This is a genomic window from Pseudacidovorax sp. RU35E, assembly GCF_900156165.1.
Taxonomy (GTDB): Bacteria; Pseudomonadota; Gammaproteobacteria; order Burkholderiales; family Burkholderiaceae_C; genus Xenophilus.
On record NZ_FTMY01000011.1, the window covers coordinates 1 to 57,016 of the forward strand.

48 protein-coding genes and 1 pseudogene (1 of these 49 cut by a window edge) are annotated in these 57,016 nt (G+C 68.1%); 38 read left to right on the top strand and 11 right to left on the bottom strand.

Going from position 1 to position 57,016, the window contains the following annotated elements; all coding sequences use genetic code 11:
* A pseudogene (locus tag BXA03_RS26625) lies at positions 1-140 on the bottom strand (tripartite tricarboxylate transporter substrate binding protein BugD); the annotation flags it as partial.
* Positions 141-297: 157 nt separating this feature from the next.
* Here BXA03_RS26625 and BXA03_RS19075 point away from each other — a divergent pair.
* Positions 298-1,092, top strand: a complete 795-nt coding sequence (locus tag BXA03_RS19075) for a type III pantothenate kinase (RefSeq protein ID WP_076510793.1) — start codon at positions 298-300, stop codon at positions 1,090-1,092.
* A 70-nt stretch (positions 1,093-1,162) separates the two neighbouring features.
* On the opposite strand, the gene BXA03_RS19080 is transcribed toward BXA03_RS19075, so the two are convergent.
* Together BXA03_RS19080 and BXA03_RS19085 are read right to left on the bottom strand one after the other, a co-directional pair.
* Positions 1,163-2,257 carry a M14 family metallopeptidase gene (locus BXA03_RS19080; RefSeq protein WP_369822453.1) on the bottom strand — a complete coding sequence of 365 codons (1,095 nt, stop codon included), beginning with the start codon at positions 2,255-2,257 and terminating at the stop codon, positions 1,163-1,165.
* Positions 2,257-3,462 (bottom strand): M20 aminoacylase family protein, encoded by a 1,206-nt coding sequence (locus BXA03_RS19085; RefSeq protein ID WP_076510795.1) that lies wholly within the window; start codon positions 3,460-3,462, stop codon positions 2,257-2,259. The genes BXA03_RS19080 and BXA03_RS19085 overlap by 1 nt, the downstream gene beginning before the upstream one ends.
* Positions 3,463-3,615: 153 nt before the next feature.
* Between BXA03_RS19085 and argE the strand changes: the two genes are divergently transcribed.
* The 4 genes from argE (at position 3,616) to BXA03_RS19105 (ending at position 9,370) form a co-directional block, all read left to right on the top strand.
* Complete coding sequence (gene argE / locus BXA03_RS19090; protein WP_076510796.1) at positions 3,616-4,797, top strand: acetylornithine deacetylase; 1,182 nt, start codon at positions 3,616-3,618, stop codon at positions 4,795-4,797.
* A 10-nt stretch (positions 4,798-4,807) separates the two neighbouring features.
* On the top strand, positions 4,808-6,061 hold the full coding sequence (locus BXA03_RS19095) for a DUF445 domain-containing protein (protein WP_234983751.1): 1,254 nt from the start codon (positions 4,808-4,810) through the stop codon (positions 6,059-6,061).
* 79 nt (positions 6,062-6,140) lie between these two features.
* Positions 6,141-8,213 (top strand): molybdopterin-containing oxidoreductase family protein, encoded by a 2,073-nt coding sequence (locus BXA03_RS19100; protein ID WP_076510798.1) that lies wholly within the window; start codon positions 6,141-6,143, stop codon positions 8,211-8,213.
* A 74-nt stretch (positions 8,214-8,287) separates the two neighbouring features.
* Positions 8,288-9,370 carry an aminopeptidase gene (locus BXA03_RS19105; protein ID WP_076510945.1) on the top strand — a complete coding sequence of 361 codons (1,083 nt, stop codon included), beginning with the start codon at positions 8,288-8,290 and terminating at the stop codon, positions 9,368-9,370.
* A 60-nt stretch (positions 9,371-9,430) separates the two neighbouring features.
* On the opposite strand, the gene BXA03_RS19110 is transcribed toward BXA03_RS19105, so the two are convergent.
* The 3 genes from BXA03_RS19110 to BXA03_RS19120 form a co-directional block, all read right to left on the bottom strand.
* Entirely contained in the window at positions 9,431-9,691 is a 261-nt protein-coding gene (locus tag BXA03_RS19110) for an acyl-CoA-binding protein (RefSeq protein ID WP_076510799.1), read from the bottom strand.
* 64 nt (positions 9,692-9,755) lie between these two features.
* Positions 9,756-10,562: a tetratricopeptide repeat protein gene (locus tag BXA03_RS19115; protein ID WP_076510800.1), complete on the bottom strand. Its 807-nt coding sequence runs from the start codon at positions 10,560-10,562 to the stop codon at positions 9,756-9,758.
* A gap of 14 nt (positions 10,563-10,576) precedes the next feature.
* The gene (locus tag BXA03_RS19120; protein WP_076510801.1) at positions 10,577-11,251 is read right to left on the bottom strand and encodes a TetR/AcrR family transcriptional regulator; all 675 of its coding nucleotides are present in this window, start codon (positions 11,249-11,251) and stop codon (positions 10,577-10,579) included.
* Positions 11,252-11,481: 230 nt separating this feature from the next.
* Between BXA03_RS19120 and rfbB the strand changes: the two genes are divergently transcribed.
* The 7 genes from rfbB to BXA03_RS27545 all read left to right on the top strand — a co-directional run bounded on the left by rfbB (position 11,482) and on the right by BXA03_RS27545 (position 22,033).
* Positions 11,482-12,558: a dTDP-glucose 4,6-dehydratase gene (rfbB, locus tag BXA03_RS19125; protein WP_076510802.1), complete on the top strand. Its 1,077-nt coding sequence runs from the start codon at positions 11,482-11,484 to the stop codon at positions 12,556-12,558.
* The gene (rfbD, locus tag BXA03_RS19130) at positions 12,555-13,445 is read left to right on the top strand and encodes a dTDP-4-dehydrorhamnose reductase (RefSeq protein ID WP_076510803.1); all 891 of its coding nucleotides are present in this window, start codon (positions 12,555-12,557) and stop codon (positions 13,443-13,445) included. Before rfbB ends, rfbD begins: the two co-directional genes overlap by 4 nt.
* A 65-nt stretch (positions 13,446-13,510) precedes the next feature.
* Complete coding sequence (rfbA, locus tag BXA03_RS19135) at positions 13,511-14,401, top strand: glucose-1-phosphate thymidylyltransferase RfbA (RefSeq protein WP_076510804.1); 891 nt, start codon at positions 13,511-13,513, stop codon at positions 14,399-14,401.
* Positions 14,398-14,946, top strand: coding sequence for a dTDP-4-dehydrorhamnose 3,5-epimerase (rfbC, locus tag BXA03_RS19140; RefSeq protein ID WP_076510805.1), 549 nt, complete (start codon positions 14,398-14,400; stop codon positions 14,944-14,946). The genes rfbA and rfbC overlap by 4 nt, the downstream gene beginning before the upstream one ends.
* A gap of 92 nt (positions 14,947-15,038) precedes the next feature.
* A complete protein-coding gene (locus BXA03_RS26375) occupies positions 15,039-17,789 on the top strand; it encodes a class I SAM-dependent methyltransferase (RefSeq protein ID WP_143476377.1) in 2,751 nt (916 codons plus the stop codon).
* Positions 17,790-17,798: 9 nt separating this feature from the next.
* Entirely contained in the window at positions 17,799-18,992 is a 1,194-nt protein-coding gene (locus BXA03_RS19155; protein WP_076510806.1) for a glycosyltransferase, read from the top strand.
* 74 nt (positions 18,993-19,066) lie between these two features.
* Positions 19,067-22,033 carry a glycosyltransferase gene (locus BXA03_RS27545; protein WP_076510807.1) on the top strand — a complete coding sequence of 989 codons (2,967 nt, stop codon included), beginning with the start codon at positions 19,067-19,069 and terminating at the stop codon, positions 22,031-22,033.
* Between the two features lie 29 nt (positions 22,034-22,062).
* On the opposite strand, the gene BXA03_RS19165 is transcribed toward BXA03_RS27545, so the two are convergent.
* On the bottom strand, positions 22,063-22,782 hold the full coding sequence (locus BXA03_RS19165) for an ABC transporter ATP-binding protein (RefSeq protein ID WP_076510808.1): 720 nt from the start codon (positions 22,780-22,782) through the stop codon (positions 22,063-22,065).
* Positions 22,783-22,789: 7 nt separating this feature from the next.
* Positions 22,790-23,596 carry an ABC transporter permease gene (locus tag BXA03_RS19170; protein WP_076510809.1) on the bottom strand — a complete coding sequence of 269 codons (807 nt, stop codon included), beginning with the start codon at positions 23,594-23,596 and terminating at the stop codon, positions 22,790-22,792.
* 154 nt (positions 23,597-23,750) lie between these two features.
* On the opposite strand from BXA03_RS19170, the gene BXA03_RS19175 reads away from it, so the two are divergent.
* From BXA03_RS19175 to BXA03_RS19185, 3 genes are all read left to right on the top strand, one after another.
* The gene (locus BXA03_RS19175) at positions 23,751-25,769 is read left to right on the top strand and encodes an acyltransferase family protein (protein ID WP_076510810.1); all 2,019 of its coding nucleotides are present in this window, start codon (positions 23,751-23,753) and stop codon (positions 25,767-25,769) included.
* Between the two features lie 91 nt (positions 25,770-25,860).
* Positions 25,861-27,666 carry a glycosyltransferase family 2 protein gene (locus tag BXA03_RS19180; RefSeq protein WP_076510947.1) on the top strand — a complete coding sequence of 602 codons (1,806 nt, stop codon included), beginning with the start codon at positions 25,861-25,863 and terminating at the stop codon, positions 27,664-27,666.
* Positions 27,663-28,697, top strand: a complete 1,035-nt coding sequence (locus BXA03_RS19185) for a glycosyltransferase (RefSeq protein WP_083716186.1) — start codon at positions 27,663-27,665, stop codon at positions 28,695-28,697. The genes BXA03_RS19180 and BXA03_RS19185 overlap by 4 nt, the downstream gene beginning before the upstream one ends.
* 6 nt (positions 28,698-28,703) lie before the next feature.
* On the opposite strand, the gene BXA03_RS19190 is transcribed toward BXA03_RS19185, so the two are convergent.
* The gene (locus BXA03_RS19190; RefSeq protein ID WP_076510811.1) at positions 28,704-29,474 is read right to left on the bottom strand and encodes a glycosyltransferase family 2 protein; all 771 of its coding nucleotides are present in this window, start codon (positions 29,472-29,474) and stop codon (positions 28,704-28,706) included.
* A gap of 71 nt (positions 29,475-29,545) precedes the next feature.
* Between BXA03_RS19190 and BXA03_RS19195 the strand changes: the two genes are divergently transcribed.
* The 14 genes from BXA03_RS19195 (at position 29,546) to BXA03_RS19260 (ending at position 45,815) form a co-directional block, all read left to right on the top strand.
* Positions 29,546-30,643 carry an MraY family glycosyltransferase gene (locus BXA03_RS19195; RefSeq protein WP_076510812.1) on the top strand — a complete coding sequence of 366 codons (1,098 nt, stop codon included), beginning with the start codon at positions 29,546-29,548 and terminating at the stop codon, positions 30,641-30,643.
* A gap of 50 nt (positions 30,644-30,693) precedes the next feature.
* Positions 30,694-31,587: an acetylglutamate kinase gene (argB, locus tag BXA03_RS19200; protein WP_076510813.1), complete on the top strand. Its 894-nt coding sequence runs from the start codon at positions 30,694-30,696 to the stop codon at positions 31,585-31,587.
* Between the two features lie 80 nt (positions 31,588-31,667).
* Entirely contained in the window at positions 31,668-32,345 is a 678-nt protein-coding gene (gene slmA, locus BXA03_RS19205; RefSeq protein ID WP_076510814.1) for a nucleoid occlusion factor SlmA, read from the top strand.
* A 211-nt stretch (positions 32,346-32,556) separates the two neighbouring features.
* Positions 32,557-34,800 (top strand): catalase/peroxidase HPI, encoded by a 2,244-nt coding sequence (gene katG, locus BXA03_RS19210; RefSeq protein WP_076510815.1) that lies wholly within the window; start codon positions 32,557-32,559, stop codon positions 34,798-34,800.
* A gap of 131 nt (positions 34,801-34,931) precedes the next feature.
* Positions 34,932-35,780, top strand: coding sequence for a fumarylacetoacetate hydrolase family protein (locus BXA03_RS19215; RefSeq protein ID WP_076510816.1), 849 nt, complete (start codon positions 34,932-34,934; stop codon positions 35,778-35,780).
* Between the two features lie 130 nt (positions 35,781-35,910).
* Positions 35,911-36,591, top strand: a complete 681-nt coding sequence (locus BXA03_RS19220; protein ID WP_076510817.1) for a TetR/AcrR family transcriptional regulator — start codon at positions 35,911-35,913, stop codon at positions 36,589-36,591.
* 67 nt (positions 36,592-36,658) lie between these two features.
* The gene (locus BXA03_RS19225; protein WP_076510818.1) at positions 36,659-38,455 is read left to right on the top strand and encodes an acyl-CoA dehydrogenase C-terminal domain-containing protein; all 1,797 of its coding nucleotides are present in this window, start codon (positions 36,659-36,661) and stop codon (positions 38,453-38,455) included.
* A gap of 44 nt (positions 38,456-38,499) precedes the next feature.
* Positions 38,500-38,931: a DUF2147 domain-containing protein gene (locus BXA03_RS19230; protein ID WP_076510819.1), complete on the top strand. Its 432-nt coding sequence runs from the start codon at positions 38,500-38,502 to the stop codon at positions 38,929-38,931.
* A gap of 59 nt (positions 38,932-38,990) precedes the next feature.
* Positions 38,991-41,402: a 3-hydroxyacyl-CoA dehydrogenase/enoyl-CoA hydratase family protein gene (locus BXA03_RS19235; RefSeq protein ID WP_076510820.1), complete on the top strand. Its 2,412-nt coding sequence runs from the start codon at positions 38,991-38,993 to the stop codon at positions 41,400-41,402.
* A 17-nt stretch (positions 41,403-41,419) separates the two neighbouring features.
* Positions 41,420-42,619 (top strand): acetyl-CoA C-acyltransferase, encoded by a 1,200-nt coding sequence (locus BXA03_RS19240; protein ID WP_076510821.1) that lies wholly within the window; start codon positions 41,420-41,422, stop codon positions 42,617-42,619.
* A 121-nt stretch (positions 42,620-42,740) separates the two neighbouring features.
* Entirely contained in the window at positions 42,741-43,571 is an 831-nt protein-coding gene (locus BXA03_RS19245) for an acyl-CoA thioesterase (RefSeq protein WP_076510822.1), read from the top strand.
* Between the two features lie 34 nt (positions 43,572-43,605).
* Complete coding sequence (locus BXA03_RS19250) at positions 43,606-44,349, top strand: SDR family oxidoreductase (RefSeq protein WP_076510823.1); 744 nt, start codon at positions 43,606-43,608, stop codon at positions 44,347-44,349.
* A 73-nt stretch (positions 44,350-44,422) separates the two neighbouring features.
* Positions 44,423-45,025: a 2-hydroxychromene-2-carboxylate isomerase gene (locus BXA03_RS19255; RefSeq protein WP_076510824.1), complete on the top strand. Its 603-nt coding sequence runs from the start codon at positions 44,423-44,425 to the stop codon at positions 45,023-45,025.
* Positions 45,026-45,050: 25 nt separating this feature from the next.
* Positions 45,051-45,815, top strand: coding sequence for an enoyl-CoA hydratase (locus BXA03_RS19260; protein WP_076510825.1), 765 nt, complete (start codon positions 45,051-45,053; stop codon positions 45,813-45,815).
* Positions 45,816-45,893: 78 nt separating this feature from the next.
* On the opposite strand, the gene BXA03_RS19265 is transcribed toward BXA03_RS19260, so the two are convergent.
* A complete protein-coding gene (locus BXA03_RS19265; protein ID WP_076510826.1) occupies positions 45,894-46,316 on the bottom strand; it encodes an acyl-CoA thioesterase in 423 nt (140 codons plus the stop codon).
* 77 nt (positions 46,317-46,393) lie between these two features.
* Between BXA03_RS19265 and BXA03_RS19270 the strand changes: the two genes are divergently transcribed.
* Genes BXA03_RS19270 through BXA03_RS19280 form a run of 3 tightly spaced genes read left to right on the top strand, consistent with a single transcriptional unit; the run spans position 46,394 to position 50,771 of the window.
* A complete protein-coding gene (locus tag BXA03_RS19270; protein WP_076510827.1) occupies positions 46,394-48,283 on the top strand; it encodes an ABCB family ABC transporter ATP-binding protein/permease in 1,890 nt (629 codons plus the stop codon).
* A 26-nt stretch (positions 48,284-48,309) separates the two neighbouring features.
* Entirely contained in the window at positions 48,310-49,248 is a 939-nt protein-coding gene (locus BXA03_RS19275) for a 2-hydroxyacid dehydrogenase (RefSeq protein ID WP_076510828.1), read from the top strand.
* Between the two features lie 14 nt (positions 49,249-49,262).
* Complete coding sequence (locus tag BXA03_RS19280) at positions 49,263-50,771, top strand: phage tail sheath family protein (RefSeq protein WP_076510829.1); 1,509 nt, start codon at positions 49,263-49,265, stop codon at positions 50,769-50,771.
* A gap of 54 nt (positions 50,772-50,825) precedes the next feature.
* Here the strand turns inward: BXA03_RS19280 and BXA03_RS19285 are convergent, their stop codons facing one another.
* Complete coding sequence (locus tag BXA03_RS19285; protein ID WP_076510949.1) at positions 50,826-52,274, bottom strand: amidase; 1,449 nt, start codon at positions 52,272-52,274, stop codon at positions 50,826-50,828.
* A gap of 68 nt (positions 52,275-52,342) precedes the next feature.
* Here BXA03_RS19285 and BXA03_RS19290 point away from each other — a divergent pair, with 68 nt between their 5' ends.
* The 6 genes from BXA03_RS19290 to rnk all read left to right on the top strand — a co-directional run.
* Positions 52,343-53,299 carry a LysR substrate-binding domain-containing protein gene (locus tag BXA03_RS19290; RefSeq protein WP_076510830.1) on the top strand — a complete coding sequence of 319 codons (957 nt, stop codon included), beginning with the start codon at positions 52,343-52,345 and terminating at the stop codon, positions 53,297-53,299.
* Between the two features lie 297 nt (positions 53,300-53,596).
* Positions 53,597-54,493, top strand: a complete 897-nt coding sequence (locus BXA03_RS19295) for a transporter substrate-binding domain-containing protein (protein ID WP_076510831.1) — start codon at positions 53,597-53,599, stop codon at positions 54,491-54,493.
* Between the two features lie 105 nt (positions 54,494-54,598).
* Positions 54,599-55,354 carry an amino acid ABC transporter permease gene (locus BXA03_RS19300; protein ID WP_076510950.1) on the top strand — a complete coding sequence of 252 codons (756 nt, stop codon included), beginning with the start codon at positions 54,599-54,601 and terminating at the stop codon, positions 55,352-55,354.
* 1 nt (position 55,355) lies between these two features.
* Positions 55,356-56,024 (top strand): amino acid ABC transporter permease, encoded by a 669-nt coding sequence (locus BXA03_RS19305; RefSeq protein ID WP_076510832.1) that lies wholly within the window; start codon positions 55,356-55,358, stop codon positions 56,022-56,024.
* Between the two features lie 24 nt (positions 56,025-56,048).
* Positions 56,049-56,786, top strand: coding sequence for an amino acid ABC transporter ATP-binding protein (locus tag BXA03_RS19310; RefSeq protein ID WP_076510833.1), 738 nt, complete (start codon positions 56,049-56,051; stop codon positions 56,784-56,786).
* 222 nt (positions 56,787-57,008) lie between these two features.
* Positions 57,009-57,016 carry the 5' portion of a nucleoside diphosphate kinase regulator gene (gene rnk, locus BXA03_RS19315; protein ID WP_076510834.1) on the top strand. The gene runs 439 nt beyond the window's last position, so 8 of the gene's 447 nt are visible here — the first part of the coding sequence; it begins with the start codon at positions 57,009-57,011; its stop codon lies beyond the right edge, outside the window.

Consider the following 57,016-nt stretch of genomic DNA (forward strand, 5'->3'; position numbering starts at 1 on the left):
AGGTCGCGCGCCACCTTGTCGGTCGGGCCGCCGGCCGCGAAGGGCACGACGAAGGTGATGGTCTTGCCATCGGGGAAGTCGGCAGCCTGCGCGCCGAAGGTGAGGGCGGCAAGGGCGGCCAGGGCGATGGTCTTCTTCATTCGAAACTGCTCCGACAGAGGTGAAAAGGACCTGAATGGTAGGGACGGCCTTTGTGCGGGAAATTCCGGATTTCCCTAGTAGGACGCACGCCGTGGGGTCTTGCTGATCTGGCACAGCCCAAAGTGGTATCGGCCTGCGGGGCAATAATGCCGGCCCATGTCTTCCCTGCTTGCACTCGACATCGGCAACACGCGGCTCAAATGGGCGCTCTACGCCCAGGCCCAGCCAGGCAGCGTGCCGCTGGCGTCGGGGGCCGAGTTCCTGGACCACATCGAACGTCTTGCGGAAGGGCCATGGGCCTCGCTCCCCCTGCGGCCTGCGGCCATGATCGGCTGCGTGGTCGCAGGCGATGCGGTGCGCCGCCGCACCGAGGAGCAGGTGGAGGAGTGCTTCGATTTCGAGCCGCGCTGGGTCGTCTCGAGCCCCGCAGAGTCCGGCATGGTCAACGGCTACGACCATCCGACGCGTCTGGGCGCCGACCGCTGGGTGGCCATGATCGGCGCCCGCCATCGCATGCTGGCGCAGGTGGCCGACGGCCTGCCGCGGCCGATGGTGGTGGTGATGGTGGGCACCGCGGTCACGGTCGAGGCCATCGATGCCGAAGGCCGGTTCCTCGGCGGCCTGATTCTGCCGGGCCACGGCATCATGCTGCGCGCGCTGGAGTCGGGCACCGCCGGCCTGCATGTGCCCACCGGCGAGGTGCGCGAGTTTCCGACCAACACCAGCGATGCCCTCACCAGTGGCGGCACCTATGCCATCGCTGGCGCCGTCGAGCGCATGGTGCAGCACGTACGCCGCCACTGCGGCGCCGAGCCGGCCTGCTACATGACGGGCGGCGCGGGCTGGAAGATGGCGCCGTCGATGTCGGTGGAGTTCGAACTGGTGGAGTCGCTCATCATGGATGGCCTGCTGGTGATTGCCGGCGACCGCGCCGCGCGCATCGCCGGCTGAGCACCGGCGCCCGGCCGCCGCATCTGCGGCATTGCCGCGTGCAGGGCTGCACGCCCCGCGTTACCAACGCTCAGCCTTGCAGCCCTTCGGCTGCCTGAAACAGCGCCTCGCGCGCCTGCGCCACGATGCGCTGCTTCCACGCCTCGGTGTCGGTGTAGAAGGCCGCGCGCATGCGCTGGTGGATCGACTGGGCCAGCTCCGGCGCGGCTTCGGGATGCAGGTGCAGCCAGTGGTCGCCGCGCATGGCGGTGAGCACTTCCATCAGCGGCTCGGTGCCGTATTCCATGGCGATGCCGGTGAACTCGGCCTGGGGGCATTCCTCGTAGATCGAGTTCCACATCAGCCCGGTGAGCAGGGCCGAGGCCGAACTGCCGTCATAGATGGAGGTGACCGGCGTCGCGCCACTGCCGCCCCACCAGGCGCTTGCGCGGGCATAGGCGGCGGGGTCGTTGCGCCCCGCGAAGATGCGCTCGCCCAGGCCGCTGGGCCCCAGGCCGGTGTGGATGTCGATCCAGGCCACTCGACGGGCCCGCCCGGCGTGCTGTCGCAGCACCTGCCGAACCGTGCGCTGGCTCCAGGTGGGCGCTTGGCCGCCGAAGAACATGCCATCGGCGAAGGCGTACTGGCCTTGGGTGACAGCGGTCTGGAACTCGTCCATGCCGTGCTTGGCGATCCAGTGCTCCAGCGCCTGCTGGTCACGGGGCGCGGGCGGCCACTGCGGCGGCAGCAGTAGCGCGTGCAGCTTGGCATAGGGCTTGTTGCCGGGCAGCGGCGCCGCGAAGTCCTGGAAGTTGCGGTTGAGGTCGACGTTCTCCTGCGTCACCCGCCGGCCATGCGAGAAGCCGTGCGGATTGAGCGCATGGAGGTGGACCACGGCCACGCCGGCATCGCGCGCCGCCTTGCGCCAGGCGGTGTCGTGCAACGCATGCACCTGCACGCCGCTGCCGCAGTGGCCTTCCACGCCATGGCAGGCGCTGCTCACGATCAGCACCCGCTCGGCATCGGCCGGTCCGTCGCGCGCCACGTCCATGGCGAGCGCCTCGCCGTCGGCGCCACGCAAGGGCAGGGGATGACTTTCGACCGGAATGCCGGCCGCCACGCAGGCCGCCAGGAACTTCTGCCTCGCCAGCGCGTAGCTGGGCGAGAAGGCCTGCGCGGCGTCCATCACTTCTGCGTCGTGATCGGCTGGGCGAGGAACTCCTCCGCCAGCTTCACCCATACGCTGGCGCCGAGCGGGATCAGCTCGTCGTTGAAGTCGTAGCTGGCGTTGTGCAGCATGCAGGGCCCCTCGCCGTGCAGGTGCGGCCGGTGGCTGCCGTCACCGTTGCCGATGAAGGCATAGGCGCCGGGCTTGGCCTGCAGCATGAAGGCGAAGTCCTCAGAGGTCATGGCCGGCTCCTGGCGCAGCACGTTGGCCTCGCCCACCACGCCGGCCATCACTTGGCGGGCGAAGTCGGCCTCGGGCGCGGTGTTGATGGTGGGCGGGTAGTAGCGCACGAACTCGAAGTCGCACTCGGCATCGTGCGCGGCGCAGATGTGCTCGGCGATCTTGCGCATGCGCGCCTCGATCATGTCCAGCACCTCCACCGAGAAGGTGCGCACCGTGCCGGTCAGCTCGCAGTCGTTGGGAATCACGTTGTTGGTGTCGCCCGCATGCACCGTCGTCACCGAGATGACGGCCGAATCCAGCGGCTTCATCTTGCGGGTCAGGATGGTCTGGAAGGCCTGCACCATCTCGCAGGCGATCGGCACCGGGTCGACGGTGGTGTGGGGCAGGGCGGCATGGCCACCCTTGCCGCGCACCGTGATGTAGAACTTGTTGCCCGAGGCCATGACCGGACCGGGGCTGACGGCCAACTGGCCGGCCGCCATGCCGGGCCAGTTGTGCATGCCGAAGACGGCTTCCATCGGGAATGTCTCGAACAGGCCGTCGTCGATCATGCGCTTGGCGCCGCCGCCACCTTCCTCAGCCGGCTGGAAGATCAGGTAGACCGTGCCGTCGAAGTGGCGGTTCTTCGCCAGGTGCTGGGCCGCTGCCAGCAGCATGGCGGTGTGGCCGTCGTGGCCGCAGGCGTGCATCTTGCCGGCGTGCTGGCTGGCATGGTCGAAGGTGTTGAGTTCGTTGATGGGCAGGGCGTCCATGTCGGCCCGTAGGCCCACGGCGCGCTCGCTGCTGCCGTTCTTGACGATGCCGACCACGCCGGTGGTGCCCAGGCCGCGGTGGATCGGAATGCCCCACTCGGTGAGGCGGGCCGCCACGACATCGGCGGTGCGCACTTCCTCGTAGGCCAGTTCGGGATGGGCATGCAGGTCGCGGCGGATGGCGGCGATCCCGGCCGCCTGGGTGACGATCGAGTCGATGAGCTTCATGAAGGGCAGTCTAGTGGGGGCAGGCCGGCGCAGGCTGACACGCCCGGGATGCCGGTGCAAGCAATACGGATGCCCGCGGCAGGGGCAAGCCCGCCGTCCGGTCTTGCCGCAGGGCGGGATGGGGACAAGGCGGCGCGGCCACAATCCGGGCCCATGAGCCAACTCCCGCTTTCCGACCGCGCGCTGGCCTTCGCCCAGGCGCTGGTGCGCATGAACACCATCAGCGACCGCAGCAACCTCGAACTGATCGAGTTCGCGCGCGATCACCTGGCCAGTCTGGGCGTGAAGAGCCGGCTGACCTGGAATGCCGAGCGCACCAAGGCCAACCTGTTCGCCACGCTGGGCGAGGGCAAGCCGGCCGGCGTGATCGTCTCGGGCCACACCGATACCGTGCCGTGGGAGGGCCAGGCCTGGACGGTCGATCCGCTGTCTGCCACCGTGCAGGACGGTCCCGAGGGGCCGTCGCTCTTCGGCCGCGGTTCGGCCGACATGAAGAGCTTCATCGCCATTGCGCTGGCGAATGCCGAGCGCATCCTGGCCGGCAATGCGCCCTTCGCGGTGCACTTCGCCTTCAGCTACGAGGAGGAGATCGGCTGCTTCGGCGTGCGCGAACTCATCGCCGACATGCGCGACGCCGGCGTCAGGCCTCTTGCCTGCATCGTGGGCGAGCCGACGTCCATGGTGCCCGCCATCGCGCACAAGGGCGTGTGGCGCTACCGCTGCTGCGTGCGCGGCAAGGAGGCGCATTCCTCCCTCACGCCGCATTCCGTCAATGCCATCGAGATGGCGGCGCGGGTGGTGGGCAAGGTGCGCGACATGGCCGAGGCCTTCGAACGCGAGGAGCCGCGCTACGACGGCTTCGACGTGCCCTTCTCCACCGCCAGCGTGGGCCAGTTCCATGGCGGCATCGCCGACAACGTGGTGCCGCGCGACGCCGAGTTCCGCTACGAATTCCGCGACCTGCCCACGGCCGATGCACGCGCCATGCAGCAGCAGGTGATCGACTACGCCCGCGGCCTGGAGCCCGGCATGCAGCGGGTGGCGCCCGATGCGGGCTTCCGCTTCGAGACCATCTGCGAGATCCCGTCCTTCCTCGGCGGCCGCGACGACCCGGTCACCCGGCTGGCGCAGCGCCTGGCCGGCGAAGCGGGCACCACGCTGGTCGCCTTCGGCACCGAGGCGGGTCTGTTCAAGAACGCGGGCATTCCCACCGTCGTGTGCGGCCCTGGCAGCATCCTGCAGGCCCACCAGCCCGACGAGTACGTGACGCTGGCGCAGCTGGCGCGTTGCGAGGCCTTCATGCACGGCCTGGCCGACAGCGCCGAGATCGGCTGACGCCTTTTCCATGGCGACGGCGACGGGCCCCGGCCCGATGAAGCGGATGGCGCTGGCGCTGCTGGTCGGCGCCGCGCTGCTGTATGCGCTGGCCACTTGGCAGGAGGCGCACGGCGGCCACGCCGGCTGGGGCTGGCTGGCGGCCTTCGCCGAGGCGGCCATGGTGGGTGCCATTGCCGACTGGTTCGCGGTGGTGGCGTTGTTCCGCCATCCGCTGGGCCTGCCGATTCCGCACACGGCCATCCTGCCGCGCAGCAAGGCGCGGCTGGGCGCCAACCTGGCGCGTTTCTTCTGCGACAACTTCCTGGGCACGACGCAGGTGCTGGCCAAGCTGCGCGCCTTCGACGCGGCCGGTCGGCTGGCCGCGTGGCTGTCGCGCCCTGCGCAGGCCGAACGGCTCGGCCGCCTGGGCGTGGCGGCGGTCGGGCAGGTGCTGGCGGCCGTCGACGACCAACGGTTGCGCGACTTCCTCGGCCGCGCCGCGGCGGCGGGGCTGCGGCAGCTGGACTTCTCGCGCACCGCCGGTCAGGTGCTGGAGACGCTTACGGCCGAAGGGCGCCACCAGGCCATGCTCGACGCGGTACTCGGCCATGCCGCGCAGTGGCTCGACGACGAGGCGCTGCAGGACCAGCTCACCGAATCCATCGCGCAGGAGGTCAAGGCGCTGCGCTACGTGGGCCTCGACCAGGTCGCCGCCCGCCTGGCCACGCGCAAGCTGGTGACCAGCATCGCGCGGGCGCTGGGCGAGACGGCGGCTGACCCGGCCCATCCGCTGCGCCAGCGCTTCGACGCCTATATGCAGGGCTTCGTCCAGCGCCTGCAGCAGGACCCGGCCTTCGTCGCCCGCGGCGAGCGGCTGCGCGACGAGCTGCTGGCCCACGACGGCCTGCGCGCGTATCTCGATGGCCTGTGGCAGCAGCTGCGCGACTGGCTGCAGGCCGACCTGGCGCGGCCGGATTCAGCCATCGGCCAGCGCATCGCCCGCCTTGCAGCTTCGCTGGGCGAGCGGCTGGCATCCGACGCCGCCATGCGCGCCTGGCTCAACGAACAACTGGAACAGGCGGCACCCGCCGCCATAGAACGCTGGCGCGAGGACATCCGCCGCTACATCGAGGAGCGCGTGGCGGCCTGGGACACCGACGAGCTCGTGGCCGAACTGGAGCAGCACGTGGGGCGCGACCTGCAGTTCATCCGCATCAACGGCACGGTGGTGGGCGGGCTGGTCGGCGTGGCGATCCATGCCATCACGTTGATGCTGAGATGAACAAAACGCGATGGCGCGGCGCGCCACGCACTCCTAGACTCGCCCCTCCCACGTGCCCCGTGCCGACGACGACCCCGCGATGACCATGACTGCCGCCATGCCCACCCCCGACACGCACACCGTCCTCGGCGCCTGCCCGCACGACTGCCCCGACACCTGCGGCCTGGTCACGACGGTGCAGGACGGCGTCGCCATCAAGCTGCAGGGCAACCCGGCGCACCCGCACACGGGCGGCGTGCTGTGCACCAAGGTGTCACGCTACCTGGAGCGCAATGCGCATCCCGAGCGGCTCACGCAACCGCTGCGCCGCGTCGGTCGCAAGGGCGAGGGCCGCTTCGAGTCGGTGGGCTGGGACGAGGCGCTGGACGACATTGCCGGCCGCCTGAAGGCCATCGCCGCCGACGAGCCGCATGCCATCCTTCCGTACAGCTACGCCGGCACCATGGGCCTGGTGCAGGGCGAATCGATGGACCGGCGCTTCTTCCACAAGCTGGGCGCCTCGCTGTTGGACCGCACCATCTGCTCCACCGCCGGCGGCGAAGGTCTGGGCTACACGCTGGGCGGCAAGGTGGGCATGCGCATCGAGCATTTCGCGCAGGCGAAGCTGATCCTCATCTGGGGCAGCAACGCCATCGCCAGCAACCTGCACTTCTGGCGCCATGCGCAGGCGGCCAAACGGGCCGGCGCGCGGCTGGTGTGCATCGACCCGCGGCGCACCGAGACGGCCGACAAGTGCGACGAGCACATCGCCGTGCTGCCGGGCACCGACGGCGCCCTGGCCCTGGCGCTGATGCACGAGCTGATCGTGCACGACTGGCTGGACCACGACTACATCGGCCGCCACACGCTGGGCTGGGAACAGTTGCGCGAGCGCGCCCTGCAATGGCCACCCGCGCGTGCCGCCGCCGTATGCGGCGTGCCGGTGGCGCAGATCGAGGCGCTGGCGCGGGACTACGGCACGACCCGGCCGGCGGCGATCCGCCTCAACTACGGCATGCAGCGCGTGCGCGGCGGCGGCAATGCGGCGCGGGCCGTGGCCTGCCTGCCGGCGCTGGTCGGCGCGTGGCGGCACCGGGCGGGCGGGCTGCTGCTCAGTTCTTCCGGCCAGTTTCCGGCGGACCGCGCCACGCTGCACCGGCCCGACCTGCTGGCCGGCCGCCAGCCCCGCACCCTCAATATGAGCAGCATCGGCGACGTGCTGACCGGCGACACCATGGCCCTGGCCGGCGGCCCACCGGTGAAGGCGGTGGTGGTCTACAACAGCAACCCGGTGGCGGTGGCGCCCGAGTCCGCCAAGGTGGCCGCGGGCTTCGCGCGCGAGGACCTGTTCACCGTGGTGCTGGAGCAGTTCCAGACCGACACAGCCGATTACGCCGACTACCTGCTGCCCGCCACCACGCAGCTGGAGCATTGGGACATCCACTTCAGCTACGGGCACACCGACGTGATGCTCAACCGCCCCGCCGTCGCGCCGCGCGGCGAGGCGCGCAGCAATGCCTGGGTGTTCCGCGAGCTGGCGCGCCGCATGGGTTTCGACGAGCCCTGCTTTGCCGACGACGACGAGATGCTCTGCCGCCAGGCCTTCCGCCCCGAGGCCATCGACTGGGCGGCGCTGGAGCGCGACGGCTTCGCCACCCTGCCGCTGCCCGACGCGCCCTTCGCCGAGGGCGGCTTTCCCACGCCCTCGGGCAAGTGCGAGTTCTTCAGCGCCCGGCTGGCCGCACAGGGCCTTGACGGGCTGCCGAACCATCTGCCCAACTATGAGCCTGCGGGCAGCTCGGCCGACTATCCGCTGGCCATGATCTCGCCGCCGGCGCGCAACTTCCTCAACTCCACCTTCGTCAACGTGACCAGCCTGCGGTCCATGGAGGGCGAGCCGCTGGTGGAGATCCATGCCGACGATGCCGCGGCCCGGGGCATCACCGATGGCGCCATGGTGCGGGTGTTCAATGCCCGCGGCGAGCACCGCTGCCGCGCCGAGGTCTCGCGGCGCGCCCGACCCGGCGTGGTCAACGGCCTGGGCATCTGGTGGCGCAAGCTGGGCGTGGACGGCACCAACGTCAACGAGCTGACCAGCCAGCGCCTGACCGACCTGGGCCGCGGGCCCACCTTCTACGACTGCCTGGTGCAGGTGGAGGCCGTGGCGGCGTGAGCACGCGCGCTGCCGGCCCGGATGGCGTGCGCACCCCGGGCGATGTTGCAGGAACGCCGGCGCGCCCGGGGCGTCTGCGCCTGGCCCTGGCCACCGGCGGGGCCGCGGCGTCGCTGCTGCTCGCCGGCTGCGGCCCGCTGGGCTATTACGCGCAATCGGTCGGCGGCCACCTGGCCATCCTGCATGCGGCGCGCCCCGTGCCCGAGGTGCTGCAGGACGCCACGCTCTCCGAGGGCCTGCGCCGCAAGCTCACGCTGGCGCAGCACATCCGCCGTTACGCCAGCGACCGGCTGGCGCTGCCCGACAACCGCAGCTACACCGCCTACGCCGACCTGCACCGCGCCGCCGCGGTCTGGAACGTGGTGGCGGCGCCGGCTTATTCGCTGCAGCTCAAGACCTGGTGCTACCCGGTGGCCGGCTGCGTGGGCTACCGCGGCTACTACGACGAGGCCGAAGCCCAGGCGGAGGCCGCGCGCCAGCGCGCCGAGGGCCTGGAGGCGGCCGTCTACCCGGTACCCGCCTATTCGACGCTGGGCTGGCTCGACTGGCTGGGTGGCGATCCGCTGCTGTCCACTTTCATCGGCTATCCGGACGGGGAGCTGGCACGCATCGTCTTCCATGAGCTCGCGCACCAGCGCTTCTATGTCTCGGGCGACACGGTGTTCAACGAGTCCTATGCCACGGCGGTGGAGCGCCTGGGCGGCGCCCAGTGGCTGCGCGACGAGGCGGACGAGCCCGCTCGCGAGGCCTACGCCCGCTTCGACCAGCGCCGCCGCCAGATGCAGGCGCTGATGCTGGCCACGCGCGAGGCGCTGGCCCAGGTGTACGCCTCGCCCGCGGCGACGGGTGGCGACTGGGCACGAGTGGAAGCCATGAAGCAGGCGGCCATGCGCGACTTCCGCGAGCGCTATGCGCGACTGCGTGCCGCCTGGCCGGCAGATGGCCGCCAGGGTGCCTACGACGCCTGGGTGGCGCGGGCCAACAATGCCACCTTCGGCGCCCAGGCCGCCTATGACCAGCTGGTGCCGCAGTTCGAGCATCTGTTCGCGCGCTGTGGGTCGGACTGGCCGCGCTTCCACGCCGAGGTCCAGCGCATCGGTCGGCTGCCGACGCATGAGGCACGCGTGACGGCCCTGGAATTGGCAACGGTGCCCTGAGCGGCTTCCGACCGGACAACAAAAAGCCGCTCCGGGGAGCGGCTGGTCAGGTGGGGTCGTTCAGGCTGCGTGCAGTGCGTCGATCAGATCGATGTACTTCTGCTTGGCCTCGTCCGCCGACACGCCCTTGTGCGTGTTCCAGGCATCCCATTTGGCGCGCGCCACGATGTCGCTGAAGCTGGGCTTCTTCTCGGTGTTGTCGCCCAGGGTGGCCTGCTTGTAGAGACCGTAGATCTTCAGCAAGGTCGGGTTGTCGGGGCGAGAAGGCAGCAGCTTGGACTGGGCTTCGGCGGCTTCGAAACGGGCTTGCAGGTCGGACATGGCGGCGAGGGTTTGGAAAAAAGCACGATTGTGCTCTTTTTGGCGCCCCCAACCACGATTTGCTTCAATCCGCCATGCAGGCCAGCGCCACCTCGCGGTCCAGACACTGCCGTGCATCCATGGGTTCGATGGCCGCGGCGGCCTCGTACAACTGCTGCACCTGAGCAGACGCGGCGTCTCCTCGCAGCGCCATCAGGGCCCGGGCGTACTCGACCCGGCCAGTGGCCGAGTCCGGATGCAGCGCAAGCCCGCGCTCGAAGAGTTCGATCGCACGTTCTGCGCGCACGCCGTAGGTCATGCGGGCGACGAGTTCACCCACCTTGTCGATCACCTCGGCATGAAAAGCGCCGAGCGCGAAGTGGGCGTCGGCATGGCTGGGTTGCTGCTCGATGATCTGCTCCAGCGTGTCCTTGAGGCGCCCACCCAAGCCCTGGGCCAGCGCCCGGGCCACGCTCACGGCCTGCGCATGGCGACCCAATGCGTAGGCATGCCAGTACAGCGCGTGCACATCGCCAGGGTCGGCGGCATGCCTTGCCAGCGCCCGCTCGCCGACTTGCCGCAGCAGCGCCAAGCGCCGCTCGTCGTCGGGCTCGACATAGTTGGCATAGATGGCCGTTGCCTGGTCGGCTAGCGCAGCCCCTCCGGCGCCGCCGATCCGATGCCCTGCCTGCGCCGCCGCAGCGAAGTCGCCCGCGTGATAGAGGGCCCAGGCCGTGGCCAGTTCATCGGTTTCGGGCAGCGGCAGGGGCTGGCCTGCGTGCAGTTGATTCCAGTCGGCGCGCACCCGGGCAGCGTCGAAGGGAAAGCGGCCGAGGCAGTCCGGGGCGGCCCAATGCTCGGGCGGCGGGGGCGTGCGCAGGACAGGAGGCATGGCAACAGACTTTCTCAGGTGGAAAGAGCGACTTCCTCTGGCGCGGGGGCGCTCGCAAGGCGGACCAGTTCGGCACGCTGGGCGGCGCTGAGGTAGGGCACCACCAGCTGCAGCGTATGACGGGTGCCACGCACCATGGCGTCGCAGATGGCCGCCGGCTCCAGCGCCTGGCGAGGATTGCACACGAACTCGTAGTTGAGCCAGTAGGTGGCCAGCACCACCATGCTGCGCGCCAGGGATTCGCGCTCCGTCGGGTCCAGGCGCAACAGGCCGGCACCGCTCAGGCCCGAGAGCATGGCCTGCATCGCCGCCTCCTTGCGGGCCAGCGCTTCGCGCAGCCGCCGCTCGAGGTGGTGGTTGTTGCTCAGCAGGTCGTTCATGTCCCGGTAGAGGAAGCGGTAGCGCCCCATCAACTCGAAGAGCTCATGAACGAAGCGCCAGGCACCGGCCAGTTCGCGGACGTCGGCCGCCTCGGCGAGCAGGGCGTCCAGGCCGGCCTCGAAATCCTCGTGGAGGCGGTTGATCAGCGCCTCCTTGGCCGGGAAGTGGTAGTAGAGGTTGCCAGGACTGATGCGCAGCTCCGTGGCGAGCAGCGTGGTCGACACGTTGGGCTCGCCGAAACGGTTGAACAGCGCCAGGGCCGTTTCCTGGATGCGTTGGGCCGTGCGGCGCGGCGCTTTCCTTGTCATGGGCAGCCTCCGTTGTCTCGGGTGTCTTGTACGGATCACTCTACTCCAAGTGCTTCGCCGCTCTGTGGGGCAAGGCCGCGATGGCTCTAGGTGTTGATACTGTGTCGATCTGCAAACCAAAGCTTGCTTTCCGCCGTCCGGAGGGAAAGCCGAGCCGGCGCCTGTGGATAATCGCGCACCCCGGTGCCCTGCGGTCGGCGCCCGATTCCAACGATTCCTGCGAGAAATTCATGATCCTTGTGACAGGCGGAGCCGGCTTCATCGGCGCCAACTTCGTGCTCGACTGGCTGGCCGGCGCGGACGAGCCGGTGGTCAACCTCGACAAGCTGACCTATGCAGGCAACCTGCAGACGCTGGCCTCGCTGGATGGCGACAAGCGCCACGTCTTCGTGCAGGGCGACATCGGCGACAGCGCCCTGATCGAGCGCCTGCTGGCCGAGCACCAGCCCCGCGCCGTCGTCAACTTTGCCGCCGAGTCGCACGTGGACCGCTCCATCCACGGCCCCGAGGACTTCATCCAGACCAACGTGCTGGGCACCTTCCGCCTGCTGGAAGCCGTGCGCGGCTACTGGAGCCAGCTGCCGGCCGAGCGCAAGAGCGCCTTCCGCTTCCTGCACGTCTCCACCGACGAGGTCTACGGCACGCTCTCGGCCACCGACCCGGCCTTCACCGAAGAGAACAAGTACGAGCCCAACAGCCCGTACTCGGCCAGCAAGGCCGCCAGCGACCACCTGGTGCGCGCCTGGCACCACACCTACGGCCTGCCGGTGCTGACCACCAACTGCTCCAACAACTACGGGCCCTTCCACTTCCCCGAGAAGCTGATCCCGCTCATGATCGTCAACGCCCTGGCCGGCAAGCCGCTGCCGGTATACGGCGACGGCATGCAGGTGCGCGACTGGCTCTACGTGAAGGACCACTGCAGCGCCATCCGCCGCGTGCTGGAGGCCGGCCAACTGGGCGAGACCTACAACGTGGGCGGCTGGAACGAGAAGCCCAACATCGAAATCGTCAAGACCGTGTGCGCGCTGCTCGACGAGCTGCAGCCCCGCGCCGACGGCAAGGCCTACGCCGAGCAGATCACCTACGTCACCGACCGCCCCGGCCATGACCGCCGCTACGCCATCGACGCCCGCAAGCTCGAGCGCGAACTGGGGTGGAAGCCGGCCGAGACCTTCGACACCGGCATCCGCAAGACGGTCGAGTGGTACCTGGCCAACCAGGAGTGGGTGCGCAACGTGCAAAGCGGCGGCTACCGCGACTGGGTGGCCAAGCAGTACGGCGACCAGCCCAAGGCTGCAGCATGAAGGTCCTGCTCTTCGGCAAGGGCGGCCAGGTCGGCTGGGAACTGCAGCGCGCCCTGGCGCCGCTGGGCGAGCTGGTCGCGCTGGACTTCGACAGCACCGAGCTGCACGGCGACTTCAGCCGGCCCGAGGCGCTGGCCGCGACGGTGGAGGCCGTGCGCCCGGACGTCATCGTCAATGCCGCGGCCCACACGGCCGTGGACAAGGCCGAGAGCGAGCCCGACTTCGCCCGCGCCCTCAATGCGACCGCCCCGGGCGTCGTGGCCCAGGCGGCGCAGAAGCTGGGCGCGCTGATGGTCCATTACTCCACCGACTATGTCTTCGACGGCAGCGGCGACACGCCCTGGCGCGAGGACGACGCGACCGGCCCGCTGTCGGTCTACGGCGCTACCAAGCTCGAAGGCGAGCAGCTGGTGGCGGCTCACTGCGAGCGGCACCTGATCTTCCGCACCAGCTGGGTCTATGCGGCACGCGGCGGCAACTTCGCCAAGACCATGCTGCGCCTGGCCAAGGAGCGCGAGCGCCTGACCGTCATCGACGACCAGTGGGGCGCCCCGACCGGCGCCGAGCTGCTGGCCGACGTCACGGCCCTGGCCATCCGCGAGACCCCGCGCGATCCGGCCAAGGCCGGGCTGTACCACCTGGTGGCCGGCGGCACGACCACCTGGAACGGCTATGCCCGCTTCGTCGTCGAGGAGGCGCTGCGCCACGGCGTCGAACTCAAGACCACGCCCGAGGCCGTCGAAGCCGTGCCTACCAGCGCCTTCCCCACGCCGGCCAAGCGTCCGCACAACTCGCGTCTGGACACCTCGCGCATCCGCAGCACCTTCGGCATCGAGCTGCCCCATTGGCAGGCGGGTGTGGCCCGCATGCTGGCCGAGACGCTCTGACAGCGCTGGCATCGCAGCCACCTGACCCACCCAAGACTCATCCCCAGGATTCCAGGAAGCCAACGATGACCCAGAACAGAAAAGGCATCATCCTTGCCGGCGGTTCCGGCACGCGCCTGCACCCGGCCACGCTGGCCATCAGCAAGCAGCTGCTGCCGGTCTACGACAAGCCCATGATCTATTACCCGCTGAGCACGCTGATGCTCGGCGGCATGCGCGACATCCTGATCATCAGCACGCCGCAGGACACGCCGCGCTTCCAGCAGCTGCTGGGCGACGGCAGCCAGTGGGGCATGAACCTGCAATACGCCGTGCAGCCCAGCCCGGATGGGCTGGCCCAGGCCTTCATCATTGGCGAGCAGTTCCTGGCCGGCGCGCCCAGCGCGCTGGTGCTGGGCGACAACATCTTCTACGGCCACGACCTGCAGCAGCTGCTGGGTGCGGCCGACGCGCAGCCCGAAGGCGCCACCGTCTTCGCCTACCACGTCCACGACCCCGAGCGCTACGGCGTGGTCGAGTTCGGCAACGACGGCCGCGCGGTCAGCATCGAAGAGAAGCCTGCCCAGCCCAAGAGCAGCTATGCCGTCACCGGCCTGTACTTCTACGACCGGCAGGTGGTGGACATTGCCAAGGCTGTCAAGCCCAGCGCGCGCGGCGAGCTGGAGATCACGGCCGTGAACCAGGCCTACCTGGACCAGGGCAGCCTGAACGTGCAGATCATGAAGCGCGGCTATGCGTGGCTGGACACCGGCACGCACGAAAGCCTGCTGGAGGCCGGCCAGTTCATTGCCACCCTGGAGCAGCGCCAGGGCCTGAAGATCGCCTGCCCCGAAGAGATCGCCTGGCGCGCCGGCTTCATCGATGCCGCGCAGGTAGAGAAGCTGGCTGCACCGCTCAAGAAGAACGGCTACGGCCAATACCTGATGCGCCTGCTGCGCGAGGAGTACCGCGGATGAAGGTCACCCCAACCAAGCTGGACGGCGTGCTGATCCTGGAGCCGAAGGTGTTCGGCGACGAGCGCGGCTTCTTCATGGAGAGCTTCAACCAGCGCGTCTTCGACGACGCGGTTGGAACACACATCGAGTTCGTGCAGGACAACCATTCGCGCTCGACCAAGGGCGTGCTGCGCGGGCTGCACTACCAGCTGCAGCAGGCCCAGGGCAAGCTGGTGCGGGTGACGCGTGGCGCCGTGTTCGACGTGGCCGTGGACATCCGCAAGAGCTCGCCCACCTTCGGTCAGTGGGTGGGCGTGGAGCTGAGCGAAAGCAACCACCGCCAGTTGTGGATCCCGGCGGGCTTCGCGCACGGATTCGTGGTGACCAGCGACAGCGCAGACTTTCTGTACAAGGCCAGCGACTACTACGCGCCGGCGCACGAGCGCAGCATCCTGTGGAACGACCCGGACATCGGGATCGAGTGGCCGGACTTCGGCGGCGAGCCGAAGGTGTCGGCGAAGGATGCAGCGGCGCTGAGGCTCGCGGCGGCCGATACCTTCGCCTGAGGTCTCAGGGCGACTCCAGCGAGTCTCGTTGGTGCGCTTTCGCGTTCGGCTCCTGCCGCGCCGTGCCCGGCGGGCAAACGATCATCCACTTCATGTCCACCGACCTCACGACAATCTTTCGTCAGCATCAGGGCCACCTTTCGGATAAGTGGGAGCAGTACCTGGCGATATACGAAGCCTATCTTCAGCCACGCGTGCGGGAAGGTCGGCCGCTGAGACTGCTTGAGATTGGTGTGCAGAACGGAGGATCGCTCCAGATCTGGAAGCGTTACCTGCCCCCCGGTTCGAGCATCACGGGCGTCGATGTCGATCCGGCGTGCGGCCGGCTGGATCTGGGTCCGGACGTGCGGATTCATATTGCCGATGCGTCCTCGGCCGATGCCTTGCAGGCCTGCCTGGGTGACGCGCGCTTCGACGTTGTCATCGATGACGGCTCTCACAGGTCGAGCGACATCGTTTCCACCTTTGTCGCGTGCTTTGGACGGGTGGTCCCGGGCGGCCTCTATGTGATCGAGGATCTGCACGCGAGTTACATGCCACCGCTCGGTGGAGGCTTCTGGGCGCCGCAGGCGGCGATCGAATGGCTCAAGCTCCTTGCGGACGCAATCCACGCCGACTATCTGTCTTCCGAGGAAATCGACGCCCTGAACTTGCGCGCGGGTGCTGATGTTCGGGAGATGGCTCGCGACATCGCGTCACTCTCTTTCTTCGATTCGGTGGCTGTCGTCGAGCGTAGCGTCCAGTCACGCGCTGCTGCTTTCCGCCGTGTCATGAGCGGCTCTAGGGCGACGGTGACCGATGCCCAGGCCCATCTTGCTCAATTGCCGCGCGATCAACTTCGGTCGTTGCTGCTGACGCCGACAGCGATGGAGTCGTTGGGGCAGGGGATCCTTGCCAAACTGGCCAGTACGGCGGATCAACTGCAGGCCGAAATCGCTCAGCGCGCCGCATTGGATCAAAGGCTGGCCAATGCGCATGCAGCCGAAGCCGAAGCTGCGAAGCTGCGCGATTCGCTGGCCGGTGTCGAGTCCCAACTCGCCGAGGCCCGTGAGCGAGTCCACAGCGCCGAGCTTCGCGCGCATGCTGCGAGGAGTGAGGCGGAGGCCGTGGATCATGAACGGCAGCGTGCGGCGGCGGCGGAGGCTGCGTTGACGCAGGTCCTCAACAGCACGACATGGCGTGCGACCCTTGCTTTCCGACGCGCTGCAGCGCTGCTGCCGCCTTCCGTACGGGCGACGGGGCGGCGGGCGGCCAAGGTTCTATGGTGGACGGCATCTGGCCAACTGGGCGCTCGCCTGAAGGCACGTCGCGACGCCATGGACGCCGTGCACGGGGGAGAGCCTTCGGTGTCGGTGCAGGCGTCGGGAGGGGCTGAGCCGGAGCATGGTGACTCCCTTGCTGAAGAACGCGCGTTGGTGGTCGAGTCTGGCTTCTTCGACGCCGACTACTACGTGGAAGCGAACGCCGATGTAGCAGCCAGCGGTACCGAGCCGCTTGATCATTTCCTCGCCCACGGCTGGCGCGAAGGACGCGATCCGGGAGAGCGCTTCTCGATCCGTGCCTACATCGAGCGCTATCCAGATGTCGGTGTTGCGGATGTCAATCCATTGATCCACTTCCTGCGCTTTGGGCGCAATGAAGGGCGTTCCTATCGCGCAGGCAAGCCGCTGCGTCCAACGTTGCGGCAACTGCAACAGGAGCGCTGGCCTGCGCTGCGGGCACTTCCCATTTACGAGGAGCCCGCCTCAGTGGGCCGTCGCCTCAACATCGTGACGGACAGTGTGGGTGTGTCGTCCCTGTTTGGTGGCGTGGGAACCTCCCTGATCCTGGCTGCGCTGCTCTGCGAGCGCCTGGGTGGGACGCTGCGCCTGGTGACCCGTCATGAGCGCCCCGACGCATCGGCAATCGGCGCCGTGCTGTCGACGAACGGCATCGTTCTTGATCGCAAGGTGGAAACGGCCTTCATTCCTGAAGACGATTCCGAGGCGCTGAGCGTTGGGCCCGAGGACATCTTTCTCACGACGTCGTGGTGGACGACGCGGGCGACGCTCGGAGCCATCGCACCGGAGCGGATCGTGTACCTGTTGCAGGAAGACGAGCGGATGTTCTATCCCTATGGGGACGAACGACTGCTGTGCGCCGAACTGCTGAGCGATTCGCGCCTCTCACTGATCGTGAATACCGGGCTGTTGCTGAACCATTTCCGCACCGGCCCGGATCCACTGCCTGCATTGTCAGAGCGAGCCATTGCGTTCGAGCCGGCGTTCCCGGGTGCGAGGCCACTTGAGCGGCGCGAACGTGCGGGCAAGCGCAATTTCTTCTTTTATGCGCGTCCCCACCATCCTCGCAACCTGTTCTGGCGCGGAGCCGACGCGCTGGCGGCTGCGATCGAGGACGGCATCCTCGACCCTCAGGAGTGGGAGTTCCATTGGGTGGGAGCGGGCGTGCCAGCCTTGTGCTTGCCGTGTGGCGTCGTGCCTCGGCGTGTCGAGGGCCTCGGCTGGCGCGATTACCAGTCGTTGGTGAGGAGCATGGACGCCGCGCTTGTGCTCATGCACACCCCGCATCCCTCCTATCCGCCGCTCGATCTTGCGGGCGCCGGAGTGGCCGTGCTGACCAACAGCTTCCCGGGCAAGTCCGACCTCAGCTTCTATTCACGCAACATCATCACAACGAGCGTGGCGCTCGGTGACTTGTGCGAGGGCCTGAGCCGTACGGCCGCACTGGCCCGCAATGAAGCGCTGCGCCTTCAGCAGTGTGCGCAGGATGGCATCGCCAGGGACTGGAAGGCCAGCCTTGGCCCCGTCCTGGAGCATGTCGCAGCGAAATTCAACGAGGTCTGATGCAGGTTCATGTTCGTTGATCTTCCCGCCGCCCAGACGTCCAACCCTGGCGCCTTGAGCGTTCCTGTCGGGCATAAGGTCCAGCAGTTGCATCGTCACCGCTGCCGTTGTGCTTGGCTTTACGAAAATCCAGATACGAGCACCTTCCGCTACCGCGTGCTCAACATGATTGAAGCCGTGAGCGCCCAGGCGGATCGCCCACTCGCGGCAAGTTGGTTCAGTGCGGGAGAACTGGCCGAACTCGAGCATGAAATCGAGAACCTTTCCGTGCTCGTGGTGGCACGCTACAGATACTCGATGCGTCTGCACCGGCTGGTGATGAAGGCTCGGCATCACGGGGTTCGGATACTGTTTGAGACCGACGACTTGGTTTTCGACCCGGAGTACATCCCCCTTATTGCCGACACGCTCGCGCAGGATCTGCTCTCGGTGCAGATGTGGGACCAGTGGTTCGCATACATCGGACGACTCGGTGCCGCGGCGCGACTTTGCGAAGGCGGTATCACCACCAATGATTTTCTGGCCCAGCGCCTTCAAACGACGCTGGGCGGGGCCCCCGTCGCAGTGGTGCCCAACTTCCTGAATCGTCAGCAACAGGCTTTTTCCGCCGAACTGTTGGAAGCCAAGCGGCGCGGGGGTTGGAGACGGGATGGGCACGTGACGATCGGCTACTTCAGTGGCTCGCCCACGCATCGCAAGGACTTTGCCGTGGCCGCGCCCGCGCTCGCGCGATTGCTCGATCGCGACCCGCGCGTGCGGGTGCGGGTGGCTGGCTACCTCGACAGCACCGGCCCGTTGCAGCGCCATGCCGACCGCGTGGAGGTCATGCCGCACATGGACTATGTGGCCCTCCAGCGGGCGATTGCCGAGGTCGAAATCAATATCGCACCCCTGCAGGACAACGTCTTTACCAATTGCAAGTCCGAACTCAAATTCTTCGAGGCGGCGGTCGTTGGTACCTGGACGATCGCCACGCCCACTTACACCTTCGAGCGTGCCATCGACGATCCGCGCATGGGCCGGCTCGCACGGGCGCACGAGTGGGATGATGCACTTGCCGAGGCCGTGGACTTGGTTCATACGCCGCAGGCTTACATGGAGCGGGCGGAGTTTGCTGCTGCGCAGGTGGTTGGCCGTTACGGGTGGGACCGGTGGGGCAACGAAATCGAGACGGCGCTTTTCCGCCGCAACAACCGAGACTGACCCGATCCGGCTTTGGCATGCATGGGAAGGCGCCTTCGAGGCGGCCGATCAACGCCTAGAACGAAAACAACGCGATGAAAGAACACAAGTTGAGGCGCCTCTATCAGGAGCACCAGGGAAAGGTTTCCGACAAGTGGTCGGTCTACCTGGATACCTATGAGACCCTTTTCGCCGAGTACGTGCATCAGAGCGCCCGCGTTCTGGAAATCGGCATCCAGAACGGCGGGTCACTGGAGATCATGGCGCGCTTCCTGCCGCAGGCAGAGCGGATCGTCGGCTGCGACATCGATCCGTTGTGCGAAGGACTGCGGTACGAGGATCCGCGCATCGCGGTGATCGTCGGCGACGCGGTGTCGGACGAGGTCCAGGCGCGTGTCCTTGCGCTTTGCCCGAGCTTCGATCTGGTGATCGATGATGGCAGTCATACCTCGCGCGACATCGTCCGCGCTTTCGCCCGCTATTTCCCCACGATCCGCGAAGGCGGCGCCTTTGTTGCAGAGGATCTCCACTGCAGCTACTGGGCGGCCTTCGAGGGCGGGCTGTTCCATCCCCAGTCCTCGCTGGCCTTCTTCCGTGCCCTGGTGGACGTGATCAACCATGAGCACTGGGGCGTGCCGGGTGGCCGGCGCCGCCTGATCTCGGCGTTCGAAGCCGCCTACGACGTCGAACTCGACGAAGCCGTCCTGGCCCAGATCCACGCCGTCGAATTCGTCAATTCCCTGTGCATTGTTCGCAAGGCGGCCGCGCCGTCCAATGAACTGGGTGCCCGCGTGATTGCCGGCACCGTGGCGCACGTGGATCGGGCAGGGCTGACACAGCAGCTGGACGGCACTCGCGTCCAGGTGCCGGATCAGCAGGCCAACGAGCATGCCCAGCGCTCAGCCGAAGAGCGGCTGACAGCCGCGCTGGCCGAACTGGAGGCACAACAACGTCTTCGTATCGAAGCTGAGGCGCGGCTGCGCCAGAGCAACGGCCGGGCCGGGCGGCTGGCCGACGGACTGCGTACCGAGAGCAGGCGCGCTGCGGAACTGGAGCAGCGGTGTGCCGGACTTTCCGACACCGTTGACGCGTTGCGGCAATCGACAAGCTGGCGTCTGACGGAGCCTGTCCGGTGGGTCGGGCATCGCTGGTCCCGGATCCGGCTCGCCGCGACTCTCCTTCCCGTGGTGTGGCGGCGCGTCGGCGACCTTCCGCGTGTGGCGCGTCGCGTGCGGCAGATCCTGCGTACACACGGCCTCCCTGGGGTCTGGCAGGTCATGAGCGAGATCGAGGCGGAAGAGGCCGACCACGCACACCGCCAGGCAGAGGCAAGGAACGGGGACAGCGCATATGGCCGCTGGGTCCATCAGGTCGATGTGCTCTCCGACGCTGATCGCCTGGTGATGGCTGAGACCATTTCGGGATGGCCGCGGAACCCGCTGATCTCCATCGTCATGCCCACCTACAACGGCGATCCCGCTTGGTTGGCGCAGGCCGTGGCTTCGGTACAGGCGCAGGTCTACGGGCATTGGGAGCTGTGCATCGCCGACGATGCCTCCAGCGACAGTACGGGACTTGAGGCCCTCCAGCGACTTGCGGACCTGGACAGCCGCATCAAGATCGTCCGGCGACCCGAGAACGGCCATATCTCCGCCGCGTCCAACAGCGCACTCGAACTGGCAACCGGCGAGTGGATCGTTTTGATGGACCACGATGACCTGCTTGCCGAGCACGCCCTCTTCTGGGTGGCCGAGACGATTCAGCGCCATCCCGAGGCACGGATGATCTACTCGGACGAGGACAAGATCGACGAGCAGGGTCATCGCTTCGACCCCTATTTCAAGTCCGACTGGAACATCGACTTGTTCAGATCGCACAATATGTTCAGCCACTTGGGTGCGTTCGAGGCAGCGCTGGTGCGGGACGTGGGTGGCTTCAGGATCGGACTCGAGGGTTCGCAGGACTACGACCTCGTGCTTCGCTGCAGCGAGCGGGTGTCGCCCGATCAGATTCGACACATTCCCCGCGTGCTGTACCACTGGCGTGTGCACGCGCAGAGCACGGCCAGTTCATCGGATGTGAAACCCTATGCCCAGATTGCTGGCGAGCGCGCGCTGAACGAACACCTGGCTCGACTGGGTGTAGACGGCGAGACCACATACATCGGCCATGGATACCGCACGCACTATCGCCTGCCGCGGATGCTGCCGCATGTCACGATCATCATTCCGACGCGCAACGCCGTCCACCTTGTGCGCCAGTGCATCGAGAGCCTGGTGTCCGTGACCGACTATGCCGCCTATGACGTGATCCTCGTCGACAACGGCTCGGACGCCCCCGAAGCGCTAGCCTATTTCGACCAGTTGGCCCGGGATCCGAAGTTCACGGTGCTGCGGCACGACGCACCCTTCAACTATTCGGAGCTCAACAACCTGGCGGTCGATCAGGCCCGGGGCGAATTCGTCTGTCTGCTCAACAACGATGTGGAGATCACCTCAGCGGCCTGGTTGGCGGAGATGGTCTCGATCGCGCTGCAGCCGGGCGTGGGTGCCGTCGGCGCGCGGCTGTGGTATCCCGATGGCACGCTTCAGCACGCGGGCGTGGTGCTCGGCATCGGTGGTGTGGCCGCGCATCCGCACAAGTCGCTGGCAAAGGGCGAACTGGGCTACTTCGGACGCGCCGCGCTCATCCAGTCCTTCTCGGCCGTCACGGCCGCCTGCCTGGTGGTGAGCAAGGCCAACTACCTGCGCGTGGGTGGCCTGGACGCGGCCAACTTGGCGGTGGCCTTCAACGACGTCGACTTCTGCCTGCGCCTGCGCGAGGCGGGCCTTCGCAACGTATGGACGCCCTATGCCGAGCTGATCCATCATGAGTCGGTCTCACGCGGCCGCGACGATTCGCCCGAGAAGCAGGCTCGCTTCAATGCCGAAGTGGACTACATGACGCGGCGCTGGGGCGCGCTGCTCCAGAACGACCCCGCCTACAACCCGAACCTCACGCTCCTGAGTGAGGACTTCAGCCTTGCCTGGCCGCCGAGGCTTCCCACGATCACCCTGCGCTGACTGGGACTGGGACGGGCGGGGCGGTGATCTCAGCCCACGACGGGCGGTGCGGTATCCACCACCCGCCCATGCTCCAGCCGGATGAACCGGTTGCACTCCTTCAGGAGCAGCTGAGGCGAATGCGAGGCCAGCACCAGGATGCCCGACTTGGCCACCATCTCCGTCATGCGCTGCTCGGCTTTCGCTTGAAAGTCCGCATCGCCGACGGACAGCCATTCGTCCATCAGCAGGATGTCCGCCGTCATGCTGGTACAGATGGCGAAGGCCAGGCGCATCACCATGCCGGTGGAATAGGTGCGCACGGGCATGTTCACGTATTCGCCCAGTCCGCTGAACTCGCAGATCTCCGGCGTCATGGCCTCGATCTGGCGGCGCTTGAGGCCCATTGAAAGGCCGCGGAGCATGATGTTCTCGACGCCGCTCGCGTCGCGTTCGATGCCCATCGACGGGTCGATCAGGCTGGCCACGCTCCCGATCCGGGCGAACTCGCCTGAGGTCGGCTCGTAGACGCCGGCCAGCAGGCGCAGCAGCGTGGACTTGCCGGCGCCGTTGTGGCCCAGGATGCCCAGGCGGTCGCCCGCTTTGAGCTCGAGGTCGATGTCTGACAGGGCCTGAACCACGGTCACGCCGGTTTCCTTGCCGACCCGGCCGCCGGTGACAGAGGCGGCCAATGTCTTCTTGAAGGAAGTCGCGCTGGCGCCGTAGATCGGGAAGCCCAGGCTGACTTTCTTGAGCGAGAGGGAGGTCATGGGCGACTCAGAGCCAGAAGACGATGCGGCGGCGATAGCGCGCGAAGAGGACGCAGGCCACGGTGATGTTGATCACCGTCCAGATGCCCATGCCCACCCAGTTGTGCCAGTGCGCCACGCCACCCATCAGCGGCGTGCGCAGCAGCTCCAGCATCTGCGCGAGCGGGTTCCACAGCATGTACTTGGCGCGGTCCGGCAGGTTCTCGGGCAGCCAGAACACGGGCGTGAGGAACATCAGCATCTGCATGACGCTGGCGATGATCTGAGCCACGTCGCGGAAGCGCGTGCACAGAATGCCCAGGCCGATGCCGATGCAGTGGGCGTTGACGATCAGCAGCAGGAAGGCCGGGATGACCATCAACGCCGGCCATGAAAGCGAGATGCCCGTCCACAGCGCCACCGGCACGAACAGGATGATGTGGTGGGCAAACTGGATGACGCTGCGCGCCTGGGTGCGCCAGACGAACATGCTCACCGGGAAGTAACCCTGCTTGAGGTAGTTCTGCGCGTTGATGAAGGCGTCGCCCGAGTCGATCACCGTCACCGAGAAGAAGGTCCAGAAGATGATGCCCAGCGCCAGGTGCGGGAAGAACTTGGACAGCTCGGTGCCAAACAGCGAGGCATACAGCGGCCCCATGCCGCCGATCATGGCACCCATGCTCAAGGTCAGCCACAACGGGCCAAGGGTGGACCGGCGGTAGCGCAACACGATGTCGAACCAGGCCAGGGTCCACCAGATGTCGATGCGGCGGGTGCCTTCCCACCAGTCCTTCCACGCGCTTCTGTGCAGGTTGGAGTGGACGGTGGTGGTCATGCGTTGGGGGGCTGAAGGGAAGCGCGGGATTCTATCCGGGGGCTTTTCCGGATGGCCTTTGGGGGCTGGGCACACGGTGGGGCGTCAAGCCGGCCATGGATAATCCGCGGTCCTGTCCAGCGCAGCGTGGCCCCGCGCCACCCGGCCGCACCGCATGCCGCCCAGCCCCGCGAAACCACATTCCCTCGCCCATCCGACCTACCGGCCCGACATCGACGGGCTGCGCGCCATCGCGGTGCTGTCGGTCATCGTCTTCCATGCCTCGCCGCGCTGGCTGCCGGGCGGCTTCGTGGGCGTGGACATCTTCTTCGTCATCTCGGGCTTCCTGATCTCGACCATCATGTTCGGTAGCCTGGGCGGCGCCGGCTTCAGCTATGCCGAGTTCTATGCCCGCCGCATCCGCCGCATCTTCCCGGGGCTGGTGCTGGTGCTCGCGGCCACGCTGGCCTTCGGCTGGTGGGTGCTGCTGGCCGACGAGTTCCGGCAGCTGGGCAAGCATGTGCTGGCCAGCGCGGGCTTCGTCGCGAACCTGGTGCTGTGGGGCGAGGCGGGCTACTTCGACACCGTGGTCGAGACCAAGCCGCTCCTGCACCTGTGGTCGCTGGCGGTGGAGGAGCAGTTCTACATCTTCTGGCCGCTGCTGCTCACGCTGGCCTGGAAGCGCCAGCACCTGCTGCGCTGGATGGGCGTGGCGGTGGGGCTGTCCTTCCTGCTGAATGTGGCGCTGGTGCTGCGTCATCCCGACGCGGCCTTCTACATGCCGCTCACGCGTGTGTGGGAGCTGGGGGCGGGCGCCATGCTGGCCTGGCTCGCATGGCGGCGCGGCGCCGGTGCACCGGCGCTGCCCGGCCACCAGTGGATGGGTGTGGCGGGCCTGGCCTGCATCGCCGCGGGCCTGGCCTTCATCGATCGGCACAAGGCCTTCCCGGGTTTCTGGGCGCTGCTGCCGGTGGCGGGGGCCTGCCTGTGCATCGCGGCCGGTCCGCAGTCCTGGGCCAACCGGCATCTGCTGGGTTCGCGCCTTTTTGTCTGGTTCGGGCTGATCAGCTACCCGCTGTATCTGTGGCACTGGCCGCTGCTGGCCTATGCGCGCGTGCTTCAGGACGGCTTCATCGACCCGCCACGCGCCGTGCGCTGGGGCGCGCTGGCGGTCTCTGTGCTGCTGGCCTGGCTGACCTTCCGCTTCGTCGAGCGGCCGCTGCGTCACGGCGGCCGCCGCGTGGTCGCCGGCCTGGCGGGCGCCATGGTGGTGCTGGCGCTGGTCGGCGCGGCAGCCCAACTGCGCTGGGTGGGCCCGCGCAACGACGACCCGAGCATCCAGGCCATCATGAACGCGAGCGCCGACTGGGTGTATCCCGACGCGCTCAAGCCCTTCACCTTCGAGGGCCAGCGTTTCGAGCGTGTCGATGGTGGCGCGCGCGAGGTGCTGCTCATCGGCGACAGCCACGTCGAGCAGTTCCGCGCCCGCGCCCTGGCGCTGGCCGAGCGCCGGCCCGACGATGTGTCGACGCTGCTCTTCGCCACGCGTGGCGCCTGCCCGCCCATCCCCAACCTCATCGAGGACCGCGACCCGATCTGCAGCGAGCGTCTGATGGCCGCCCTGGACCTAGCCCGCACGCCGGCCGTCCAGGCCGTGGTCATCGGCGGCTGCTGGAGCTGCTATTTCGATGTCAGCCAGGCGCCGGCCGCTGCGAGCGCGCCCCCGCCGCCCGACCACTACTACTACCGCGACGCCCAGGGCCAGCGCCACATGCTGCGCGGCGCCGACGGCGTGCCGCAGTCCCTGGCCGCGCTCGGCCGGCTGCTGGCCGAGCTGCATGCCATGGGCAAAACCACCTACCTGCTGCTGAACATCCCGGTCGGCCCGGATTTCGAGCCCCGCAGCCGTCTCACCGGCAACCGCATGCAGGCGATGACTGCGGCGCCGGTCACGCCGATGGCGCCGCTGCCGCCCTCGCAGGCTGAGCTGCATGCGCAGCTGCGGCAGCTGGCCCTGGACAACGGCGCCATCCCGCTGGACCCGATGGCCGGCCTGTGCCAGCCCGACGGCCAGTGCGTGCGCGCCGATGCGCAGGGCGACCCGGTCTACAAGGACGCGACCCATCTGCGCGCCGCCTATGCGCGCGAGGCGGCCACCTTCCTCGATCCCGCCCTGCTCGCGCCGGGGCGCTGACCGGCCCTTGCTGCATGCCCATCTTCTGGAGTCCGAATTGACCAACCGATGGTGGCGGCTCGCCCGCCTGGCCGTGACCCATGGCCCCCGCATGGTCACCCGCGTGCCGCAGGCCTGGCGCGTGTGGCGCAAGGCCGGCTGGCGCGGCGTGAAGTGGGAATTCCGCCGCAAGCTGCGGCCCGGCAACGACTATGCGCGCTGGGCGCTTGCGCACGACACCCTCACGCCCGAACAGCGCGAAACCTTGCGCGCCCGCGCCGCCGCGCTGGCCGACGGTCCGCTGATCTCGGTGCTGATGCCCTGCTACAACCCGGACCCGCAGTTCCTGCGCGCGGCCATCGCCTCGGTGCAGGCGCAGCTCTATCCGCGCTGGCAGCTATGCATCGCCGACGATGCCTCGCCGGCGCCCGAGGTGCGGCAGGTGCTCGAGGCCTGCCAGGCCGGGGATGCGCGCATCCGGGTCGTCTTTCGGCCCAAGAACGGCCACATCTCCGCTGCCTCCAACAGCGCGCTGGAACTCGTGCAGGGCGAATGGATCGCCCTGATGGACCACGACGACCTGCTGCCCGAAGACGCGCTGCTGCGCGTAGCCGAATGCGTGCGCGACCATCCGCAGGCTCAGCTCGTCTATTCCGACGAGGACAAGGTCGACGACCAGGGCCACCGCTCCGACCCGTACTTCAAGCCGGACTGGAACCTCGACCTCTTCCGCTCGCACAACATGTTCAGCCACCTGGGCGTGCTGCGCACGGCGCTGGTGCGCGAGGTCGGCGGTTTCCGCCAGGGCCTGGAAGGCTCTCAGGACTGGGACCTGGTGCTGCGCTGCGTCGAGCGCATCGATCCCTCGCAGATCGTGCACATCCCGCGGGTGCTCTACCACTGGCGCATCCATGTGCAGAGCACGGCCAAGTCCATGGACGCCAAGCCCTATGCGGCCGTGGCCGGCGAGCGAGCGCTGAATGAACACTTCGCGCGCCTGGGCATCCAGGCCAAGGCCGAGTACCTGGGCTACGGCTACCGCGTGCGCTACGCGCTGCCCAGCCCGCCGCCACTCGTGTCTCTGATCATCCCGACGCGCAATGCGCTCGCGCTCGTGCGCCAGTGCATCGAGTCGATCCAGAAGCGTACCGAATACCCGAACTGGGAAATCATCCTGGTGGACAACGGCTCGGACGATCCGGCCGCGCTGGCGTACTTCGCGCAGATCGCCCAGCAGCCCAACATCCGCGTGCTGCGCGACGACCGGCCCTTCAACTACTCGGCGCTGAACAACCAGGCGGTGGCCGTCGCGCGGGGCGAACTGGTGGCGCTGGTCAACAACGACATCGAGGTGATGTCACCTGACTGGCTGTCGGAGATGGTGAGCCTGGCCCTCCAGCCGGGCGTGGGCGCCGTGGGTGCGCGGCTGTGGTACCCCGACATGACGCTGCAGCACGGCGGCGTGATCCTGGGTCCGGGCGGCTGCGCCGTGCATGCCCACAAGGCGCTGCCGCGCGGGCTCAACGGCTATGCGGGGCGCGCCGCTCTGATCCAGTCCTTCAGTGCCGTCACGGCCGCCTGCCTGGTGGTGCGCAAGTCGCTCTACGAGCAGGTTGGGGGGCTGGACGAGGTGAACCTGAGCGTGGCCTTCAACGACGTGGACTTCTGCCTGCGCCTGCGCGAGGCGGGCTACCGCAACGTGTGGACGCCGTATGCCGAGCTGCTGCACCATGAATCGGCCACGCGGGGCGAGGACGTGGCACCCGAGAAGCGCGAACGCTTCGAGCGCGAGCTGGCGTTCATGCAGCAGCGCTGGGGTGCGCTGATCGCTGACGATCCGGCCTACAACCCGAACCTGACCCTGGGCGCGGAAGACTTCAGCCTGGCCTGGCCTCCGCGCAGACGCTCGCCATCATGAGCAGCGTCACTGCTTCCTTGACTGCCGGCGCGTCGGCCACGCCTGCGGACCAGGCCGACATCTCGGTCGCCCTGTGCACCCGCAACGGCGCCCGCTACCTGCCCGCGCAGGTGGCCAGCATCTGCACGCAGGACCTGCTGCCGTGCGAGATCGTGCTGTCCGACGACGACTCCTCCGACGACAGCATCGAGGTGGTCCGGCGCACGCTGGCCGATCACGATCTGGCCGAACGCATTCCGCTCACGGTGATGCGCAACCGGCCGCCTTTGGGTGTGACCCGGAACTTCGAGCAGGCGATCACGGCCTGCCGCGGCGCCCTGATCGCCTTGTGCGACCAGGACGATGTCTGGCATCCCGGCCGCCTGCGCCGCATGGTGGCCGAGTTCGAGCGCCGGCCCGGGCTGCTGTTGCTGCATTCCGATGCGCGGCTGGTCGACGGCGACCTGAAGCCGCTGGGCCAGACGCTGCTGCAGGCGCTGGAGACGCGTCCGGGCGAGCTGGTCGACATCGCCGCCGGCCGCGCCTTCGCCGCCCTCATGCACCGCAACCTGGTCACCGGTGCCACCACCGTGCTGCGCCGCGGCCTGCTGGAGACGGCCCTGCCCATCTGCCCGCTGTGGGTGCACGACGAATGGCTGGCCACCGTGGGCGCCGCCATCGGCGAGGTGGACCTGCTGCCCGAGCCGCTGATGGACTATCGGCAGCACGGCAACAACCAGATCGGCGCCCAGCGGATGACGTTGCGCCAGAAGATCGACAAGGCCCTGGGCGAGCGGGGCGACAAGTACGCGCACCGGGTGCGCCGGTCCGAGGCGCTGATGGACTTCCTTCGAGGGCTGGGCGAGCGTGTGCCGCCCTGGGTGCTCGAGCTCGCGCAGGGCAAGCTGGACCATTTCCGCTTTCGTGCCGGGCTGCCGCGCTGGCGCGTGGCGCGCGTGCTGCCCATTGCCGTGCAGGCGGCGCGTGGACGCTACGACCGGTTCGACCGCGGCCTGCCGGCCATCCTGCAGGACCTGTTCGAGCGCGCCTGAGCGGGATCAACGCCGCGACGCGGTGCCCGCCTCCTGCGCCAGCAGTCGCCGGTAGCGCCAGAAGGCCGGCGAGCCCCAGACGCGCAGCAGGCTGCTCACATGCCACCACAGGGGGCGCATGCGCCGGTGACTGTCGCGCTGGGCCTCGTGGCGGGCCATCTCGTCTTCCGCGATCTGGATGCGCCAGCCTGCCAGCCGCAGACGGGCGCAGATGTCGAAGTCTTCGCCGTACATGAAGAAGCGCTCGTCGAAGCCCCCGATCTGCCGGTAGGCCTGGCTGCGGAAGAGCATGAACAGGCCGGGAATCCAGTCTGGCGCCGCCGGAATGGCATAGCCCGGCTTGCGGCGGCCGAGGATCTCGCGCGGGGTGAGCAGCGCGCGGTGCTGTTCGGGGCCCGTCTTTCCCGGCTCCAGGATGCGTGGCGCCAGCAGCCCGGCGTCCGGTGCGGCTCGCGCCAGCAGCGCAGACAGCACGTCGTGGTCCAGCCGGATGTCCGGGTTCAGCACCAGGAACCACGACGTCTCGCAGTGGCCGAAGGCCTGGTTGTTGTTGGCGCCGAAGCCCATGGGTTCGGGGTTGTCCAGCCGCAGCAGTGGCAGGCCGGCCGGCGCATCGGCCAGCAGATCGGGTTCGGGAATGTTGACCGTGAGCACCACGCGGTGGACCAGTGGGCCGCACAGACGGGCGAGTTGCTCGAGCAGCGGCAGGATCAGCGCCTGCTGCCCGTGGCTCACGATGGAGATGGTCAGCGGCGGTCGGTCTGTCAGCTCAGGCATGGTCTAATTTCGCTCGGGATTCTAGGAGGCCGTCCCCCGGCCTTTGCGCCCGGCGCGTCCCGTCCTCCCCCATGATTGCCCTGATCGTCATCAGCTTCCTGTTTTCCGCCGTCACCGTGCTCGTGCTCATGCGGCGGGCGCGGCGCCATGCGCGGCGCTATGCCGCCGACATGCCGCAGCGCTTCCACAAGGGCCATATTCCGCGCCTGGGCGGTGCGGGCATCCTGGTGGGTACGGGCGCGGCCTGGGTTGCCTCCGGCGTCACGGGTTACGACCCCTTCAACCTGAACTGGCCCTTCGGCACCGCGCTGCTCACCTTCGCCTGCATCCTGCCGGCGGTGCTGGGCGGCATCACGGAAGACGTGACGCAGAAGGTGCCGGTGCGCATCCGTCTGGCGCTGACCACCGTCTCGGGTGTGCTCCTGTGCTGGCTGCTGGGCATCGGCGTGCACCGCCTGGGCATTCCCGGGCTGGACGGGTGGCTGCAGGCCACTCCGCTGGTCGGCGCACTCATCGCTGTGCTGGGCCTGGCCGGCCTGCCGCATGCCTTCAACATCATCGACGGCTACAACGGCCTGGCGGGCACGGTGGCGGTGCTGGTGGGCCTGGCCATCACCCATGTGGCGCTGCAACTGGGCGACCGGCAACTGGCCGGCATGGTGGTCTGCCTGGTGGGGGCGACGCTGGGCTTCCTGCTCTGGAACTACCCGCGCGGCAAGATCTTTGCGGGCGATGGCGGTGCCTATGTCTGGGGCATGGTGCTGGGCCTGGCCTGTGTGCTGCTGGTGCAGCGCCACCGCGCCGTCTCGCCGTGGTTCCCGGTGCTGCTGCTGATCTATCCGGTGTGGGAGACGCTCTTCTCCATCTACCGCAAGGCCGCCCGCGGCCAGTCGCCGGGCACGGCCGACGCGCTGCATTTCCACCAGCTCATCTTCCGCCGCATCGTGCGCGTGGCCTTCGAGGACAACGAGGCGCGCCAGCTGCTGGCCCGCAACAACCGCACTTCGCCCTACCTGTGGATGTTCGCCGCCATGTCGGTGGTGCCGGCCGTGCTGTTCTGGAACAACACGCTGATGCTGGCCTTCTTCTGCCTGCTGTTCGCCGTCACCTACGTGGCGGCCTACCTGATGATCGTGCGCTTCAAGGTGCCGCGCTGGCTGCGTCCATAGCCGGCGCCTGCGTCAATTCCCTTTCCCTTCTTCATGTCACGAGGCCTGCCATGACCGACCCCGTCCTGAACATCCCCCCGCGCGACAAGGCCGAGATCCTGGCCCAGGCGCTGCCCTACATCCGCAAGTTCCATGGCAAGACCATGGTCATCAAGTACGGCGGAAACGCCATGACCGATCCGGCCCTGCAGGCCGACTTCGCCGAGGACGTGGTGCTGCTCAAGCTGGTGGGCATCAACCCGGTGGTGGTGCACGGCGGTGGTCCGCAGATCGAGGCGGCCCTCAAGCGCCTGGGCAAGACGGGCCAGTTCATCCAGGGCATGCGCGTGACCGACGCCGAGACCATGGAAGTCGTCGAATGGGTGCTGGCCGGCGAGGTGCAGCAGGACATCGTGGGCCTGATCAACCAGGCCGGCGGCAAGGCCGTGGGCCTCACCGGCCGCGACGGCGGGCTCATCCGCGCGCAGAAGCTCAAGATGGCCGACCGCAATGACCCCAGCCTCTTCCATGACGTGGGCCAGGTGGGCGACATCGTCTCCATCGACCCGGGCGTCGTGCAGGCGCTGCAGGACGACGCCTTCATCCCCGTCATCAGCCCCATCGGCTTCGGCGAGGACAACGAAAGCTACAACATCAATGCCGACGTGGTGGCCGGCAAGCTGGCCACGGTGCTCAAGGCCGAGAAGCTGGTGCTGCTGACCAACACGCCTGGCGTGCTGGACAAGACCGGCAAGCTGCTCACCGACCTGAGCGCCCGCGAGATCGACGAGCTGTTCGCCGACGGCACCATCTCGGGCGGCATGCTGCCCAAGATCGAAGGCGCGCTCGATGCCGCCAAGAGCGGCGTCAACGCGGTGCACATCATCGACGGCCGCGTGCCGCACGCCATGCTGCTCGAGATCCTCACCGAGCAGGCCTACGGCACGATGATCCGCGCCCGCTGAGGCGCCGGCCGAAGCCTCGGGGCCGGCGCGCATTGACGACGGCAGAATCGGCGCTTTACAAGAACTGGGGCAGCGCAGCGATGGAGAACGAGGAGCCGCTCGGATCGGAAGCCATGTCGGAGCCGGCGGCCAGCCCGGCTGCCCCGCCCGCGCGCAAGCGTCCCCGCCCCGGCGAGCGGCGCGTGCAGATCCTGCAGACGCTGGCCGCCATGCTCGAGCAGCCCGGCGCCGAGCGCATCACCACGGCGGCGCTGGCGGCCCGCCTGTCGGTCAGCGAGGCGGCGCTCTACCGCCATTTCGCCAGCAAGGCGCAAATGTTCGAAGGTCTGATCGACTTCATCGAGCAGAGCGTCTTCTCCCTCGTGCAGCAGATTGCAGAGCGCGAGCGCCCACCCGCGGAGCAGGCCGCGCAGGTCATGCGGATGCTGGTGCAGTTTGCCGAGAAGAACCCGGGCATGGCGCGGGTGATGACGGGCGATGCGCTCGTCTTCGAACACGAGCGCCTGCAGCAGCGCATGAACCTCTTCTTCGACAAGCTCGAAGCGCAATGGCGGCAACTGCTGCGCGAAGACGCCCTGACCGGCGGCTCGGCCACGCCCACCGTCGACGCCCAGGTGCGCGCCGCCGCCCTGGCGGCCTTCGCCATGGGCCGGCTTCAGCGCTACAGCCGCTCGGGCTTTCGGCGCTTGCCGTCGGAGCAGCTCGACGGTTGCATCGCGCTCCTGCTGCCGGGGCTGTCGCCGTCTACGGCTTACTGAGCCGCCAGCGTCCAGCGCTGCGCAAACCCCCGATGTGCCTGGGGGCTAATCCGACTGCGTGCTGCGTTCGTAGTCGGTCATGACCGCCTGTTCGACGCCCGCCGCCTATGGCCGGGATAGGCGTTGTTGGCTCGCTTTGTGCGGGTCTGCTGCGGAGAATTCACGGCACTGTTTCCCCACCCCTCGTCCAGAGAAAGCACAAGGAGCGCCCATGGCCAACGAGACCTCGCAGAGCAAATGCCCCTTCCACCAGGCCGCCAGCAGCGGTACCACCAACCGTGACTGGTGGCCCCAGCAGCTGCGCCTGGACATGCTGCACCAGCATTCGGCCAAGTCGAACCCGATGGGCGAGGACTTCGATTACGCCGAGGCCTTCAAGAGCCTGGACCTCGATGCCGTCAAGCGCGACCTCACCGCGCTCATGACCGATTCGCAGGACTGGTGGCCGGCCGACTTCGGTCATTACGGCGGCCTGTTCGTGCGCATGGCCTGGCACAGCGCCGGCACCTACCGCACCGCCGACGGCCGTGGGGGTGGCGGCCGCGGGCAGCAGCGCTTCGCGCCGCTCAACAGCTGGCCCGACAACGTCAGCCTCGACAAGGCCCGTCGCCTGCTCTGGCCCATCAAGCAGAAGTACGGCAACAAGATCTCCTGGGCCGATCTGATGATCCTGACGGGCAACGTCGCGCTCGAATCCATGGGCTTCAAGACCCTGGGCTTCGGCGGCGGCCGGGCCGACACCTGGGAACCCGACCAGGACGTCTACTGGGGCCGCGAGACCAAGTGGCTGGGTGGCGACGTCCGCTATTCGCAGGGCTCGCCCGGCGTCGAAGGCCGCGGCGTGCTGGTCAAGGACGACGACAGCAAGGCGCCCGAGAGCCGCGACCTGGAGAACCCCCTGGCCGCCGTGCAGATGGGCCTGATCTACGTGAACCCCGAAGGTCCGGACGGCAAGCCCGACCCGGTGGCTTCGGCGCGCGACATCCGCGATACCTTCGGCCGCATGGGCATGGACGACGAAGAGACCGTGGCCCTGATCGCTGGCGGCCATACCTTCGGCAAGACCCACGGCGCAGCCCCGGCCGACAACGTGGGCGTCGAGCCCGAGGCGGAAGACCTGGGCACGCAAGGCTTCGGCTGGCACAACAAGCATGGCGCAGGCAAGGGCGCCGACGCCATCACCAGCGGCCTGGAAGTGACCTGGACGCGTACGCCGACGCAGTGGAGCAACGACTACTTCGAGTTCCTGTTCGGCCACGAGTGGGAACTGACGAAGAGCCCGGCCGGCGCCCACCAGTGGGTCGCCAAGAATGCCGAGCCGAGCATCCCGCATGCCTTCGATGCCGGCAAGAAACTGCTGCCGACGATGCTCACGTCCGACCTGGCGCTGCGCTTCGACCCGGCCTACGAGGCGATCTCGCGCCGCTTCCTGGCCAACCCCGACCAGTTCGCCGATGCCTTCGCCCGCGCCTGGTTCAAGCTGACCCACCGCGACATGGGCCCGCGTGCGCGCTACCTGGGCAAGGACGTGCCGGCCGAGGAATTCGTCTGGCAGGACCCGCTGCCCGCCGCCGACCATCCGGTCATCGGCGAGCAGGACGTCGCCGCGCTCAAGGCCAAGGTGCTGGCCTTGGGCCTGACGGTGCCGCAGCTGGTGGCCACGGCCTGGGCCTCGGCTTCCACCTTCCGCGGCGGCGACAAGCGCGGTGGTGCCAACGGTGCGCGCATCCGCCTGGCGCCGCAGAAGGACTGGGCCGTGAATCAGCCCGAGCAGCTGTCCCAGGTGCTCAAGACGCTGGAAGGCATCCAGGCCGAGTTCAACGGCGCGCAGAAGGACGGCAAGAAGGTGTCGCTCGCCGACCTGATCGTGCTGGCGGGCAGCGCCGCCATCGAGAAGGCCGCGGGCCAGGGCGTGACCGTGCCCTTCACCCCGGGTCGCACCGACGCCGGCCAGGAACAGACCGACGTCGAAGGCTTCGCCGTGATGGAGCCCTTCGCCGACGGCTTCCGCAATTACGTCAAGACGGCCTCGGCCGTGCCGGCCGAAGCGCTGCTGGTCGACAAGGCTCAGCTGCTGACGCTGACCGCGCCCGAGATGACGGCGCTGGTGGGTGGACTGCGCGTGCTGGGCGCCAACACCAACGGCAGCCAGCACGGCGTCTTCACCGAGAACGTGGGCACGCTCAGCAACGACTTCTTCGTCAACCTGCTGGACATGGCCACCGAATGGAAGGCCACGTCGCCCGCCAAGGACGTGTACGAAGGCCGCGACCGTAAGACCGGCGCCGTGCGCTGGACAGGCACCCGCGCCGACCTGGTCTTCGGCTCGCATGCCCAGCTGCGCGCCATCGCCGAGGTCTACGGCAGTGCCGATGGCCAGCAGAAGTTCGTGCGCGACTTCGTCGCCGCCTGGACCAAGGTGATGAACCTGGACCGCTTCGACGTGGCCGCCTGACCATCGCCGCCCCTCGTGCCCTCCGGCCTGGCCGGGGAGGCGCGTGGAAGAATGCGCCCGCCCGCCGCCGTCCCCACGGCCGGGCGGGCGCTTTCGTTTCACGTCACACGCAAGTAAGAAAAGGATCTCCCATGAAGCTCGTCCGCTACGGCAACCCCGGCAAGGAAAAGCCTGGACTCATCGATGCCGAAGGCCGTCTGCGCGACCTGAGCACCGTCATTCCCGACCTGGGTGCCGCCCAGCTCGATGACAAGGTCATGGCCAGGCTGCGGCGCCTCAAGACCGACACGCTGCCGCTGGTGCGCGGCAAGCCGCGCCTGGGTTGCCCGATGTCGCAGGTAGGCAAGCTGGTGGCCATCGGCCTGAACTACGCCGACCATGCGGCCGAGGCCGGCATGCCGGTGCCCAAGGAACCGATCATCTTCCTCAAGGCCACCACCTGCATCCAGGGCGCCAACGATCCGGTGATGCTGCCCAAGGGCTCGGTCAAGACCGACTGGGAGGTGGAGCTGGGCGTGGTCATCGGCCGCCAGGCCCGATATGTCTCGCAGAAGGAGGCGCTGGACCATGTGGCCGGCTATTGCGTGGTCAACGACGTCAGCGAGCGCGAGTACCAGACCGAGCGCGGCGGCACCTGGGACAAGGGCAAGGGCTGCGACACCTTCGGCCCCATCGGCCCCTGGCTGGTCACGCGCGACGAGGTGCCCAACCCGCAGCGCCTGTCGCTGTGGCTGGACGTGAACGGCGAGCGTATGCAGACCGGCAGCACGCGCACCATGGTCTTCGGCGTGGCCAAGATCATCAGCTACGTCAGCCAGTTCATGACGCTGATGCCCGGCGATGTGATCGCCACCGGCACGCCGCCCGGCGTGGGCATGGGCATGAAGCCGCAGCGCTTCCTGCGCGCGGGCGACACCATGACGCTGGGCATCGAAGGCCTGGGCGAACAGGTGCAGCCCGTGGTCGCCTTCAAGCGCTGAAGCACGGGGCGCGCCGGCGGCAGGCGCGCCGCAAGACCCCCGGCCGCGCCGGGAATTTCACAGGCTTGACGCCATCGGGCGACAGAATAAAAATGCACGACCGTTCGTTTTATTCTGTCCATCCCGAGCCATGAGCACTTCCAGCGCCGTCAAGCCTGCCCGCCAGGCCGCCAAAGGCCAGCAGACCAAGGCCGCCATCGTCGATGCCGCCCTGAACCTGGCCGCCCAGGTGGGGCTGGAGGGCCTGTCGATCGGCGCGGTGGCCGAACTCACGCAGATGAGCAAGTCGGGCGTGTTCGCCCATTTCGGCTCGCGCGAGGAACTGCAGATCTCGGTGGTGCGCGAATACCACCACCGCTTCGAGCAGGAAGTGTTCTTTCCGGCGCTCACCCAGTCGCGCGGCCTGCCGCGGCTGCGGGCCATGTTCGCCAACTGGATGAAGCGCACCACCACCGAGATCGACTCGGGCTGCATCTACATCAGCGGCGCTTCCGAATTCGATGACCGCCCCGGCCCGGTGCGCGACGCACTGGTCGAGTCGGTCAGCATCTGGCAGGCCGCCGTGCTGCGCGCCGTTCGCCAGTCGCAGGAAGAAGGCCATCTGCAGACCGAGGCCGACGCCCGGCAGATCGCCTTCGAGATCCACGGCCTGATCCTGGCGCTGCACTACGAGGCGCGCTTCCTGCGCGTCGACGGTTCGGTGGACCGGGCCAACACCGGTTTCGACAACATCCTCGCCCGCAGCGCCACGCCCGATGCGCCGCCGGCGGCGCCACCCGCACCGACGCGCAAGTTGCGCACCGTGCGCTGACCGGCACCCGTTTCTTCTCTTCCCTTCCTTCTTCTTCAACCTTCTTCCCGAGCAGGAGACGCCTCGCATGCCCACCTACACCCCCCCGCTGCGCGACATGCAATTCGTGCTGCATGAAGTGTTCAACGTCGCCGACGAGTTCAAGGCCATGCCCGCCCATGCCGAGACCGACGCGGACACCATCAATGCCGTGCTCGAAGAGGCCGGCAAGTTCGCCGCCGAGGTCGCCTTTCCGCTGAACATCGGCGGCGACACCGAGGGCTGCACGCTGGACGTGAAGACCCATGCGGTGACCACGCCCAAGGGCTTCAAGGACGCCTACGCGCAGTACGTCGAAGGTGGCTGGCCCGCGCTGTCGTGCGACCCGCAATTCGGCGGCCAGGGCCTGCCGCACACGGTCAACCAGTGCGTGTACGAGATGCTCAACAGTGCCAACCAGGCCTGGACCATGTACCCCGGTCTGTCGCATGGTGCCTACGAGGCGCTGGTGGCCCACGGCACCGACGAGCAGAAGAAGACCTATCTGCCCAAGCTGGTGAGCGGCGAGTGGACCGGCACCATGTGCCTGACCGAGCCGCACTGCGGCACCGACCTGGGCCTGCTGCGCACCAAGGCCGAACCGCAGGCCGATGGCAGCTACCGGCTCACCGGTAACAAGATCTTCATCTCGGCCGGCGAGCACGACATGGCCGAGAACATCGTCCACCTGGTGCTGGCCCGCCTGCCCGACGCGCCCAAGGGCAGCAAGGGCATCAGCCTGTTTGTGGTGCCCAAGTTCAAGGTGAATGCCGATGGCAGCCTGGGCGAGCGCAACCCCATCTTCTGCACCGGCCTGGAACACAAGATGGGCATCCATGGCAATGCCACCGCGCAGATTGCGCTGGACGGCGCCGTGGGCAGCCTGGTCGGTGAGCCCAACAAGGGCCTGGCCGCCATGTTCGTGATGATGAACGCCGCCCGCCTGGGCGTGGGCAACCAGTCGCTGGGCCTGACCGAAGTCGCCTTCCAGAACGCGCTGGCCTATGCCAAGGACCGCATCCAGATGCGCTCGCTGTCGGGCGTCAAGGCCAAGGACAAGGACGCCGATCCGATCATCGTGCACCCCGACGTGCGCAAGATGCTGCTGACGGCCAAGGCCTATGCCGAAGGCGGCCGCGCGCTGCAGATCTTCTGCACGCTGCTGCTGGACAAGGCGCACCACCATCCCGATGAGAAGGTGCGCAAGAACAGCGACGAGCTGGTCGCGCTGCTCACGCCCATCGTCAAGGCCTTCATCACCGACAACGGCCACATCAGCACCAATGCCTGCATGCAGGTCTTCGGCGGCCATGGCTTCATCAAGGAATGGGGCATGGAGCAGTTCGTGCGGGACAACCGCATCAACATGATCTACGAAGGCACGAACACCGTGCAGTCACTGGACCTGCTGGGTCGCAAGGTGCTGGGCAACAACGGCGCCACGCTCAAGAAGTTCGGCAAGCTGATCGGCCAGCTGGTGGAAGAGGAAGGCGTCAACGAGAAGATGGCCGAGTTCATCAACCCGCTGGCCTACCTGGGCGACCAGATGACCAAGTTCACCACCGAGGTCGGCTTCAAGGGCTTCCAGAACCCCGACGAGGTGGGCGCCGCCGCCGTGGACTACCTGCGCGTGGCCGGCCACCTGGTGTTCGCCTACATGTTCGCGCGTATGGCCCAGGTGGCCCTGCGCCAGATCGCCGCCGGCAGCACCGACCCGTTCTATACCGCCAAGCTGCAGACCGCGCGCTTCTACTTCGCCAAGCTCTTCCCCGAGACGGCGACGCTGATGCGTACCGCGCGCTCGGGCAGCAAGGCGCTGATGGACACCGACGCCGCGCTGGCCTGATCGCCGCTGCCGTTTCCTCCCATCCACCACGACCGGAGACCTCCATGCTGCTTCGTGCATCCCTCGCCCTCTCGCTGGTGCTGGCCTCGACGGCCGCGCTGGCGCAGACCAGCCCCGCGGGCCTGTGGCGCAACGTCGACGACAAGACGGGCGAGACCAAGGCCGAGATCCGCATCACCGACAACGGCGGTCAGCTTTCGGGCCGCATCGAGAAGGTGCTGAAGAAGGACGGTTCCTCCACCTGCGACCAGTGCACGGACGACCGCAAGGGCCAGCCCATCGTGGGGCTGGAGATCGTGCGCGGCGGCAAGAAGGCCGAGGGCAAGGAGGTGTGGGAGGGCGGCAAGATCCTCGACCCCGAGAACGGCAAGGAATACCGCGCCAGCTACACGCCGGTCGATGGCGGCAAGAAGCTGGAAGTGCGCGGGTACCTGGGGCCGTTCTGGCGGACGCAGACCTGGCAGCGGGCGCAGTGAAGGCGCAAGCCGTTTCAACGCCTGGCCAAGACACCCAACGGTCCAAGACACCCAATACCATGTCCAGATTCCAAGTCAAGAAAGTCGCCGTCCTCGGCGCAGGCGTGATGGGCGCGCAGATCGCGGCCCATCTCGTCAACGTGCGCGTGCCGGTCATCCTGTTCGACCTGCCCGCCAAAGAGGGGCCCAAGAGCGGCATCGTGCTCAAGGCCATCGACAACCTCAAGAAGCTCAAGCCCGCCCCCCTGGGAGTGGCCGAGGACGCGGCGCTGATCCAGGCCGCGAACTACGAGGAGCACCTCGGCCTGCTGGGCGAATGCGACCTGGTGATCGAGGCCATCGCCGAGCGCATGGACTGGAAGCTCGACCTCTACAAGAAGATCGCACCCCACGTCGCGCCGCATGCCATCCTGGCCTCCAACACCTCGGGCCTGTCGATCACCAAGCTGGCCGAGGCGGTGCCCGAGAGCATCCGCCCGCGCTTCTGCGGCATCCACTTCTTCAACCCGCCGCGCTACATGACGCTGGTGGAGCTGATCCCCACGCCCACCACCAATGCGCAGGTGCTGGACGACCTGGAAGCCTTCGCCGTGACCGCGCTGGGCAAGGGTGTGGTGCGCGCCAAGGACACGCCCAACTTCATCGCCAACCGCATCGGCATCGCCGGCATGCTTGCGACGATGAAGGAGGTCGAGAAGTTCGGCCTCTCGTTCGACGTGGTCGATGACCTCACGGGCAAGCGCCTGGGCCGCGCCAGCTCGGGCACCTTCCGCACCGCCGACGTGGTGGGCCTGGATACCATGGCCCACGTCGTCAAGACGCTGCAGGACAACCTGAGCGAGGCCACCGACCCGTTCTACCCCAACTTCGCCACGCCGCCGGTGCTGGCCAAGCTGATCGAGCTGGGGCGCCTGGGCCAGAAGACCAAGGGCGGCTTCTACAAGAAGGCGGGTCGCGACATCCTGCGCTTCGACCTCGAATCGGGCGACTACGTGCCCGCCGGGCAGAAGGCCGACGAGGTCTACGGCCGCATGCTCAAGAAGCCCGCCGGCGAGCGGCTCAAGCTGCTGCGCGAGAGCGAAGGGCCGCAGGGCCAGTTCCTGTGGGCGATCCTGCGCGACGGCTTCCATTACGCGGCGCTGCACCTGGCCGACATCGCCGAGAGCGCGCGCGATGTGGACCTGGCCATGCGCTGGGGCTTCGGCATGAAGCAGGGCCCCTTCGAGCTGTGGCAGGAGGCGGGCTGGTCGCAGGTGGCGCAGTGGATCCAGGAGGACATCGACGCCGGCAAGGCGCTGGCCAAGGCGCCGCTGCCCCAGTGGGTGTTCGACGGCCCGGTGGCCGAGGCCGGCGGCGTGCACACGCCCGAAGGCTCCTGGAGCGCCGCCGAGCAGCGCTTCGTGCCCGAGCGCCGCCTGCCGGTGCATGCGCGCCAGCTCTTTCCCGAGAGCGTGCTGGGCAGCGGCGCCAAGAGCGCCGAAGAGTCCGGCACCACGATCAGCGACGAGGGCGACGTGCGCGTCTGGACGCTGGACCGTCCGGGCTATGAAGGCGTGCTGATCGCCAGCATCCATTCCAAGATGAACGCCATCAGCCCCGACGTGGCCGAGGCGCTGGCCGAGGCCGTGGCGCTGGCCGAGCGCGAGTACCAGGGCCTGGTGATCTGGTCGCCGTCGGACAAGTTCTCCGTCGGCGCCGACCTGCAGGCCATGCTGCCCGCCTTCGTGGTGGCCGGCGTGGGCGCCATCGAAGGCGCGGAGCAGGCGCTGCAGGACGTGATGCTGCGCATCCGCTATGCCAACGTGCCGGTGGTCTCCGCCGTGCGCGGCATGGCCCTGGGCGGCGGCTGCGAGCTGGCCGTGCACAGCGCCCGCCGCGTGGCCGCGATGGAAAGCTACATCGGCCTGGTCGAAGTGGGCGTGGGCCTGGTGCCCGGCGCCGGCGGCCTGACCTACATCGCCCGCCGTGCGGCCGAGAACGCCGCGGCCTCCACCGGCACCGACCTGCTGCCCTTCCTCACTGAAGGCTTCACCGCCGCGGCCATGGCCAAGGTGGGCACCAGCGCGCTGGAATCGAGGAAGCTGGGCTACCTGGTCGAGGGCGACGTGATCGTCCCGCACAAGGACGAGCTGCTGCACGTGGCCATCGGCCAGGTCAAGGCCATGAGTGACGCCGGCTGGCGCCCGCCGCTGAAGAAGCCCTTCCGCGTGGCCGGGCGCAGCGGCGCCGCCACCATCAAGGGCCAACTGGTCAACATGCGCGACGGCGGCTTCATCAGCCAGCACGACTTCCACATCGCCAGCCTGATCGCCCACGCGGTGACCGGTGGTGACGTGGACCCCGGCACCCTGGTGACCGAGGAATACCTGATGCGCCTGGAGCGCGAAGCCTTCTGCGCGCTGGTGCAGCACCCGAAGACCCAGGAGCGGATCATGGGCATGCTGTCCACTGGCAAACCCGTGCGCGACTGAACGACGAGACCACGACCATGAGCAAGCAAGTTCAAGACGCCTACATCGTCGCCGCCACGCGCACCCCCATCGGCAAGTCGCACCGCGGCTTCTTCCGCAACACCCGGCCGGACGACCTGCTGGCCACCACGCTGAAGGCGGCGCTGGCGCAGGTGCCGCGCCTCGATCCGCAGACTATCGAGGACATCGTCTGCGGCTGCGCCATTCCGGAGGCCCAGCAGGGCCTGAACGTGGCGCGCATCGGCGCCGTGCTGGCGGGCCTGCCCACCAGTGTGGGCGGCATCACCGTCAACCGCTTCTGCGCCTCGGGCCTGTCGGCCGTGCAGATGGCGGCCGACCGCATCCGCGTGGGCGAAGCCGAGGTCATGATCGCTGCGGGCGTCGAGAGCATGAGCATGGTGCCGATGATGGGCAACGCGCCCTCGCTGTCGCCGTCCATCTTCGAGCGCGACGGTGATGTGGGCATCGCCTATGGCATGGGGCTGACGGCCGAGAAGGTGGCGCAGCAGTGGAAGGTGAGCCGCGAGGCGCAGGACGCCTTCGCCCTCGAATCGCACCGCCGCGCCGTCGCCGCCCAGCAGGCGGGCGAGTTCGCCGACGAGATCACGCCCATCGAGGTGACCGACCGCGGCTTCGACGCCGCCACCGGCGAGACCACCGCCAGGACTCGCACCGTCAGTCTGGACGAGGGCCCGCGCCCCGACACCAGCCTCGAAGGCCTGGCCAAGCTGCGCACCGTGTTCGCCGCCCGCGGGTCGGTCACGGCCGGCAACAGCTCGCAGACCTCCGACGGCGCCGGCGCGCTGATCCTGGCCAGCGAAGCCGCCTGCCAGAAGTACGACCTGCAGCCGCTGGCGCGCTTCGTCAGCTTCGCCAGCAAGGGCGTGCCGCCGGCCATCATGGGCATCGGACCCATCGAGGCCATTCCGGCCGCGCTGCGCTATGCGGGCCTGAAGCAGGACGACATCGACTGGTTCGAGCTGAACGAGGCCTTCGCGGCCCAGTCGCTGGCCGTGATCAACACGCTGGGCCTGGATGCGGCCAAGGTCAATCCGATGGGAGGCGCCATCGCCCTGGGCCATCCGCTGGGCGCGACTGGCGCCATCCGCGCGGCCACGGTCGTGCATGCGCTGCGCCGCAAGCAGCTCAAGTACGGCATGGTGACCATGTGCGTGGGCATGGGGCAGGGCGCCGCGGGCATCTTCGAACGCGTCTGAATCGGCACCGCAGCCGGCGGGTGCCCAGGCCGGCTGGGCGCCCCAAGCTGCGGGTTCCTACGGAGGCCCGCGCGTCCCGCACACGACTCGCGCGCCAAGTCGCTTTATGCACACTGCCGCCATGAACGACCACCCGCTCGATCGTGCCCTTGCGCTGTCGCACAGCGACATCCAGTCCGGGCTCTTCACCGGGGCCACGAGCCCCGACTACTGGAACATGGTCGGGCCCTTCGGCGGCACGACGGCGGCGCTGCTGCTGCAGGCCGTGATGCAGCATCCGGAGCGGCTCGGCGAGCCGATCGCACTCACGGTCAACTATGCGGCGGCCGTGACCGAAGGCGCGTTGCAGGTGCAAGCGCTGCCGGTGCGCACCAACCGCTCCACGCAGCATTGGACGCTCACGCTCAGCCAGGCCGGCGAGGACGGCAGGCTGCAGCTCAACACCACCGCCACCGTCGTCACCGCGCTGCGGCGCCAGACCTGGAGCACCACCGACGTCGCCATGCCGAAGGCGCCGGCGCCGGCAGATGTGGCAGGCATGGGCACCGGCCCCAAGGGCGTGGCCTGGATCGGCCAGTACGACATGCGGCCCATCAGCGGCGGCATTCCGCGCGAGTGGAACGATGCCGGCGACCACAGCGAGACGCTGATGTGGGTGCGCGACGCAGTGCCGCGCACGCTGGACTTTCCGGCGCTGGCGGCGATGAGCGATGTGTTCTACCCGCGCGCGTGGCTGCGGCGCGCGCGGCCGGTGCCGGCGGGCACGGTGTCCATCACCACCTATTTCCACGCCAGTGCGGCCGAGCTGGCGCAGGTGGGCCACGGCCACCTGCTCGGGCGCGCCACGGGCCAGCAGTTCCGCAACGGCTTCTTCGACCAGACCGCGCAGCTCTGGAGCGAGGCCGGGCTGCTGCTCGCGACCAGCCATCAGATCGTCTACTACAAGGAATAGCGCGCCGCGCGTTCTTTTGTCGCCAGGAGCCCCCATGCCCCAACCCGCCGCCCTGATCGTCGGTGCCGGTGACGCCACCGGCGGCGCCATCGCCCGTGCCTTCGCACGCGAAGGCTATGCCGCCTGCGTCACCCGCCGCAGTGCCGACAAGCTGGCGCCGCTGGTGGCGCAGATCCAGGCCGACGGCGGCACGGCCCATGCCTTTGGCAGCGATGCGCGCAAGGAAGAGGAGGTCGTCGCCCTGGTCGAGCAGATCGAATCGACCGTCGGCCCCATCGAGGTGATGGTGTTCAACATCGGCGCCAACGTGCCCGAGAGCATCCTCACCGAGACGGCGCGCAAGTACTTCAAGGTCTGGGAGATGGCCTGCTTCTCCGGCTTCCTCAACGCCCGCGAAGTGGCCAGGCGCATGGTGGCCCGGCCGCTGCCGGCGGGCGGGCAGCGCGGCACCATCCTGTTCACCGGCGCCACGGCTTCGCTGCGCGGCGGCGCCAACTTCGCGGCCTTCTCGGGCGCCAAGATGGCGTTGCGCGCGCTGGCCCAGAGCATGGCGCGCGAGCTGGGACCGCAGGGCATCCATGTGGCCCACACCATCATCGATGGCGCCATCGACACCGAATTCATCCGCAGCAACTTTCCCGAACGCTATGCGCGCAAGGCGGAGGACGGCATCCTGAATCCCGATCACATCGCCGCGGCCTACGTCATGCTGCACCGCCAGCCGCGCGATGCCTGGACCCACGAGCTGGACCTGCGGCCCTGGATCGAGAATTTCTGAACGCACCGCGCGCAGCATCCGGGCCGGACCGGCATCATTGCGGCCTTCCCACGAGAACGACTGGAGACTTCCCATGACCGCTCCCGCCCGCGTCGAATGCTTCTTCGACTTCGGCAGCCCCGCTGCCTACCTCGCCTGGATGCAGCTGCCCCACGTGTGCGCCGACACCGGTGCCGAGCTGGTGTGGCGGCCCATGCTGCTGGGCGGCGTGTTCCAGGCCACGGGCAACCGCTCGCCGGCCGAGGTCCCGGCCAAGGGCCGCTACATGCGCGAGGACCTGCAGCGCTTCGCCCGCCGCGCTGGCGTGCCCTTTGAACACAATCCGCACTTCCCCATCAACACGCTGACGCTGATGCGCGGCGCCACGGCGATGCAGATGCACCGGCCCGAGCGCTTCCAGGGCTATGCGCAGGCCGTGTTCGAGGCCATGTGGGCGCAGCCGCGCAACCTGGGCGATGCGGCCGAGCTGACGGCGGTGCTCACCGCCGCCGGCTTCAATGCCGCCGAGTTCATGACGCTGCTGGGCCGCCAGGACGTCAAGGACCAGCTCAAGGCCACCACGCAGGAGGCCGTCGAGCGCGGCGTGTTCGGTGCGCCGACGATGTTCGTCGGCGACCAGATGTTCTGGGGCCAGGACCGGCTGGACTTCGTGCGCGACGCCCTCATCCCCCGTTGATTTTTCTCTTCACCTCACCAACACCATGAGCGACATCCTCGTCCACACCGAAGCGGGTGTGACCACCCTGACCTTCAACCGCGTCGACAAGAAGAACTCCATCACCAGCAGCATGTACGCCGAGCTGGCCGATGCGCTCGACGCCGCGCGCGACGACGCGGCGGTGCGCTGCGTGCTGATCCAGGGCGACGCCACCATCTTCTCGGCCGGCAACGACATCGGCGACTTTCTCAACAAGCCGCCGTCGAACCAGGAGTCGCCGGTGTTCCGCTTCCTGCGCGGCATCGCGGCCTTTCCCAAGCCGGTGGTCGCGGCCGTGTGCGGCCCGGCGGTGGGCATCGGCACCACGCTGCTCTTCCACTGCGACCTGGTCTATGCCGGCGACAACGCCGCTTTCTCGATGCCCTTCGTCAACCTGGGCCTGTGCCCCGAGGCGGCATCGAGCCTGCTGGTGCCGCAGATGTTCGGCTACCACCGCGCGGCCGAGGCACTGCTGCTGGGCGAGCCCTTCATGGCCGAGGCCGCGCTCGAAGTGGGCCTGGTCAACCGCGTGCTGCCGCCCACCGAATGCAATGCCTATGCGCAGCAACAGGCCCGCAAGCTGGCCGCCAAGCCGCTGTCGGCGCTGATCGAGACCAAGCGCCTGCTCAAGAAGACGCAGTCCGCCGCCGTGGTCGAGCGCATGGACGAGGAGGGCGCGAGCTTCGGCCGCATGCTGCGCGAGCCCGCAGCGCGCGAGGCCTTCACGGCCTTCATGGAAAAGCGCCGACCGGACTTCAGCAAGGTCTGAGGCCGCGCCTCCCGGCCGGCGGCGCGGGGTGCGCAGAGCGCGCGCGTCCTTGGCCGGGCGGGCCGGGATCGACGGCCCTCAGCCCTTGGGCGTGACCACCGGCCGCGGCCGGCCGTTCTCGTCGATGGCCACGTAGGTGAGGGAGGCCTCGGTCACCTTCACGTACTCGCCCTGCTGGCGGATGCGCTCGGCGAAGACCTCGACCTTCACCGTGACCGAGGTGCGTCCCACGCGGGTCACGGCGGCATAGAAGGACAGCAGGTCGCCCACACGCACCGGCTGCTTGAAGATGAATTCGTTGACCGCCACCGTGGCCATGCGCCCCTGCGCATAACGGGCCGGAATCACCGAGCCGGCCAGGTCGACCTGGGCCATGACCCAGCCGCCGAAGATGTCGCCGTTGCCATTGGTGTCGGCCGGCATCGGGATCACCTTGAGCACGAGCTCCATATCGGCGGGCAGGCTTTTGAGGACGGCAGGGGCGACGGTCGGGGCGGTCATTGGACAATCCGGGAAAACAACGCCGCGGATTGTCCCGCATGCGACATGGCCGCCGACCTGTCGCGACACAAACCCCCATGAGACCTGCCCACTCCCTGCCGCCCGCCGCCGAGCTGGGCGCGCCTGCGCCCGCACGCAGCGATGCCGCCACGCTGAAGCGACTGTTCCCCTACCTGTGGGCCTACAAATGGCGCGTGCTCGCGGCGCTGCTGTTCATGGTCGGCGCCAAGCTGGCCAACGTGAGCGTGCCGGTGCTGCTCAAGCACCTGGTCGATGCGATGACCCTGCAGCCTGGCGACCCGCGTGCGCTGCTGGTGGTGCCGGCGGCGCTGCTGGTGGGCTACGGGCTGCTGCGCTTTTCCACCTCGCTCTTCACCGAGCTGCGTGAACTGGTGTTCGCCCGCGCCACCGAGGGCGCGGCGCGGCGCATCTCGCTGGAGGTGTTCCGCCATCTGCACGGGCTGTCGCTGCGCTTCCACCTGGAGCGCCAGACCGGCGGCATGACGCGCGACATCGAGCGCGGCAGCCAGGCGGTGCATTCGCTCATCTCCTATTCGCTCTACAGCATCGTGCCCACGCTGATCGAGCTGGTGCTGGTGCTCGGCATCCTGGGCGTGCGCTTCGACTGGTGGTTCGTCGCCATCACGGGATCCGCGTTGGTGGTGTACATCGGCTTCACCGTGTGGGTGACCGAGTGGCGCACGCAGTTCCGCCGCAGCATGAACGAGCTGGGCGCCAAGGCGCAGAGCCGGGCCGTGGATTCGCTGCTGAACTACGAGACGGTCAAGTACTTCAACAACGAGGGCTTCGAGGCGCGCCGCTATGACGAGCAACTGGAGCGCTACCGCCGCGCCGCCGTGCGCAGCCAGACCACGCTGTCGCTGCTCAACACCGGCCAGCAGATGCTGATCGCGCTCAGCCTGGTGGCCATGCTTTGGCGTGCCACGCAGGGCGTGGTCGACGGGCGCATGACGCTGGGCGACCTGGTCATGGTCAATGCCTTCATGATCCAGCTGTACATCCCGCTCAACTTCCTCGGCGTGCTCTACCGCGAGATCAAGCAGAGCCTGGTGGACCTGGAGAAGATGTTCGCCCTGCTGGAGCGCGAGCGCGAGGTGGCCGATGCCCCAGGCGCCCGGCCGCTGCGCCATCCCGAGGGCGATGTGCAGTTCGACGACGTGCACTTCGCCTACGAGCCCGCGCGGCCCATCCTGCGCGGCCTGAGCTTCACCATCCCGGCCGGCAAAACGGTGGCCGTGGTCGGCCCGTCGGGGGCGGGCAAGTCCACGCTGGCGCGGCTGCTGTACCGCTTCTACGACGTCGATCCGGCCTCGGCCGGCACCGGCGGCGGCGCCATCCGCATCGGCGGGCAGGACATCCGGGAGGTGACCCAGCACAGCCTGCGCGCGGCCATCGGCATCGTGCCGCAGGACACGGTGCTCTTCAACGACACCATCGGCTACAACATCGCCTACGGCCGGCCCGACGCCAGCCAGGACGAGGTGGAGGCCGCGGCCCGCGCGGCGCGCATCCACACCTTCATCGCCGCCACGCCCAAGGGATACGAGACCACCGTGGGCGAGCGCGGCCTCAAGCTCTCGGGCGGAGAGAAGCAGCGCGTGGCCATCGCCCGCACGCTGCTCAAGAACCCGCCCATCCTGATCTTCGACGAGGCCACGTCGGCGCTCGACTCCGCCAACGAGCGCGCCATCCAGGCCGAGCTGGCCACCGCCGCGCGCGGCAAGACCACGCTGGTGATCGCGCACCGGCTCTCGACGGTGGTGGACGCGCACGAGATCCTGGTGCTCGACGCCGGCCAGGTGGTCGAGCGTGGCACCCACGGCGAACTGCTGGCGCGCGGTGGCGTGTATGCCCGCATGTGGTCGCTGCAGCAGAACGAGCGGCCGCCGGAGGCCGCTCCCGTGGCTGTGGCCGCTTTGCCCGACGGCACCGCGCAGCCGGCCTGATCCGCTTCTTGCTTCCGATCGTTTCCATGTCCGCCAAGATTCCCCTTCTCGTCCTCAACCAGCAGACCCCCGAACACCAGCAGCAGATCGGCGCCGTCTATGACCTCGTCTATGCGCCCACGCCGGCCGAACGTGCGGCGGCCATCGCCAGCCGGGGCCGCGACTTCCGCGCCGTGCTCACCATCGGCACCGTAGGCCTCACGCCCGACGAGATCGCGGCCATGCCGGCGCTTGAGCTGGTGTGCTGCATGGGCGTGGGCTACGAGGGACTGCCCATGGACGCGCTGCGTGCGCGCGGCATCGTCACGGCCAATGGCGCGGGCACCAACGACAGCACGGTCGCCGACCATGCCTTCGGCCTGATCCTGGCCATCGTGCGCCGCATTCCCGAGCGCGACCGGCTGTGCCGCGAGGGCGTGTGGCGTGACGTGCTGACCATGCCCCCGCAGCTCGAAGGCCGGCGCCTGGGCATCTTCGGGATGGGTGCCATCGGTGCCAAGCTGGCGCGCCGCGCGGCCGGCTTCGACATGCCGGTGGGCTACCACAACCGCAAGCCGGTCGAAGGCTCGCCTCACCGCTACTTCGACGATCTGGTCGAGCTCGCGCGCTGGTGCGACGTGCTGGTGTGCGCCGCGCCCGGCGGCGCGGCCACGCGGCACAAGGTGAATGCGCAGGTGCTGCAGGCGCTGGGCCCGCAGGGCTACCTGGTCAACGTGGGCCGCGGCAGCCTGGTCGATACCGAAGCGCTGGCCGAGGCCCTGCGCAGCGAGACCATCGCCGGTGCCGCGCTCGACGTGTACGAGAGCGAACCCCAGCGGCCCGAGCCGCTGGTGGGCCTTGCCAACATCGTCCTCTCGCCCCACATGGCGGGCTGGTCGCCCGAGGCCGTGCAATGCAGCGTGGACCGCTTCATGGCCAATGCCGAAGGCCACTTCGCAGGGCGCGGGGTGGTGTCGCCGATCTGATTCAGGAGGCGCAGATGGCCGTGATGAAGACGCCCGGCGTGTACATCGTCGAGAAGAACGCCTTTCCGAATGCGGTCGTGGAGGTCGCCACCGCCGTGCCGGCATTCATCGGCTACACCGCGAAGGCAGACCACGCCGGCCGCGATCTGCAGGGCAAGCCCTGGCGAATCACGAGCTTGGCCGAATTCGAGGCCTCGTTCGGGGGGCCGCCGCAGCCGCGCTTCCAGCTGCAGGTCGTGGACGATCTGGTCGCCGACCCGCCACCGACCGAGGACATGCGCAGGCCGCGCACCCAGGTCAGCGAGTTCGAGCACCAGGGCCGGCACTACCGCCTCATGCGGGAGCCGGGCCGTGCGGGCAACCGCTATCTGCTGCACCAGGCCATGCGCCTCTTTTTCGCCAACGGTGGAGGGCCGTGCTACGTCGTAAGCGTGGGCCTGTACGGCGATGCGGCGAACGCGCCGGAGATCGAGGCCGGCGACGATGTCCAAGGCCTGCTCGCCGGGCTGACAGCGTTGGAAAAGGAGCAGGAGCCGACCCTGGTCGTGGTGCCTGACGCGGTCCTGCTGTCCCGGGACGACTGCGCCGCGGTCCAGACAGCGATGCTCAGGCACTGTGGCGATGTGATGCGCAATCGCTTCGCCATCCTGGATGTGTGGGCAGGTGACCTGGGCCGGCAGCATCCGGCCGGCGACTGCATCGCGGGCTTTCGCGACGCCATCGGGACCCACCAGTGTCTCCAGTACGGTGCGGCCTATTACCCGTGGCTGCACACAACGGTGCTGGAGTCCGGCGAGTTCCGTCGCACGATGGTGCAGAGCGACATCGATCTGTCTGCGCTCATTGCCAATGAGCTGGCGCGGGATACGTGCCCGGTCGACGAGGCGCTGCTGGCCAAGAGCGCGTTCTACGTCCGGCTGCGCGACCAGGCGCTGCGGCTGATGAACCTGATGCCGCCCTCGGCGGCAATGGCCGGCCTGTACACCCTGGTCGACAGCACGCGCGGGGTGTGGAAGGCGCCGGCGAACATCGCTGTCAACGAGGTGACCGAACCGGCGGTGGCCCTCTCGCAGGACGAGCAGGAGGACCTCAACGTCGGCACCCAGGGCAAGAGCGTCAATGCCATCCGCAGTTTCACGGGCGAGGACGTGCTGGTCTGGGGCGCACGCACCCTCGACGGCAACAGCGCCGACTGGCGCTACGTCAACGTGCGGCGCACGCTGATCATGATCGAGGAGAGCTTCAGGCTTGCCTGCAAGGCACTGGTGTTCGAGCCCAACACGGCGGCCACCTGGACGACCGCCCGAGCCATGCTCACCCAGTACCTTGCCAGCGTGTGGAAGCGCGGTGGCCTGGCCGGCGCCACGGCCGAGGACGCATTCAGCGTGCATGTGGGAGTGGGGCAGACGATGACGCCCGAGGACATCCTCGAAGGGATCATGCGCATCACGGTTCTTGTTGCGCCCACCCGGCCGGCCGAATTCATCGAGATCACCTTTCACCAGCAGATGCAGAAGTCCTGACCTCGCGGCGGCGGCGTCTCGGTGGCGGCGGCGGCGGCAGACCCATGCCGGCGATCAGATCGATTCGAGCACTGGGGGGCGCATCGCCGACCACGGGCAGGCCTGGTCGAAGGCATGGCCCAGCTGCAGGACGGCCAGGTCCGCATTGGCCGGGCCCGCCAGCTGCAGGCCCATCGGCAGGCCGTGCGGACCGAAGCCTGCGCGCACATTGAGCGTGGGCAGCCCGGCCAGCGTGAAGGGCGTGACGATCTCCATCCAGTGGTGGTAGGTCTGGCTTTTCACACCCGCCACCTCGTCGGGCCAGTGCAGGTCGGCGTCGAAGGGAAAGACCTGCGCCGTCGGCGCCACCACGGCATCGAAGCGCTCGAAGAGCCGCACGAAGGCGCGGTAGACGTTCGAGCGCCAGATCGAGGCCTGGTAGAGCGAGGCGGCATCGAGGTGGCGGGCCTGTTCGATTTCCCACAGCGCCTCGGGCTTGATGCGCGCATGGTTGCGCGGATCGGCCGCCAGCGCGCCCAGCTTGCCGCCCACCAGCAGCTGGCGCAGCCGCAGCCAGGCCTGCCAGTTCTGCTCGCGCGGCACGTCGAGCTGGCAGGCTTCGAGCTCGCAGCCCAGCGTGCGGAAGACGTCCAGCGCCTGCTCGCAGGTGGCCATCACCGTCGGGTCCACCGGCAGGTCGGGCCAGAGGCTGCCCAGCCAGCCGATGCGCCGACCCTTCACTTCGGTGCGCAGGTCGAGCGCATCGGCATCGGGCAGCGCCTGCGGCAGCGAGAGCGGCACGCGCGCGTCGACGCCGGCCTGCACGCACAGCATGCGCGCAGCGTCCTCCACCGTGCGGGCCATGGGGCCCTCGGTTCCCAGCTGCTGGAAGAACAGGTCCTCGTCCGGCGAGCCCGGCACGCGCCCGCGCGAAGGCCGGAAGCCGATGACGTTGTTGAAGGCCGCGGGGTTGCGCAGCGAACCCATCATGTCGCTGCCGTCGGCCACCGGCAGCATGCCCAGGGCCAATGCCACCGCTGCGCCGCCGCTGCTGCCCCCGGCCGACTTGCGGTCGTCCCAGGCATTGCGGGTGGTGCCGAAGACGGTGTTGTAGGTGTGCGAGCCCAGGCCGAACTCGGGCGTGTTGCTCTTGCCGATGACGATGGCGCCGGCGGCCCGGGCCCGGGCCACGTGCAGGCTGTCATGGCGCGCCGGGCTTTTCGGTGCCAGCGGCGAGCCCATGGAGGTGGGCAGGCCGGCGGCGTGGCTCAGGTCCTTCACCGCCAGCGGAAAGCCGTGCATCCAGCCCAGGCGCTCGCCGCGCGCGAGCTGGGCATCGCGTGCATCGGCCTCGGCCAGCAGCGTGTCGGCATCGCGCAGCGAGACCAGGGCATTGAAGCGCGGGTTGAGCGCGTCGATGCGCGCCAGCGTGGCCTGCATCAGTTCGCGGCACGAGAGGCTGCGCTCGCCGATGCGTCGCGAGAGGGTGGTGGCGTCGAGGGCAAGCAGGTCGGCAGAGGTCATGGGCGGTGGACGATGGGCGGGAAAGGGAGGCCAGGGCCGCAGCGTACCCAGGACCATAATCGCGCGCCATGGAAACCAAATGGCTGGAGGACTTCGTGAGCCTCGCCGAAACCCGCAGCTTCAGCCGTTCGGCCCAGTTGCGGCATGTGACCCAGCCGGCCTTCTCGCGCCGCATCCAGGCCCTGGAGAGCTGGGCCGGCACCGACCTGGTGGACCGCAGCAGCTATCCCACGCGGCTCACCGCCGCCGGCCAGACCCTCTACACCCAGGCGCTGGAGATCCTGCAGTCGCTGCAGAGCACCCGGGCCATGCTGCGTGGCCATTCGGCCGTGGCGCAGGACGTGATCGAGTTCGCCGTGCCGCACACGCTGGCCTTCACCTTCTTCCCGAGCTGGGTCACGCGGCTGCGCCAGGAGTTCGGCCCGCTCAAAAGCCGGCTGATCGCCCAGAACGTGCACGACGCCATGATGCGGCTGGTGGAAGGCAACTGCGACCTCCTGATCGCCTACCAGCATCCCTCGCAGCCGCTGCAACTGGACACCCACCGCTACGAGATGGTCCGCCTGGGCGAGGAGGTGGTCGCGCCCTGGGTCCGCCCCGACGCCGAGGGCCAGCCGCGCCACCGCCTGCCCGGCCAGCCCGGCTGGCCGCTGCCCTACCTCGGCTATGCGCCGGGGGCCTACCTGGGCGGTGTGGTCGACCAGTTGCTGAAGACCTCGTCCGTGCCCATCCACCTGGACCGCGTCTACGAGACCGACATGGCCGAGGGCCTGAAGGTCATGGCCCTCGAAGGCCATGGCATCGCCTTCCTGCCGCAGAGTGCCGTGCGCAACGAGGTGCGGGGGCGCAAGCTGGTCAGCGCCAATGGGCCCGACATGGCGCCGCTGGAGGCCACGATGGAGATCCGTGCCTACCGCGAGCGCCCGGCCGCTCCGGCCCGTGGCGGAGATGGCGGCTCCACCCCCAAGCGCGCGGCCGACCTGCTGTGGGCCTACCTCACCAGCGCGCAGCCGGCAGCGGACTGATCGGTTCACTGCCTTGCACGCACTTCGTTCGCCCCGCGCCGTGCCCCTCGTGCATCGGCGATGCCGTGTGTGCATGCCCCCATCCCGGATGCACATGGACCTGCCACAGCTTTGGCATGCAGACTGCTAACCCTTGCAAAGCCCTGACACAGAGGGCGCACGCCTCACTTTGTGGTGCGCAGCGCGCTGTTTTAATGCCCAATGTTGGTGGGTTCTGCACCCTCTTGGTTCGGGTTATCCCGAAAAAGGTGTGTGTCTAGAATTTCGCCCGTCCCCGACCCCTCCCAAGGAACATTCATGAAGAAGCAACTCACGCTCATCGCCATCGCGGCACTCGCCACCAGCGCAGCGTTCGCGCAGGCCACCGACACCCTGGCAAAGATCAAGGAGCGCGGTGCGGTCAACCTCGGCGTGCGCGATTCGTCCGGCCTGGCCTTCACGCTCGGCGGCGGCAAGTACGTCGGCTTCCACACCGAAATGGCCGAGAACATCATCAAGGACATCGGCAAGGACCTGGGCAAGCCCCTGACCATCAACTACCAGGTCATCACCTCGCAGAACCGCGTGCCCCTGGTGCAGAACGGCACCATCGACTTCGAGTGCGGCTCCACCACCAACAACACCGCGCGCCAGAAGGACGTCGACTTCGCCTACACGACCTACGTGGAGGAAGTCCGCATCCTCACCAAGGCCAACTCCGGCATCAACGGCATCGCCGATCTGAAGGGCAAGACCGTCGCCACGACCACGGGCACCACCTCGGTTCAGACGCTGCGCAAGAACAAGCGCGCCGAGGGCATCGACTTCAAGGAAGTCATGGGCAAGGACCACGCAGACAGCTTCCTGCTGCTCGAATCGGGCCGCGCCGACGCCTTCGTGATGGACGGCTCCATCCTGGCTGCCAACGCCGCCAAGTCGAAGAGCCCGAAGGACTTCAAGCTCGTCGGTGAAGTGCTGTCCGTCGAGCCGATCGCCTGCATGCTGCCCAAGGGCGACGCCAAGCTGAAGAAGGCTGTCGACGACAGCATCGTTCGCCAGATCAAGGATGGCTCGCTGGCCAAGCTGTACGACAAGTGGTTCATGCAGCCGATCCCGCCGAACAACGTCAACCTGAACATGCCCGCTTCCGAAAGCACCAAGGACGCCTGGGCCCATCCGAACGACAAGCCGATGGAGGCCTACGCCAACAAGTAAGGTCGCAGTCGACCTCGATAGCCAAGCCCGCGCGGCGCGCCTGCCGACGCGGGCTTTTCGATGGAATGAGCGTGGGGCCTGACCCGCGGAAGAGGAGGATGGATGCTGAGCCTGGATATGTCGGTTTTCTGCCAGGACACGCTGACCAATGAGGCGGTCGCCGGCTGTTTTGCACACGGGCGCGATCAGACCTATCTGCAGTGGATGCTCAATGCCTGGGGCTGGACCGTGAGCGTGGCGCTCGCGGCCCTGCTGCTGGCGCTGGTGGTCGGTTCGATCATCGGCACCTTGCGTACCCTGCCGGACAGTCCCTGGCTGGTGCGCTTCGGCAATGCGTGGGTGGAGCTGTTCCGCAACATCCCGCTGCTGGTGCAGGTGTTCATCTGGTACTTCGTGCTGCCCAAGATGATTCCGGCGATGCGCGACCTGCCGCCGCTGGTGCTGGTGGTGTGCGCACTCGGTTTCTTCACGTCGGCGCGGATTGCCGAGCAGCTGCGTTCGGGCATCCAGGCGCTGCCGCGCGGCCAGCGCTATGCGGGCATGGCGGTGGGCTTCACCACCTTCCAGTACTACCGCTTCGTGCTGCTGCCGATGGCCTACCGGATCATCATGCCGCCGCTGACCAGCGAGTCGATGAACATCTTCAAGAACTCCTCCGTCGCCTTCGCGGTGTCGATCCCCGAGCTCACGCAGTTCTACCTGCAGGCGGGCGAGGAGACCTCGGCCCAGATCCCGATCTACGTCGGGGTCGTCATCCTCTATGTCATCAGCGCCATGCTGATCAACCGCATCATGACTTTCATCGAGCGCAGGATCCGCGTGCCGGGCTTCGTGGCCTCGGGCGGAACGGGAGGCCACTGACATGCTGGGCCTCGACTTTTCCTTCTACAGCTGGAGCCTCATCAGCACCTATGTGCTGAAGGGCCTGTACTTCAGCGTGATGCTCACCGTGGTGGCCACGCTGGGCGGCATCTTCTTCGGCACGCTGCTGGCGCTCATGCGGCTGTCGGGCAAGAAGTGGCTGGACTTCCCGGCGGCGGTGTACGTCAACGGCATGCGTTCGGTGCCGCTGGTGATGGTGATCCTGGGCTTCTTCCTGCTGGTGCCGTTCGTCATCGGCCGGCCCATCGGTGCCGAGACCTCGGCCATCGTCACCTTCATCTGCTTCGAGGCCGCCTACTTCTCGGAGATCATGCGCGCCGGCATCCAGTCGATCCCGCGCGGCCAGGTGTTCGCGGGCATGGCGGTGGGCATGACCTACAAGCAGAACATGACACTGGTGATCCTGCCGCAGGCCTTCCGCAACATGCTGCCGGTGCTGCTCACGCAGACCATCATCCTGTTCCAGGACACCTCGCTGGTGTATGCCATCGGTGCCTACGACCTGCTCAAGGGCTTCGAGACGGCAGGCAAGAACTTCGGCCGCCCCGAAGAGGCCTACCTCCTGGCCGCCGTCGTCTATTTCGTCCTCTGCTATTCGCTGTCCTACATGGTCAAGCGACTGCACAAGAAAATCGCCATCATCCGATGAAGGGGTCCAGCCATGGCTGAAAAAATGATCGAAATCAAGAACGTCTCGAAGTGGTACGGCCCCGTCCAGGTGCTGCACGACTGCTCGGTGAGCATCGACAAGGGTGATGTGGTGGTGGTGTGCGGCCCCTCGGGTTCGGGCAAGTCCACGCTGATCAAGACGGTGAACGCGCTGGAGCCGATCCAGAAGGGCGAGATCGTCGTCAACGGCGTCAGGGTCAACGACCCCAAGACCAACCTGCCCAAGCTGCGCTCCAAGGTGGGCATGGTGTTCCAGCACTTCGAGCTGTTCCCGCACCTGTCGGTGACCGAGAACCTCACCATCGCGCAGGTCAAGGTGCTGGGCCGCAGCCTCGACGAGGCCAAGGCCCGTGGCCTGAAGATGCTGGACCGCGTGGGCCTGATGGCGCACAAGGACAAATTCCCCGGCCAGCTCTCGGGTGGTCAGCAGCAGCGCGTGGCCATCGCGCGCGCGCTGTCGATGGACCCGATCGTCATGCTCTTCGACGAACCCACCTCGGCGCTCGACCCCGAGATGGTCGGCGAGGTGCTCGACGTGATGGTGAGCCTGGCCAAGGAAGGCATGACCATGATGTGCGTGACCCATGAGATGGGCTTCGCGCGCAAGGTGGCCAGCCGCGTGATCTTCATCGACGTGGGCGGACGCATCTTGGAAGACTGCTCCAAGGAAGAGTTCTTCGGCCATCCGGAGAACCGCCAGCCGCGCACCAAGGACTTCCTCAACAAGATCCTGCAGCACTGAGCCCAGGCTGCGATCACAACGACCGGCCCTGCATGTTCCGCTCCAGTCCGTTCGCTCAGCGCCGTCCCGCCTTGCGGGCGTGCCAGAGCGCGGGCGTCCAGCGGCGCCTGCGTGGCCAGTGCCTGGCCGCACCCTCCTGAGCCCGGCGAGCACGCATCCGTCCTCCTCGCCAATCGCATCGCCGGGCTCTGACCCGGCGATTGTTTTTTCAGGAGTCGTGCGATGTCTTT

Coding starts and splice junctions, on each gene's coding strand:
- BXA03_RS26375 (WP_143476377.1), top strand. CDS start 15,039: ATGTCCACCGACCTCACGACAATCTTTCGTCAGCATCAGGGCCACCTT.
- BXA03_RS19165 (WP_076510808.1), bottom strand. CDS start 22,782: ATGACCTCCCTCTCGCTCAAGAAAGTCAGCCTGGGCTTCCCGATCTAC.
- rfbD (WP_076510803.1), top strand. CDS start 12,555: ATGAAGGTCCTGCTCTTCGGCAAGGGCGGCCAGGTCGGCTGGGAACTG.
- BXA03_RS19080 (WP_369822453.1), bottom strand. CDS start 2,257: ATGGACGCCGCGCAGGCCTTCTCGCCCAGCTACGCGCTGGCGAGGCAG.
- rfbA (WP_076510804.1), top strand. CDS start 13,511: ATGACCCAGAACAGAAAAGGCATCATCCTTGCCGGCGGTTCCGGCACG.
- BXA03_RS19215 (WP_076510816.1), top strand. CDS start 34,932: ATGAAGCTCGTCCGCTACGGCAACCCCGGCAAGGAAAAGCCTGGACTC.
- BXA03_RS19185 (WP_083716186.1), top strand. CDS start 27,663: ATGAGCAGCGTCACTGCTTCCTTGACTGCCGGCGCGTCGGCCACGCCT.
- BXA03_RS27545 (WP_076510807.1), top strand. CDS start 19,067: ATGAAAGAACACAAGTTGAGGCGCCTCTATCAGGAGCACCAGGGAAAG.
- BXA03_RS19220 (WP_076510817.1), top strand. CDS start 35,911: ATGAGCACTTCCAGCGCCGTCAAGCCTGCCCGCCAGGCCGCCAAAGGC.
- BXA03_RS19255 (WP_076510824.1), top strand. CDS start 44,423: ATGACCGCTCCCGCCCGCGTCGAATGCTTCTTCGACTTCGGCAGCCCC.
- BXA03_RS19265 (WP_076510826.1), bottom strand. CDS start 46,316: ATGACCGCCCCGACCGTCGCCCCTGCCGTCCTCAAAAGCCTGCCCGCC.
- BXA03_RS19110 (WP_076510799.1), bottom strand. CDS start 9,691: ATGTCCGACCTGCAAGCCCGTTTCGAAGCCGCCGAAGCCCAGTCCAAG.
- argB (WP_076510813.1), top strand. CDS start 30,694: ATGACCGACCCCGTCCTGAACATCCCCCCGCGCGACAAGGCCGAGATC.
- BXA03_RS19310 (WP_076510833.1), top strand. CDS start 56,049: ATGATCGAAATCAAGAACGTCTCGAAGTGGTACGGCCCCGTCCAGGTG.
- BXA03_RS19250 (WP_076510823.1), top strand. CDS start 43,606: ATGCCCCAACCCGCCGCCCTGATCGTCGGTGCCGGTGACGCCACCGGC.
- BXA03_RS19240 (WP_076510821.1), top strand. CDS start 41,420: ATGAGCAAGCAAGTTCAAGACGCCTACATCGTCGCCGCCACGCGCACC.
- BXA03_RS19095 (WP_234983751.1), top strand. CDS start 4,808: ATGGCGACGGCGACGGGCCCCGGCCCGATGAAGCGGATGGCGCTGGCG.
- BXA03_RS19280 (WP_076510829.1), top strand. CDS start 49,263: ATGGCCGTGATGAAGACGCCCGGCGTGTACATCGTCGAGAAGAACGCC.
- BXA03_RS19075 (WP_076510793.1), top strand. CDS start 298: ATGTCTTCCCTGCTTGCACTCGACATCGGCAACACGCGGCTCAAATGG.
- BXA03_RS19190 (WP_076510811.1), bottom strand. CDS start 29,474: ATGCCTGAGCTGACAGACCGACCGCCGCTGACCATCTCCATCGTGAGC.
- BXA03_RS19245 (WP_076510822.1), top strand. CDS start 42,741: ATGAACGACCACCCGCTCGATCGTGCCCTTGCGCTGTCGCACAGCGAC.
- BXA03_RS19230 (WP_076510819.1), top strand. CDS start 38,500: ATGCTGCTTCGTGCATCCCTCGCCCTCTCGCTGGTGCTGGCCTCGACG.
- slmA (WP_076510814.1), top strand. CDS start 31,668: ATGGAGAACGAGGAGCCGCTCGGATCGGAAGCCATGTCGGAGCCGGCG.
- katG (WP_076510815.1), top strand. CDS start 32,557: ATGGCCAACGAGACCTCGCAGAGCAAATGCCCCTTCCACCAGGCCGCC.
- BXA03_RS19305 (WP_076510832.1), top strand. CDS start 55,356: ATGCTGGGCCTCGACTTTTCCTTCTACAGCTGGAGCCTCATCAGCACC.
- BXA03_RS19295 (WP_076510831.1), top strand. CDS start 53,597: ATGAAGAAGCAACTCACGCTCATCGCCATCGCGGCACTCGCCACCAGC.
- BXA03_RS19115 (WP_076510800.1), bottom strand. CDS start 10,562: ATGCCTCCTGTCCTGCGCACGCCCCCGCCGCCCGAGCATTGGGCCGCC.
- BXA03_RS19085 (WP_076510795.1), bottom strand. CDS start 3,462: ATGAAGCTCATCGACTCGATCGTCACCCAGGCGGCCGGGATCGCCGCC.
- BXA03_RS19120 (WP_076510801.1), bottom strand. CDS start 11,251: ATGACAAGGAAAGCGCCGCGCCGCACGGCCCAACGCATCCAGGAAACG.
- BXA03_RS19180 (WP_076510947.1), top strand. CDS start 25,861: ATGGTCACCCGCGTGCCGCAGGCCTGGCGCGTGTGGCGCAAGGCCGGC.
- BXA03_RS19195 (WP_076510812.1), top strand. CDS start 29,546: ATGATTGCCCTGATCGTCATCAGCTTCCTGTTTTCCGCCGTCACCGTG.
- BXA03_RS19175 (WP_076510810.1), top strand. CDS start 23,751: ATGCCGCCCAGCCCCGCGAAACCACATTCCCTCGCCCATCCGACCTAC.
- BXA03_RS19275 (WP_076510828.1), top strand. CDS start 48,310: ATGTCCGCCAAGATTCCCCTTCTCGTCCTCAACCAGCAGACCCCCGAA.
- BXA03_RS19285 (WP_076510949.1), bottom strand. CDS start 52,274: ATGACCTCTGCCGACCTGCTTGCCCTCGACGCCACCACCCTCTCGCGA.
- BXA03_RS19235 (WP_076510820.1), top strand. CDS start 38,991: ATGTCCAGATTCCAAGTCAAGAAAGTCGCCGTCCTCGGCGCAGGCGTG.
- BXA03_RS19225 (WP_076510818.1), top strand. CDS start 36,659: ATGCCCACCTACACCCCCCCGCTGCGCGACATGCAATTCGTGCTGCAT.
- BXA03_RS19290 (WP_076510830.1), top strand. CDS start 52,343: ATGGAAACCAAATGGCTGGAGGACTTCGTGAGCCTCGCCGAAACCCGC.
- argE (WP_076510796.1), top strand. CDS start 3,616: ATGAGCCAACTCCCGCTTTCCGACCGCGCGCTGGCCTTCGCCCAGGCG.
- BXA03_RS19100 (WP_076510798.1), top strand. CDS start 6,141: ATGACCATGACTGCCGCCATGCCCACCCCCGACACGCACACCGTCCTC.
- BXA03_RS19155 (WP_076510806.1), top strand. CDS start 17,799: ATGTTCGTTGATCTTCCCGCCGCCCAGACGTCCAACCCTGGCGCCTTG.
- BXA03_RS19170 (WP_076510809.1), bottom strand. CDS start 23,596: ATGACCACCACCGTCCACTCCAACCTGCACAGAAGCGCGTGGAAGGAC.
- rfbB (WP_076510802.1), top strand. CDS start 11,482: ATGATCCTTGTGACAGGCGGAGCCGGCTTCATCGGCGCCAACTTCGTG.
- BXA03_RS19260 (WP_076510825.1), top strand. CDS start 45,051: ATGAGCGACATCCTCGTCCACACCGAAGCGGGTGTGACCACCCTGACC.
- BXA03_RS19270 (WP_076510827.1), top strand. CDS start 46,394: ATGAGACCTGCCCACTCCCTGCCGCCCGCCGCCGAGCTGGGCGCGCCT.
- rfbC (WP_076510805.1), top strand. CDS start 14,398: ATGAAGGTCACCCCAACCAAGCTGGACGGCGTGCTGATCCTGGAGCCG.